Origin of the sequence: Flavobacterium sp. J27, from assembly GCF_004303025.1 — a bacterium.
Classification (GTDB): Bacteria; Bacteroidota; Bacteroidia; order Flavobacteriales; family Flavobacteriaceae; genus Flavobacterium.
This window is the reverse complement of record NZ_PJQW01000007.1, coordinates 1297-58967: the sequence shown is the minus strand read 5'-3', so window position 1 is coordinate 58967 and position 57671 is coordinate 1297. Positions and strand designations below refer to the sequence as shown.

The 57671-nt window shown below is 29.2% G+C and carries 47 protein-coding genes, 1 pseudogene and 1 CRISPR repeat array (1 of these 49 running past the window's edge); of the genes and pseudogenes, 25 read left to right on the top strand and 23 right to left on the bottom strand.

Annotated features, from left to right (window positions below):
• From CX675_RS10960 to CX675_RS10945, 5 genes are all read right to left on the bottom strand, one after another.
• Nucleotides 1-369, bottom strand: the start of a protein-coding gene (locus tag CX675_RS10960; protein WP_130735284.1) for a hypothetical protein. It extends 672 nt beyond the left edge of the window; 369 of the gene's 1041 nt are visible here — the first part of the coding sequence; the start codon lies at nucleotides 367-369; its stop codon lies off the left edge, out of view.
• Complete coding sequence (locus CX675_RS10955; protein ID WP_370277708.1) at nucleotides 359-781, bottom strand: MauE/DoxX family redox-associated membrane protein; 423 nt, start codon at nucleotides 779-781, stop codon at nucleotides 359-361. Before CX675_RS10955 ends, CX675_RS10960 begins: the two co-directional genes overlap by 11 nt.
• Nucleotides 782-784: 3 nt before the next feature.
• Complete coding sequence (locus tag CX675_RS10950; protein WP_130735282.1) at nucleotides 785-3052, bottom strand: TonB-dependent receptor domain-containing protein; 2268 nt, start codon at nucleotides 3050-3052, stop codon at nucleotides 785-787.
• A 56-nt stretch (nucleotides 3053-3108) separates the two neighbouring features.
• Nucleotides 3109-3276 (bottom strand): hypothetical protein, encoded by a 168-nt coding sequence (locus tag CX675_RS19805; RefSeq protein ID WP_165396025.1) that lies wholly within the window; start codon nucleotides 3274-3276, stop codon nucleotides 3109-3111.
• A gap of 70 nt (nucleotides 3277-3346) precedes the next feature.
• Nucleotides 3347-3544, bottom strand: a complete 198-nt coding sequence (locus tag CX675_RS10945) for a hypothetical protein (protein ID WP_130735281.1) — start codon at nucleotides 3542-3544, stop codon at nucleotides 3347-3349.
• A gap of 416 nt (nucleotides 3545-3960) precedes the next feature.
• On the opposite strand from CX675_RS10945, the gene CX675_RS10940 reads away from it, so the two are divergent.
• The 3 genes from CX675_RS10940 (at nucleotide 3961) to CX675_RS10935 (ending at nucleotide 7634) form a co-directional block, all read left to right on the top strand.
• Entirely contained in the window at nucleotides 3961-5667 is a 1707-nt protein-coding gene (locus tag CX675_RS10940) for an AraC family transcriptional regulator (RefSeq protein ID WP_130735280.1), read from the top strand.
• A 126-nt stretch (nucleotides 5668-5793) separates the two neighbouring features.
• Nucleotides 5794-5967 (top strand): hypothetical protein, encoded by a 174-nt coding sequence (locus tag CX675_RS19800; RefSeq protein ID WP_165396024.1) that lies wholly within the window; start codon nucleotides 5794-5796, stop codon nucleotides 5965-5967.
• Between the two features lie 17 nt (nucleotides 5968-5984).
• Nucleotides 5985-7634: a S8 family serine peptidase gene (locus tag CX675_RS10935; RefSeq protein WP_130735279.1), complete on the top strand. Its 1650-nt coding sequence runs from the start codon at nucleotides 5985-5987 to the stop codon at nucleotides 7632-7634.
• Nucleotides 7635-8086: 452 nt separating this feature from the next.
• Nucleotides 8087-8952: a CRISPR direct-repeat array (repeat unit 33 nt; unit sequence TTCAAAATTGTATTTTTACTCATGATTCTCAAC).
• A gap of 118 nt (nucleotides 8953-9070) precedes the next feature.
• Here the strand turns inward: CX675_RS10935 and cas2 are convergent.
• From cas2 to cas9, 3 genes are all read right to left on the bottom strand, one after another.
• Nucleotides 9071-9418, bottom strand: a complete 348-nt coding sequence (gene cas2, locus CX675_RS10930; protein WP_130735278.1) for a CRISPR-associated endonuclease Cas2 — start codon at nucleotides 9416-9418, stop codon at nucleotides 9071-9073.
• Nucleotides 9419-9542: 124 nt separating this feature from the next.
• A complete protein-coding gene (gene cas1, locus CX675_RS10925; protein WP_130735277.1) occupies nucleotides 9543-10445 on the bottom strand; it encodes a type II CRISPR-associated endonuclease Cas1 in 903 nt (300 codons plus the stop codon).
• Nucleotides 10446-10450: 5 nt separating this feature from the next.
• Nucleotides 10451-14551: a type II CRISPR RNA-guided endonuclease Cas9 gene (gene cas9, locus CX675_RS10920; protein ID WP_130735276.1), complete on the bottom strand. Its 4101-nt coding sequence runs from the start codon at nucleotides 14549-14551 to the stop codon at nucleotides 10451-10453.
• Nucleotides 14552-15226: 675 nt separating this feature from the next.
• Between cas9 and CX675_RS10915 the strand changes: the two genes are divergently transcribed.
• Both CX675_RS10915 and CX675_RS10910 read left to right on the top strand, forming a co-directional pair.
• On the top strand, nucleotides 15227-15760 hold the full coding sequence (locus tag CX675_RS10915; protein WP_130735275.1) for a helix-turn-helix transcriptional regulator: 534 nt from the start codon (nucleotides 15227-15229) through the stop codon (nucleotides 15758-15760).
• 148 nt (nucleotides 15761-15908) lie between these two features.
• Nucleotides 15909-16319: a hypothetical protein gene (locus tag CX675_RS10910; RefSeq protein ID WP_130735274.1), complete on the top strand. Its 411-nt coding sequence runs from the start codon at nucleotides 15909-15911 to the stop codon at nucleotides 16317-16319.
• Nucleotides 16320-16617: 298 nt separating this feature from the next.
• Here the strand turns inward: CX675_RS10910 and CX675_RS10905 are convergent, their stop codons facing one another.
• The 5 genes from CX675_RS10905 to CX675_RS10885 all read right to left on the bottom strand — a co-directional run bounded on the left by CX675_RS10905 (nucleotide 16618) and on the right by CX675_RS10885 (nucleotide 21582).
• Nucleotides 16618-19326: a carboxypeptidase-like regulatory domain-containing protein gene (locus CX675_RS10905; RefSeq protein ID WP_240723633.1), complete on the bottom strand. Its 2709-nt coding sequence runs from the start codon at nucleotides 19324-19326 to the stop codon at nucleotides 16618-16620.
• A complete protein-coding gene (locus CX675_RS10900) occupies nucleotides 19313-20047 on the bottom strand; it encodes a GLPGLI family protein (RefSeq protein ID WP_130735273.1) in 735 nt (244 codons plus the stop codon). Before CX675_RS10900 ends, CX675_RS10905 begins: the two co-directional genes overlap by 14 nt.
• A 72-nt stretch (nucleotides 20048-20119) precedes the next feature.
• A complete protein-coding gene (locus CX675_RS10895) occupies nucleotides 20120-20380 on the bottom strand; it encodes a hypothetical protein (protein ID WP_130735272.1) in 261 nt (86 codons plus the stop codon).
• A gap of 37 nt (nucleotides 20381-20417) precedes the next feature.
• Nucleotides 20418-21170, bottom strand: a complete 753-nt coding sequence (locus CX675_RS10890; protein ID WP_130735271.1) for a GLPGLI family protein — start codon at nucleotides 21168-21170, stop codon at nucleotides 20418-20420.
• A gap of 55 nt (nucleotides 21171-21225) precedes the next feature.
• Nucleotides 21226-21582: a hypothetical protein gene (locus tag CX675_RS10885; protein ID WP_130735270.1), complete on the bottom strand. Its 357-nt coding sequence runs from the start codon at nucleotides 21580-21582 to the stop codon at nucleotides 21226-21228.
• 608 nt (nucleotides 21583-22190) lie between these two features.
• Here CX675_RS10885 and CX675_RS10880 point away from each other — a divergent pair.
• The 5 genes from CX675_RS10880 (at nucleotide 22191) to CX675_RS10860 (ending at nucleotide 31344) form a co-directional block, all read left to right on the top strand.
• Nucleotides 22191-23885, top strand: a complete 1695-nt coding sequence (locus CX675_RS10880) for a helix-turn-helix transcriptional regulator (protein ID WP_130735269.1) — start codon at nucleotides 22191-22193, stop codon at nucleotides 23883-23885.
• 153 nt (nucleotides 23886-24038) lie between these two features.
• Entirely contained in the window at nucleotides 24039-26267 is a 2229-nt protein-coding gene (locus tag CX675_RS10875; protein ID WP_130735268.1) for a CocE/NonD family hydrolase, read from the top strand.
• A 234-nt stretch (nucleotides 26268-26501) separates the two neighbouring features.
• Nucleotides 26502-28160 carry a S8 family serine peptidase gene (locus CX675_RS10870; protein ID WP_130735267.1) on the top strand — a complete coding sequence of 553 codons (1659 nt, stop codon included), beginning with the start codon at nucleotides 26502-26504 and terminating at the stop codon, nucleotides 28158-28160.
• A gap of 12 nt (nucleotides 28161-28172) precedes the next feature.
• Entirely contained in the window at nucleotides 28173-30350 is a 2178-nt protein-coding gene (locus tag CX675_RS10865; protein ID WP_130735266.1) for a lantibiotic dehydratase family protein, read from the top strand.
• Nucleotides 30351-30492: 142 nt separating this feature from the next.
• Nucleotides 30493-31344 (top strand): thiopeptide-type bacteriocin biosynthesis protein, encoded by an 852-nt coding sequence (locus tag CX675_RS10860; protein ID WP_130735265.1) that lies wholly within the window; start codon nucleotides 30493-30495, stop codon nucleotides 31342-31344.
• Between the two features lie 20 nt (nucleotides 31345-31364).
• Here CX675_RS10860 and CX675_RS10855 read toward each other — a convergent pair whose 3' ends face one another.
• Both CX675_RS10855 and CX675_RS10850 read right to left on the bottom strand, forming a co-directional pair.
• Nucleotides 31365-32606 carry a hypothetical protein gene (locus CX675_RS10855; protein ID WP_130735264.1) on the bottom strand — a complete coding sequence of 414 codons (1242 nt, stop codon included), beginning with the start codon at nucleotides 32604-32606 and terminating at the stop codon, nucleotides 31365-31367.
• Nucleotides 32596-33897: a DUF4270 family protein gene (locus CX675_RS10850; RefSeq protein WP_130735263.1), complete on the bottom strand. Its 1302-nt coding sequence runs from the start codon at nucleotides 33895-33897 to the stop codon at nucleotides 32596-32598. Before CX675_RS10850 ends, CX675_RS10855 begins: the two co-directional genes overlap by 11 nt.
• 230 nt (nucleotides 33898-34127) lie before the next feature.
• Between CX675_RS10850 and CX675_RS10845 the strand changes: the two genes are divergently transcribed.
• Genes CX675_RS10845 through CX675_RS10825 form a run of 5 tightly spaced genes read left to right on the top strand, consistent with a single transcriptional unit; the run spans nucleotide 34128 to nucleotide 38136 of the window.
• Nucleotides 34128-34982 carry a DUF6268 family outer membrane beta-barrel protein gene (locus tag CX675_RS10845; RefSeq protein ID WP_130735262.1) on the top strand — a complete coding sequence of 285 codons (855 nt, stop codon included), beginning with the start codon at nucleotides 34128-34130 and terminating at the stop codon, nucleotides 34980-34982.
• 3 nt (nucleotides 34983-34985) lie between these two features.
• Complete coding sequence (locus tag CX675_RS10840) at nucleotides 34986-36002, top strand: kelch repeat-containing protein (RefSeq protein WP_130735261.1); 1017 nt, start codon at nucleotides 34986-34988, stop codon at nucleotides 36000-36002.
• A complete protein-coding gene (locus CX675_RS10835) occupies nucleotides 35995-36312 on the top strand; it encodes a DUF4907 domain-containing protein (protein WP_130735260.1) in 318 nt (105 codons plus the stop codon). Before CX675_RS10840 ends, CX675_RS10835 begins: the two co-directional genes overlap by 8 nt.
• A gap of 26 nt (nucleotides 36313-36338) precedes the next feature.
• Nucleotides 36339-37421, top strand: a complete 1083-nt coding sequence (locus tag CX675_RS10830; protein WP_165396023.1) for a sensor histidine kinase — start codon at nucleotides 36339-36341, stop codon at nucleotides 37419-37421.
• A complete protein-coding gene (locus CX675_RS10825) occupies nucleotides 37411-38136 on the top strand; it encodes a LytTR family DNA-binding domain-containing protein (RefSeq protein WP_240723632.1) in 726 nt (241 codons plus the stop codon). Before CX675_RS10830 ends, CX675_RS10825 begins: the two co-directional genes overlap by 11 nt.
• Before the next feature lie 9 nt (nucleotides 38137-38145).
• Here the strand turns inward: CX675_RS10825 and folK are convergent, their stop codons facing one another.
• The gene (folK, locus tag CX675_RS10820) at nucleotides 38146-39285 is read right to left on the bottom strand and encodes a 2-amino-4-hydroxy-6-hydroxymethyldihydropteridine diphosphokinase (RefSeq protein ID WP_130735258.1); all 1140 of its coding nucleotides are present in this window, start codon (nucleotides 39283-39285) and stop codon (nucleotides 38146-38148) included.
• 119 nt (nucleotides 39286-39404) lie between these two features.
• Here folK and sppA point away from each other — a divergent pair, with 119 nt between their 5' ends.
• The 7 genes from sppA (at nucleotide 39405) to CX675_RS10785 (ending at nucleotide 47578) form a co-directional block, all read left to right on the top strand.
• Nucleotides 39405-41171: a signal peptide peptidase SppA gene (gene sppA / locus CX675_RS10815; RefSeq protein ID WP_130735257.1), complete on the top strand. Its 1767-nt coding sequence runs from the start codon at nucleotides 39405-39407 to the stop codon at nucleotides 41169-41171.
• Between the two features lie 91 nt (nucleotides 41172-41262).
• Entirely contained in the window at nucleotides 41263-41970 is a 708-nt protein-coding gene (locus CX675_RS10810; RefSeq protein WP_130735256.1) for a queuosine precursor transporter, read from the top strand.
• 101 nt (nucleotides 41971-42071) lie between these two features.
• Nucleotides 42072-44690: an AsmA-like C-terminal region-containing protein gene (locus CX675_RS10805; RefSeq protein WP_130735255.1), complete on the top strand. Its 2619-nt coding sequence runs from the start codon at nucleotides 42072-42074 to the stop codon at nucleotides 44688-44690.
• A 175-nt stretch (nucleotides 44691-44865) separates the two neighbouring features.
• Entirely contained in the window at nucleotides 44866-45288 is a 423-nt protein-coding gene (locus tag CX675_RS10800) for an META domain-containing protein (RefSeq protein WP_130735254.1), read from the top strand.
• Nucleotides 45289-45294: 6 nt separating this feature from the next.
• Nucleotides 45295-46074, top strand: coding sequence for an META domain-containing protein (locus CX675_RS10795; protein ID WP_130735253.1), 780 nt, complete (start codon nucleotides 45295-45297; stop codon nucleotides 46072-46074).
• A gap of 15 nt (nucleotides 46075-46089) precedes the next feature.
• A complete protein-coding gene (locus tag CX675_RS10790) occupies nucleotides 46090-46569 on the top strand; it encodes a hypothetical protein (RefSeq protein WP_130735252.1) in 480 nt (159 codons plus the stop codon).
• 109 nt (nucleotides 46570-46678) lie between these two features.
• Nucleotides 46679-47578, top strand: coding sequence for a T9SS type A sorting domain-containing protein (locus tag CX675_RS10785; protein ID WP_130735251.1), 900 nt, complete (start codon nucleotides 46679-46681; stop codon nucleotides 47576-47578).
• Between the two features lie 59 nt (nucleotides 47579-47637).
• Here CX675_RS10785 and CX675_RS10780 read toward each other — a convergent pair whose 3' ends face one another.
• Nucleotides 47638-48429: a DUF2797 domain-containing protein gene (locus CX675_RS10780; RefSeq protein ID WP_130735437.1), complete on the bottom strand. Its 792-nt coding sequence runs from the start codon at nucleotides 48427-48429 to the stop codon at nucleotides 47638-47640.
• A gap of 98 nt (nucleotides 48430-48527) precedes the next feature.
• Here CX675_RS10780 and CX675_RS10775 point away from each other — a divergent pair, with 98 nt between their 5' ends.
• The 3 genes from CX675_RS10775 (at nucleotide 48528) to CX675_RS10770 (ending at nucleotide 51999) form a co-directional block, all read left to right on the top strand.
• Nucleotides 48528-50051, top strand: coding sequence for a GH3 auxin-responsive promoter family protein (locus tag CX675_RS10775; protein ID WP_130735250.1), 1524 nt, complete (start codon nucleotides 48528-48530; stop codon nucleotides 50049-50051).
• A 20-nt stretch (nucleotides 50052-50071) separates the two neighbouring features.
• Entirely contained in the window at nucleotides 50072-50218 is a 147-nt protein-coding gene (locus CX675_RS19795) for a hypothetical protein (protein ID WP_165396022.1), read from the top strand.
• Between the two features lie 188 nt (nucleotides 50219-50406).
• A complete protein-coding gene (locus CX675_RS10770; RefSeq protein ID WP_130735249.1) occupies nucleotides 50407-51999 on the top strand; it encodes an OmpA family protein in 1593 nt (530 codons plus the stop codon).
• Between the two features lie 69 nt (nucleotides 52000-52068).
• Here CX675_RS10770 and clpX read toward each other — a convergent pair whose 3' ends face one another.
• The 6 genes and pseudogenes from clpX to CX675_RS10740 form a co-directional block, all read right to left on the bottom strand.
• Nucleotides 52069-53301, bottom strand: coding sequence for an ATP-dependent Clp protease ATP-binding subunit ClpX (clpX, locus tag CX675_RS10765; RefSeq protein WP_130735248.1), 1233 nt, complete (start codon nucleotides 53299-53301; stop codon nucleotides 52069-52071).
• Nucleotides 53302-53361: 60 nt separating this feature from the next.
• Nucleotides 53362-54021: an ATP-dependent Clp endopeptidase proteolytic subunit ClpP gene (gene clpP / locus CX675_RS10760; protein ID WP_130735247.1), complete on the bottom strand. Its 660-nt coding sequence runs from the start codon at nucleotides 54019-54021 to the stop codon at nucleotides 53362-53364.
• A gap of 80 nt (nucleotides 54022-54101) precedes the next feature.
• Nucleotides 54102-55427: a trigger factor gene (gene tig, locus CX675_RS10755; RefSeq protein ID WP_130735246.1), complete on the bottom strand. Its 1326-nt coding sequence runs from the start codon at nucleotides 55425-55427 to the stop codon at nucleotides 54102-54104.
• 140 nt (nucleotides 55428-55567) lie between these two features.
• Entirely contained in the window at nucleotides 55568-55915 is a 348-nt protein-coding gene (locus CX675_RS10750) for a phage holin family protein (protein WP_130735245.1), read from the bottom strand.
• Nucleotides 55916-56025: 110 nt separating this feature from the next.
• Nucleotides 56026-56715, bottom strand: coding sequence for a hypothetical protein (locus CX675_RS10745; RefSeq protein ID WP_130735244.1), 690 nt, complete (start codon nucleotides 56713-56715; stop codon nucleotides 56026-56028).
• Nucleotides 56716-56722: 7 nt separating this feature from the next.
• Nucleotides 56723-57671: pseudogene (locus CX675_RS10740) on the bottom strand (hypothetical protein); the annotation flags it as partial.

Here is a 57671-nt window from a genome sequence, read left to right as displayed (position 1 = left end):
CAAATCGAACTTATCTATACAATAAACATTATTTGAATCGCAAAAAGAAATTTGGTTTGATTTCGGCAAATCAAAATCAAAGTGTTGTATTAAATCAAAAGACTTGCTATCATAAAATTTCATTTTACAAGTATTATTTAGAGTATCTAAACTTGTTAATTCATAATCATAAACAAAATTGCTTGAAGCTAGAGTGATATTGTTTATGGAAGCAATTTTATCTTCAGTTACTTCTATAAATTTCAGTTTATCTGAATAAGTCCTCTCAAAAATATACTTTTTATTAAATTCAAAAGGGTTATTTTTTATTAAAATAACTACGACTGAAAAAACAATAATTATACTCCAAAATTTTACGTTAATTTTCATATAAATTCTTGTTTTTAAAAGCGTTGTAAATTAGAAATGAAGAGAATACTAAAACAACATTAATCATTAAATGATACTTAAATTGTAGTCCATTTAAAACTCCTCCACAACCACAAACTTCATATCTTCCATAAAATCTTAAAATTAGAATATAGATCGTAAAAACAGACAACATGGATGCCATTAATAATGCGCCTAATTTCTTGTAAAATATTAAAATAAGAACGGCAACAAATTCAGTTAATATGATCAAATAGGATAAATATATTGTTGTACTATCTTCAAAGAAGCCTGTTTTTAGAAGATTCGTCTGAAACGATTCAATAGAAAGAAATTTATTCATTGTGGTATATGAAATAAATAGTATCAAAAAATAGTAAACTATTTGTATTGTTTTCTTATACAATTGCATGGGTTATTTTATTATTATATCATCGTTATTAATTACTGGATTACTAAACCTATCATTAAATGTCTTTCCAAAATTGTAAATTAAAGAAATGGTAAAATTGGTAATTCTATTTTCTCTTATACTAATTTGATTGAATTGGGGACTTGAAATTTCATCCCTTGTTCTTGTTATTAATCCAAAAATGTCAAAATAAGAAAGTCTTACATTTAATCTATCTTTTAGAAAAGTAGACTCCGATTCAAACGTAAATAATGGATTAGTATATGTTTTAGATATTAAAGAATAGTTTGGTGAATTAAAGTTGCCACTTAACGAAAGGGAGACTTTCTTTTTAACCATTGTGGAAAGATATAAATTACTATTAAAAGAAAAACCGCTGTTTTCTTTAATTAATGAAGTCTCAGAATTTGAGATATACTTACTGTAAGACAATCCATTATTAAGGTTAACATCCAAAACTTTAAAAACAGTTGTATTAAAGCTTATATTCGCTCCAGAAATAGTTGCTTTACCAATGTTTGCATATGAGTTTATAACACTATTATTATCGTTTATAAAAGTTTCCATAATCGCATTGGGTGTATACTCATTAAAGACTTTAAAAGAAACATAACTCCCTTTCTCAAATCTTTTGTTTATTCCTATTTCATAGATATTACGAACTTCTGGTAACAGGTCACTATTTCCTTGCAAACTGAATGTTGGATTAAAAAATATGGCTTGCGGATTTAAATAATTAGCACTGGGTCTAGTTATTTTACGAGAATAATCTAAAACTAAGTTAATTTTATTATCAAACTTATACAATGCAGAAAAAGTAGGCAATATCGAAGTATAATCTTGATTTATTACAGCATTTTTGTTTTTTGTAAAATCTGTTGCAAATGATAAAAAAACGGAGAATTTATCATTAATTTCTAAATCTGTATTGATATACAAAGAATTAACATATTGATTTAAATCAAAATTATTTGCTTGAAAGTAAAATTTTCGATAGATATTCTTATATCCTACAGTATATTCCATAGGCATTTGTAATATTTTAACGTCCTTCTTCTCAAATACAATTTCTTCAGATGTTTCTTTGGTATCTGAAAATATAGTATTTACAATTGGGGTTTGCGTATCTGCCGTGTAAATAGATTCGTTCTTGTTTTTATAATCAAAATATTTAAATTTTAATAACAATTTACTTTTGGAATTAAAGTTGTAGTTATAAATAGATGATACACTCCATTTTTTTAGTTTTTCTACGTCATCTATTTTATAAGTAAACAGGTTTGTATTATCTTGATAACTACCTGTATTTCTGCCATCAAACTTATAACCAAACAAATTTCCACTTAAGTTTATTGAAGATTTTTTATTTAAATTTATCTTCATTTTAGAATTAAAAAAATCCTGCCATCCTTTTACATCTCTCTGATTTGTTTGAACAAATAAATTGTTGTTTTCGTTTCTTGTTAAATCAGATTTAATATTTTGATTATTTGTACTATAACTATAAAATGCTTTAAAAATAACGTTCTTAGTTTTGATTGATATTGCTGGAATAATACCGAACTTACCAAGTCTTACCCCTGCATAAGATTCTATTTCGCCTTTGATAAACTTCTCATTTTTAACTTTAGTAATGACTTGTACAACAGCACTTATATGATCTGTTCCAAAAGAAGCAGCTGGGTTAGAAATAACTTCGACTTTGTTTATCTCTTTAACATCGAGTCGTTTTAGTTCATCTAAACTAGATTCTATCCCGTCAATAAAAATGGTAGCTTTTTTTCTATTATCGACTAAAACATCTGAATTTGATATCGATACATTAGGGAGTGTTTGTAATACTTTATCTGATTTTGCATTTTTTATAAAATCCTTACTATCAATTCTATACGTTGTTTTATTCGATTTAACTATAGTATTACTTGCATTTACAGTTACTTCATTCAGTTCAACAACTCTTTCTTTTTCTATATCAAACCTTAAATTTGTTAAATCATCTTGTAAAGCTATTTCTTTTTTAAATTCAATATATCCTGTTTTAGATAAAAGTATGGTTATAGAATCTGATGCTGTTTTAAAATTTTTAATTTCAAACAAACCATTCTCATTTGTTATTGCTATTGTTTTATTATTAGCACTTATAATTTGAATTAGAACATCAGCAACTGGTATTTGGTTATCATTTACGATTCCTTTTAGATGCACTTCTTGAGAGTAGGAATATATTGAGAATAATACAATTATTAAATATAATAGCTTTTTGCTTGTCATAGTTTGTTAAAAATTAAATCCACAAACAAATAAGCTGTTTGCGTATTTTATGAAAATTAATGATAAACGACTGTTCCGTTTGCTGTTATATAACAGGTAGTACCTGGTCTACCGCCAGGGCAAGGTTCAATTGTTCTTTCTTTTGCAAAAACTTTTTCTGTAGTTGCTATTGCTAATAAAAAAAGAGCTACAGCAACGAAAAATATTTTTAAAATGTTTGACATAATTAGATGAAGTTAAAGTTATATAAAAAAAGCAATAACTATCTAACGATAGTTATTGCAAATCGGTTTTTTACCATTCTCTCCATTTACCGTAAAGAGTAGTTCCGTTTGAAGTTCTTCCACAAGTTCCACTTTCTCCAACACATCCTGCTCCACCTACAACTAAAGAATCATCTCTAGAAATATCAGCAGAAGCTTTTTCAGTAGAAGCAAGAGTTGCCATTGTAAAACCAACCACAACCAATCCTAATTTTAAAAAATTTTTCATAATTTGTTATTTAGTTAAATTAATTACAGTCCTATTTTTCATTCTTATAAAACAGAATATAGCAAATAATGACTGTGCCTATAGACAGATTTTGTCTTACAAGTACTTCCTAAACCTATCATTAAAATGAAAGTACTAGTGTCTTTTATAGTTTCTTTGGAAGAAAGACAAACTTCCGCAAATTCGTAGCTACAAGAATTGTTACAACCAAACAAAAACGTTTTGTTATTTTGTTAAAGCAAATGTATATGAGGAAAATAATCCTTACAAACTAAAGCTACCTACATTCTTGAATTTACACCCTAAATTCTTGAATTTAGGTAAAAAAAAATCTTAACTACCTGTAAAACAAATCAGTGTATTTTTGCTTTTTTTTACCCAAAAGCTGTATTTTTGAAAAAGTTTTACAGCCATATATGAAATCTTTCTTATTGTTACCATTTTTATTTGTTTTACATTTCTCTCATGGACAAATAAAAGACCACGACCTTAAAAAAAAATCTTTAAAAGAAATCGTCTCCCTCTTTTTTGATTCCAATACCGATACTCTTATAAAACAAAAATGTGCAGAAGAACTTTTAGAAAGAGGTAAAAAAAACAAGAACGACAATGAAATAGCATATAGTTATTTCCTTAAGGAAAAGATGCATCATGGCAAACTCGCTTTGTCTTTTAATGATAGCACCTATAAGTATTTTGTAAAAACTGGAAATACTACTTATATATTAGGAACACTCTTAAACAAAGCAGATATTTTAAATTATGAATTGGATAAAAAAATTGATGCTTTAAAATTATATTTAGAAATATATAACAACCCAGAAAACGAAAACGATATTTTAAAAATTGATATTTTACAAAAAATTGCAACCATAAAATCTGAAGATTTAGGAAAATTTGAGGAAAGTATTATTCTTTACAAAAAAGTATCAGACTATTATAGAGCAAACCAAGACAGCAAAAGTTTTGATGGTAAAGAAAGATATTATTGGTCGTTATTTGCTTTAGCCAGTAATTATAAAGATCTTCATCAATTAGACTCTTCTTCCTATTATAATAGATTAGGATATAAATTAACTAAAAAAAATCACTATGAATGTTATAATAGTTTGTTCATTCTGAATCAAGCTGCTGTGGAAGTGGAAAACAAAAACTTCCAAAAAAGTATTGATAGTATTAATAAAACTATCAACATACTCCAAAAATGCGACTTACAAGGAAATTTAGCCGCAGCATATTATTACAAAGGCCGAAACTATGAAGGCATGAACAACCCTTATTTAGCGGCTACAAATTATATAAAAATGGACTCTCTTTTTACGAATCCTAATATCTTAAATCCAAAATTTATTAGTGGCTATAAATACTTAATAGAGTATTATAAAAAAAAGGAAGATTTACAAAAACAACTCCAATATATTAACCGATTTGTAACTATCGACAGTATTTTGCAAACTAAAAACAACAGTTACAAAGAATTATTGAAAAACAAATACGAAATTCCTCAATTATTACAAGAAAAAGAAGCAATTATTAATTCCTTAGACACCAAAAGAAGTTGGTTAAAAAAATATTTAGTCATTACCTTTTTACTTATTCTTATATTGATAGGTTTTTTAACTTTTCAATATAAAAAACAGAAAAAACTGAAGCAACGCTTTGAGAAAATCATTGAGGATTTACATTTAGACAAGGAGAAAAACATTCCTGTTTCCAATGATAAAAAGGAAATTAAAGACATTGGCATGCCATTAGAAGTTTTTGACAACATTCTCCAGAAGTTAAAAACATTTGAAAAAGAAAATATTTTTTTAGATAGCAGCCTCACTCTTGAAAAATTGGCTACCATTTTAGAAACGAATAGTAAGTATTTATCTAAAGTAGTGAATGTAAATTATAAAAAAACGTTTCCTAATTATCTGAACCAGCTTCGCATTAATTATATTGTAAAAGAATTAAAGACAAATAAGCTTTTGAAAAATTATACCATAAATGCCATTTCAAAAGAAGCTGGCTTTAATAATTCGGATTCTTTTTCAGCTGCTTTTGAAAAAACAACAGGTTTAAAACCTTCTTTTTTCATTAAAGAATTAAATAAAGTAGAAGAAAAACAAAAATCATGATTTATAAAAAAAACACCTCTTTTTTAGCAACCTAAATTCCAGAATCTGGGGCAATTTCACTGTTTTTACCCACTATTACTAGAGAATCCCATTATATCTTTGTGGAAATTCTTAAAACAAAAAAACATGAAAAATCAAAGAAAGTTCCAAATTTCAAAGTTCCAAATTGCTAAATTATCAAATCCAAAAGTTATAGTGGGCGGACTATATTTAGATGGAGATGATAATGACCCAACAACCAATACCAATAACACAACAGTAAGACCAACTAACTCTTCTGCTATTTGCAAAAAAGAATAAATATAACTTAATCGAACATGTCCTATAAAATTTTCTTTATCTTACCACTACTACTCCTTAGTTGCTCCGTTTCTGACAAACAGATTCAAAACAACAATACTCCAGATGATATTTATTGGTATCAAAAAGACTTTACGAAAGAAGGTGTCTATGGAATTTCATTAGAAAAATGGTATAGAGAAAATTTTAAAAAAACTAAAGAACAAATTATTGTAGCCACATTAGACACTCAAATTGACCTTAATCATGAAGATTTACAAGGTCAATTTTGGGTTAATGTAAACGAAATTCCTGATAACGGAATAGACGATGATAAAAACGGATATATAGACGATTATAATGGCTGGAATTTTCTTGGTACAAAAGGAGGAAATCATACTCCTAAGAATAATTATGAATATGTAAAAATTATAAGAGAGAACAAAAAATTATACGATGCCAATCTTTTAAGTCCATTTGAAAAAAAAGAATATGAAAAAGCGTTAGAATATTTTACTAGCTATGAAAATTATTACACAACCTATTTAAATTCCTTAAAATATGGAAAAAAGATATTTAATTTAGCCAAAGATAGTTTGTTCTATTATTACCCAAAGAACCAATTTAAATACAAAGAACTCGATAGTATCTATCTCCTAATTAAGAAAAATGATACCCGAACATTCAATGATATTAAAAACACAAATGCAACAGATTTTGTAGCCTTAGTTTTAGCTTTAAAATCATTTTATCAATTGAATCATTTTACATACGAACAAATAGACGAACTTGAAAAAAGTTTTGATTCAATCGTAAATACTAACATTAATATTCATTTACAAGAGAGAAAATATATCGGTGATGATGTGAATATCTTAAATCATAATTATGGAAATCCGTATGTTAACATTTACGACAGGCAATTAAATCATAATACGGAAGTTTCTGGAATTATAGCCGCTAACCGAAAAAACAACATAGGTATAAAAGGCTTTTCTAATAATATTAAAATAATGCCCATTTGTATTGCAAATAATGGAAGTGAACACGATAAAGATATTGCAAACGGTATTTATTATGCGGTTGATAACGGTGCCAAGATTATTAATATGTCATTTGGAAAAGAATTTTCTATACATAAAAAATGGGTTTTTGAAGCCTTACAATATGCAGCATCCAAAGGGGTTTTATTAATTCATTGCGCAGGCAATGATGCTATGAATATAGACGTAAATTCTTTTTATCCTTCTGATTTTGATTATTCTAAAGAAGAAGACATTATAGACAACTTTATTAATGTGGGTTCTATAAACAAAAAAACGGATAGCACTTTTGTTTCTTTTTATTCTAATTATGGCAAAAAAAATGTAGATCTGTTTGCTCCTGGAGAAGAGATATATGTTTGTAGAAAACACAACACCTATGAAACCGATTCGGGAACTTCATTAGCTGCACCAATGGTCTCGGGCACAGCCGCTTTGATTTGGCTCTATCATCCAAATTTAACAGCACAAGAAATAAAAGAAATTATCTTAACATCTGGTATTACTATTAACAAAAAAGTAATTAAACCAGGGACAGAAAATGAAATGGTTTCTTTCTCTGAATTGTGTACCTCGGGAAAAGTTTTAAACACTTATAATGCTATGAAAATGGCAGCAGAAATAAGCTTAAAAAAAGGAATATAAAATAATAAAAAGCGTCCTCCTAAAAGAACGCTTTTTTTGCTTATCTCATGGCTTACTATTTTTTTAAAGTATTCGATGATTGATAATTCAAAATTGTATTTTTACTCATGATTCTCAACAGCCGCTAATGCTTCTTGTTTAGAGTACTGGTTGTGAATTGCTTTATCTCATTGCTTATTATTTTTTAAAAGTATTCGATGATTGATAATTCAAAATTGTATTTTTACTCATGATTCTCAACTCAAGATGGTATTAGAGCATTGGAAAAGCAGTTGTGAATTGCTTTATCTCATTGCTTATTATTTTTTAAAAGTATTCGATGATTGATAATTCAAAATTGTATTTTTACTCATGATTCTCAACGGATTGATGTACGGGCAAGGTGGTGGAGGAGTTGTGAATTGCTTTATCTCATTGCCTATTATTTTTTAAAAGTATTCGATGATTGATAATTCAAAATTGTATTTTTACTCATGATTCTCAACTAATGGGTAAAGCTGTAACAGGCTGTACACGTTGTGAATTGCTTTCAAAATTGTATTTTTACTCATGATTCTCAACTAATTTTTCAGATGAAGCAAAAAAAGAATGGTTGTGAATTGCTTTCAAAATTGTATTTTTACTCATGATTCTCAACAACCCAAAAAAAAGGATTTTCACAATTATGTTGTGAATTGCTTTCAAAATTGTATTTTTACTCATGATTCTCAACCGTATTTTAATTCAAAATTTAACAGTTAAGTTGTGAATTGCTTTCAAAATTGTATTTTTACTCATGATTCTCAACTTTGTGGTACAACTGAAGCAGTCATTAATAGTTGTGAATTGCTTTCAAAATTGTATTTTTACTCATGATTCTCAACTCTTTAATGCCATTCCAACAATCATAACCCGTTGTGAATTGCTTTCAAAATTGTATTTTTACTCATGATTCTCAACCAACTATATCAAATACCCTTTCCACAATTTGTTGTGAATTGCTTTCAAAATTGTATTTTTACTCATGATTCTCAACCTTTTCTCCTGTTTCAACGTCAATCCAGGTGTTGTGAATTGCTTTCAAAATTGTATTTTTACTCATGATTCTCAACGAATTTATTTAGACAAAATGACTTTGACCAGTTGTGAATTGCTTTCAAAATTGTATTTTTACTCATGATTCTCAACAATTTCAGACGAAGCAGTTTTGATGAGCCGGTTGTGAATTGCTTTCAAAATTGTATTTTTACTCATGATTCTCAACTAGTACCAAAGTATTACGCCAAGCATTCCGTTGTGAATTGCTTTCAAAATTGTATTTTTACTCATGATTCTCAACATATCAAGCCCTAAAAAGCTGATATGTTGCGAGTTATGACATTGGCTAGAAAATAAAAAACAATACTTTAAGTCCTTGAAATGAAGTAATATAGTCTATTTTTTAAATGCTAGTTTTCCTAAAAGAGTTCTAATTGCTGAGAAGGTTTTTCGGTTTCCACAGGTTTTTTCCCATAAAATAATTCCATCATTCCAAATTGCTTGTCGGTTATTTGCATAACTCCTATCTTGCCATGTTCGGGTAAACTATTTTTTATTCGTTTCGTATGTACTTCCGCATTCTCTCTACTGGCACAAAAACGCATATAAATAGAAAACTGAAACATTGTAAAACCATCATCTAGCAATCTCTTTCGAAAGCCTGCAGCTATTTTACGTTCCTTTCGGGTTTCGGTTGGCAAATCAAAAAAGACTAATATCCACAAACTTCTATATTGGTTTAAACGTGTATAATGAGTATCATACATAGTTATTACTTAAATTTTGACTTTCTTCTTAGGAATCATTTTCCTGCCCCTTATTTTTTGCATAGATAGTCTAACAAAACTTCGCAATACGCTTCGTACTCAAAGTGACGCTTATCGGGAAGCATTATAAAACCCCATAAACTGGATATAAAATTTTTCTAGCCTTTCCTTCAAAACATTCATACAAAGAATTGGTTGTGCGACTCATAGCTACAAGCAAAGGACTTCTTTTGCCATCAAGCACCACATCCATACTTGCAATACTCAACAACTGTTTTTTAAGTGCAACGGTTAATTCCTCATAATTGTCTTCCGTATCCATAATATGACAAACTATTAAATCCACATAGGGGCGATAGGGTTCCATAATATCGTCAGCAAGGCAATACGCATTGTATTTGTTTCTATGAAAAATACCTAGACTTGGCAACATCCCAGAACTTACTAAAGCACGAGCGGTAATTGCTCTTAAAATAGCATAGCCATAATTCAACAAATTATTAGGGGCTATCCCTTTTTGTCCTCTCGTAAAATGAGGAATAGGAATGAGTTTTTCCCAATAATAAACAGCAGCTCTCGATTCATGATTTAAAGCATCACCCGATGTTACTTCCTTAGCCCATAATTCCATCTTTCGCATGGGTATACTTCTTTCTTTTAACAAACTCGCCTGATTTAAAATCTTTGCACTAATAGTTTGTTGCCATAAATTCTTTTGTAAAGGCACCGAGGCATTTATCTGATGTTTATAGCGTTCGGTTTGCTCGCTATGTCCTTGCAAAGGCAATAATAAACCTGTAGGCAGGTGTTGTGTATCGCAACTAATTATAGCCACGTTGTTTTGCGTCAATTTGTTTAGCACACCATTAGTAATCGTAATTTGCTGATTTTCTAAAACAACAACCCCTATGTCTTCTATAGCCACTGTCTTGGTATCTTGTTCCTTATCAGGGTAAGACACTACTAGTTGTTTGTTTTTAGTACTCAAATAGACAGGATTACCAAAAAAGAGGGTGCGTTTGATCATGATTACTATTCTCCTATTTGTACAATTTGACCTAAATGATTAAGTCTAACCTTAATAATATCATTAATTCCGTTCAATCCTACTCTTTTAAACGAAATATCTTTTAACTCCTTATTGTCCCCTACTGTTGTTTCTAAATGATGCCTAAAGAAGTAATCTTTTATTGTAAATTTTTGTACTCTAAACAAATTTGGACTAATCAAATGGTAATTATCAGGATTTATCAAATCTATTTCATGAGAGTTAAAATCATCCGAAGGAAAAACAAAATATTCATTCTGTTTCATACTAAACAAGAATTCCCATCCTTTTTCATGATTTTTGTTAATTATTGGCAATCCTAGATTTTTTCGTACTACCGCATCAAAGAATGAAACAACCTCTTCTTGTAAGTTGCCTTTTTCATCACGATAAATAGCAACATGGTGGTTGTTGCCTGTACTTACAAAATCTACAGGAACTGGTTTTCCATTTCCGTCTAAAATTTCATTGCCAAAATGGTTCTTTTTAGTATGCAAAGCTAGTGCATTACTCACACCACTTATAGTAACTCGTTTTAAAGCAATTCCTTTTTCTTTATTTTGCCAAATAGGGCTTCCCTCTAAGTTAACAAATGCTTTTTTAGCATCTCCGCCAAATTTATCTAAACGTGCTTGAAGTATTTTCTTTAAACCTACATCAATTACTTTATCAATTTTTAAGTCGGGTGTAATGTCTTTTCTAATGGTGTAATTATCTTCTAACCACACAAGTTTTACTTTCTCGGGAACTACACTATTATTTTCAAGACTAATATAAATAGGTGTTTTTGCTAAACTGTTTTTACCTGTAAAGGCTTTTTTAGGATCATTGCTATTTTCTTGCAGTCGCTTTAATAGCAATTCTCGATACTGTTTCTTAGCTACTAGTTGAATGCGTTTTTCATCAAAACTCGCATTTATTTTTTCTTCTTTGGTTACATACTGTTGCAACTTTCCATAAATAGTTTCTTTATGCAATTGCCCTCTTGGCGTTAATTGTATTTTTTCTAGTACATCTCCTTTTATCTTAATACTGTTTTTATTGTTAGTTACTACTTTATTTTTGGCTTTGTAAGAAATTAAAATACGTTCTAAATGTTTTTTTGCTTCTTCTCTAAAATTAGGTATGGGAGCAATAAATCTAAGTTTGTTGTTTTTGTCTCTGTAGAGATGTTTGTTTTCTATTCCTAGAATAGATTTTGCTTTTTGTTCACCTTGTGTTTTGGCATTTAGATTGTTTAAATACTGTATATATGCTGGTTTTGTAAAAGCTACTGTTAAAGCATCCATCGCATGATGACGATGATCGTTTCGTTTAGACCAATCTTTTATTTTATATAAACGTTCTCCGCTTTTGCCTTTATCTTCATAAGTTAAACCTAGCTTGTCATATTTGTTCCAATTTAGTTCTTTCATTATTTCAACTAGTTCCCAATCTTCACGCAATTTATCTGTTACACTTCCTATGGTAGTGGTTACATTTCTAGAAACTTCTAGTAAAATTTCTTTTGCTTTTTTAGCAATGTATTGTGTTTCTCTCAATTGACGTTCTATGAATCCTTCTGGGATTTCATGGTCTGCCATTAAAAGTTTATTCTGTTTTGTTCTACTAATTTTTCCGTAAAAACTTTTTACTCTTTGTTCAAACTGCTCAAATTCTTCAATGGATAATTTTTCTTTCAAAAAACTATAAGCAGTTTTATTACTTTTATCGATATTCAATCGACGTTCACAAATTGTTTTATTAGAAAAGCTATCATCAAACAAACGTGATTTTGGGATAATGTGTTCGATATCGTATTCTTTGGTAAATAACTTAGAAGCTTCTATGGGTTGCCCAGTATATAAAGAAATACCATCGGTTTCTTTCCATAACTTATATCTAATGATGTCATTACGGGTAACTCTTGGAAATCCGAATTCTGTATGTAATATTTTTCTAATTTTTTCATGCTCCGCAGTTGCTTTGTTAATACTATTAGTCATTTCTTTGCGTTGTTCGTTGTTGTTTTTCAACTCACGAGCCAATTCCACACGAATTTCATCGGGTTTACCCATCATTGGATCATTTATAATAGCATTAATTACATTAATCATTTGATTAAGAATTTTCTCAACCACAGGATTTCTCAAACTATTCTTTTTAAGTAGTTCTAAAGTATCTTTTAAAACCCTATCATTATTTTGTTCCTTAGTCAAAGAAGAAGAATGATTATAACCCGCAATTTTTTTAGCTTCTTTTATTTCTAACCCTTTATTAGTTAAATTTTTAATATTGTCAAGCCTAACAAGTTCACAAGCCTTGTCATAAATATGACCATCCATTAAATGAGGTAATATTTTCTTAATAGCCCTTGCACTCAAACTCCCATAATCGGCTTGTAACTTGACATTTAAAAGAAAAGGCAAGTGCTCTTCTTTAAAACCAAATTTACTTTTTAAACTTTCTTTTAATTTATCATCATCTTCAGCTGCATATAATAAATGCCATAATTGATAATATGGTTGTTTATCAAAATCATTTCCTTGTACGGTAGGGTCAAAATCTAAAAGAGAGGTATTAATACCTAAATCAGTAAAAGCCGTTTTAAATACTTTACTTATTTCTAACGGTTCTAATTTTGATATATCCAATTCGTCATAACCTTCAACAACCAATATTTTTTCAAAAGCTTTGTAAATCTCAGTATTGGTTCTATTCCCTTCTATTTTTTTAAAATTAACACTATAATCAGTTTTTTTAAGACCACAAAAAGTAATGAATTGACTATCTGAAAAATTTTCTTTAAAAAATAATTCTTGTGCTAGTTGCTGTTTTAATTCTTCTTCTAAAAGAAAGGATTCTTTTGTAATTTCATTTTTAACAACAATATTATTGATGTTTTGCCATATTCTAAATTCTTGAAATAAAGGAGACGATTTTGGTATGACTTTGTGCCCTTTTTCAAATTCACAAAAACTGACTAAGTGTTTTTGTGATTTTAATTTTCTTTGATAGAAAATAGTAATATCTCTTATTTCTTTTTTTAAATCCTCATTTAATTCTGAGTGAAATTTAGCTTGGGTTTCCCATATTTTTTCAAATTCATCTAAATAATCTTGTCTGTAAAAAACTTGATTTTTTAGTTTTGCATGATTATTATTTTTTAATTGTCGGCATAAAAATTGACCTACAGTTTCTTGATTAAAATACAATTCTTTACTTCGATCGCTAATTGCTCCTAAATAACCACTAGATTTATTAATTTGATTATTAATTTCGGTTATGATAAAGGCTATTATTTCTAGGTCTAATTCAGTACTTATCGCTTCATTTCTCCATTTATAATGTTGCAATTTGGTTTCTTCCTTTGTTCCTTTATTTTCTACCAAAGGAATATTTAATGTTTTTGAAAAATATTGTGAAGTAAATGTTCTGTTTTTTCCTTGAATAGCTTCGAATAGTTCATCATTAATTATTTGAGGATGAAACTGATTCTGGAATGCAATAATTTTTTCTAATTCTTTTTGTAAATCGGAACGATAAAAATCAGGTATAAATGTTTTCCCTTTAGATAAGGAAGTAAACACCCATTGTCCTGGAGTGTAATTATTATCAAACAATTCTTTAGCTATTTTCATACCATCGATAGCTTCTCCTTCTTCTGCTGATTTTGCTTTTCTACTGCTTTTATATCCTCTTTTTTTATTAATCATAAGTAAAACTTTTACCAGTTCTTCTTTAGATATTTTATCATTAGCAGCTTGTGCTCTTAATTCATAAGATGAAAATGTAGTAGCTGTTCCTGTTTCTGCATATGTAAAATTATTTGGAATGAATTTTATTTTCTTGAAAATTTCCAAAAGATTATCTCTTCTTTGTTTGAAACGCTGTAAATTTCTTCTTGCACCTCGTTTCAATGTTCGATCTGCATTTATTGAAATAGTATTCCCTTTTTTAAAATCCGTCTCTTCATCTGTAGTAAGAGGTACAATACGGACTCCTGTATTAACTATTTCAGATTTTTCATTATCATTTTCGGCTTCTTTTATAAAAGCCCATCCAATGCTATTGGTCCCTAAATCCAGTCCTAATATTTTTTTCATTTATAATCGAATATTATTTGCTATTTAATGAATTTTTAAATTTAATTAAAAGAAAATCATCTTCTTTACGGTTAACCGTAATACAATGTAATTTTTTTTGTTGTATATTGCAGTACAATTTTGAAGCAATTCACAATAAGGATTATTCCGTTGTGAAAACATTTAAGTCGCCTCGTCTTTCAATACGGGGCTTTTTTATTTCCTTTAATGGGTCGCTTTTTTTATTTGTAAAAACAACAATTGTATAAACTTACATCGTTTTTCTCAACCTGTCAATACGTATTTATACTTATTTTTCAATGTTTTTTCTACGTATAAATACGTAGAAAAAATTATTTTATAAAATGTAGTAAATAAAAGGCTTTTCAAATTTTTCCAAAAACAACTGATTTATTTTCTATCCTATAGTTATTTTATTTCCTTTAAAATTATAAAACCCAACTAAATGTAGCTTACGGTTTCCTACATTTGATTATTCATATTTAAAAAAACATTGTGACTTTCTTTACTCTTTGAAAAAAAAGTCACGGTTTTTGTGATATTCTTGAAATAAAATATAAAATGTCACAATTTTTGTGACAAAATAAAAGTAAAAAGAGAAATGTCACACAATTTAGATAAAACACGTTCCAATCTTAATAAAGAAATGAATTATTCAGTAGTAAATAATTATAAATGAAAAAAGAAAAAGTAAAAATTAGAGAGATACTGGGAATGAAACAAGAAGAGATTGCTTCAGTATTAGAAATATCCAGAAGCCAATGGGCAATGTATGAAACTGGCAAACGTGATTTACCTACCACGTCCAAATTAAAACTAGCGGAAATGCTAACATTTGTTCAGCAACCTGATAGTATCTGGAAAAAACAATTTCCTTTTTTACATGAAAAAACTGAACAAAAGAAAAAGGTTTTAGAAGACTTACTTGTTATAAATAAACAGAACCAATTAATAATTGTCACAAAATTAAATGAAATAAAAAAGAAACATGATTTTAACATAAATCGATTAAAAGTAATGCTTTATTTGGAATCAAATCCAGTAAAATTAAACCATAATAAAGATCTACTATTAGAAGTGATGAAGGATAGAACAAAAATTAATGTAGAAAAAAATGGAAGTTTAGTGCAACTAGAATATGAAGTTAAATTAGAAACCTTAAAAAAGGAAGAAGAAATTTTAAAAAATAAATTACAAAAGCTAGGATAACGAACTAAGAAATCATTTCGTATAAATTTTAACCTTAATTTACAATTTTTCTTACAGAAAGTTAAATTTCTGGTAAACTTAATTTTGGCATACACGTTGGCATTTGGTTTGTGAATGATACCATAATAAAAACCTAAAATTTTAAATTATGAATTATTCAATTAGCAACGTAACACAAATTGCAGATTGCGATGTGTTACTATCTTGGGCAGAAAAAGAGAAAGCAGAATTAACTTTTAAAAAAATTTCAGAGGAACGTTTAACAAATAAATACGCCAGCACTTCATTAGAAGTAGAAGCTATTCTACAAGGTGTTTTAGCTGAAATTTCAGCGGTAGATACTATAATTAGTGTTTTACCAGAAGGTCAAACTAAAGACGACGAAATTAAAAAGAAAGTAAAATTAGAGTACAAAAAATTCTTACTAGAAAATCGTAAAGAAAGTTACGGTGCTGTAGCATTACTAGAAAAAGAACTTGATTTAGAACGTATTAATAAAGAACTTGAAGAAGTAGACACTTTTATTACTACTATTACAAATCATAAAGCTACCTTATAAATAAAATTTTATAAGTACGAAAAGGGTTGACTTTTATTAAGTCAACCCTTTTTGTATTAACTAATAGAAGATCTTCTTTCCTTGTCTCTTTAATTTAAGCAATAGTTTTTTTTTTATTCCAATTAGGGTAAAATGTAAATCTGTTTCTCTCTGGAGAAGAAATATATGTTTACAGAATATAAAACAAACAAAAGCGTCCTCCTAAAAGAACGCTTTTTTTGCGGCATACATTCATTACTAGCTACATGGCGTATACATCATTTTTATAAACATCATTTAGAACAGGCTGTAGTTTATTCTAAAATCGATATTCCATTTTTAATAAAAGGTATCTGGGTTGCAATCGATATTCGGTACTGGAAATACTAATATCGCTAATACTATAATTCCTGAAAGTTGTGGTATTGAACAAATTGTTCCCCGAAAGAAAAAAAGACAATTTATTTTCTTTTATGGTGTATTTTGCTTCTAGGTCAGCAAAATAATAGGTGTTATTACTACTGTCTAAATTTCCGAAATAGTATCTTTCTGATTGTATTTGAAAATTAAACTTTGAATTAATTACAAATGACAGATCCAAAAATGAAGTGGCATTGGTAAAAGAATTCTGAAGGGTTGTTTTCACTTCATTATATTCCCATTTTGTACCCACATGATAATTAAAAATTCCTTTAAAACCAGAACGCAATTCAAAACCATAATGAAACAAATTATTTTTCACTTCTCTTAAACTAGAATGATTCACTCTATTTTTATAGTTAGATGTAGAACCTCCAAAAAGCAATTTCAAATTAGAAGCAATACCTCTAAAATAATAATCAACAGAAGTACTGAAGGTAGCAAACGCTCTGTTTTTAATTACTATTTTTTCAGATTGAGAATAATTTTGTGCAATTATAGCATTAGTACTCAAAAAATCATGATTTTGTGTATACATAACAAAAGTATTGGCAAAAAACTTATCTCCCCAATTACCATAAGTATAACTTAACAAGGCATTAGAAGCATCCAATTGATTGAATGTTCCGGTTCCTTTCGTAAAAGAGCGAAACCCACTATGCACATAATTAGAATACACATCAACGATTGTAGCGTTAGTTCTATTGAAAGCATATGATGCAAGCAGTTTGTTTTTTTTATCTACTTCATATTCTACACTTAATTTGGGAGCAACAAAAAACGGATTTTGTGTCGTTTTTATCTCAAAAGACGCTAGAGTATTTGAAAACTGATGTACGTTAACTTGAGGTACAAGGTTAATCTTTTTAAATCGGTAGGTGTATTTTAAATGAGCATACAAATCGTTCACTCCATAGGTCGTTTTGTTTTGATAATCGACAGGGATTTCTGTGAGTTGGTTTGCATTTTTGAGTTGAAAATTGGAATGCAAGATATCTCTTCTATATTGATCCCCTATTTTAATTTCTAGTAAATCACCCTTCTTTTTCCGATCTAACAAATACCCTTCTACTCCATAAAAATCCATTTTATTTTCGTTAATCTGAGCTAAGTTATCTGCATTAGTTATAAATAAATCATTATACAAAAACTGATTTAATGTATACGCTTGAGGTGTTTTTTCATTAATTGCTCTAGCTGAAAACAACATGGCTTTTGTCGCTGATAGTTTATTAGTAAATACCAGTTTCTGATCGAATAATTGATTGTTACTGGTTAGTCTTTCCTGTAATAAGTCGTCATTAAATAACAGGTCGCTTCGGTCCTTGTTTCTAGATATATTTAACTTACTCACCAACTGAATTGCTTTTGTTGGAGAAATATCATAATCAAAATCTATTTTCCCAAAACCTACTAAGATATTCTTTCGCAACGCAAAATCTTCCTTATTTTGAAACGAAGTATTGTTTGCAAAAAACGATTGCATACTGTTTCTATAAAACTGATTTTCGTCTTGATTTATAAACGCTAAGGCCTTCAGCTTCATTTTTTGAGAAAGCGTAAAAATACTATTTAGAGAAAGTAACTCCGCATTATTAAAATTCACTCTTTTCTGTTTAAGTTGTGGCACATATACATCTAAACCTAATAAAGTTTGATTCTTTTCGTGATCTCCAATAGTTTCGTCTCCAAAAGAATAAATTAAATGAGACACATCTCCTGTGGCTGTTTCTCCTGTATTATTTACACTTGTTAGGAAATAATATTTATTTTTCTTTCCGAAATTCATCAAATTACTTCTACCTTCATATCTATTTTCTGAAACCAAGCCATATCCTAATTGAAAATTACCAAACCACTGCCTTTTAGCATCTTCTTTTAGAACTAAATTTAAAGCTACTTTATCGCTATTCTCAATCCCTTTCAAATGTTTGTTATTAGAATAACGCTGTAGTAGTTCCACTTTTTCAATTGGACTCGAAGGCATGTTTTTAGTGAGTACTTTATATCCTTTTTCAAAGAAATCATCATTATCAACCATTACTTTCTCTACTTCCTGATTTCCTGCTTTTATAGTTCCATCACTATCCACGGTAAGTCCGGGTAATTTTTTCAATAAATCTTCCACAACTTCTTCGTTGCCTTGTGCAAAAGCTTTAACATCAAAAACAATCTTGTCGTTTTTAATTGTAATGGGTCTACTGGATTCGATTACTACTTCATTTAATGCAATAGCTTTATAAGTCAGCATCGCATCTTTTAGCAAGGTTTGCGATTCGCTAACAAGCAACACTTCAATTGTTGCTGTTTCATAGTTCAATGCTGAATAGCTTAACACAAAGTTCCCCGTTTTGGTTGTTGTTAATTCATAGTTTCCATTTTCATCGCTGTAAGCATAGGCAATAATACTTTGCGAATTTTCGGGCTTTAAAACAACATTAGCCGCAACAACTGCTTGTCCATTAGTATCTGTAATGGTTCCTTTTATAGTTGTTTGAGCCAATGAAAAAGTACCTAACAGCAACAAAACGGCTGTTAGGTTAAACAAACTACAAATAAAAAAAACAATTTTATGCAACAGTATTAGCACGTTTTTACTCTTTTTCAATGGTATTTATTTTAATACTTATTTTAGCACTAACATTTCTATTTGCTTTTGACAACGATCTACTTTCAAAATTTTTCAAATAGTCATCTAATTCAATCAAATATTCTTTTCTTGATATTGTTTTGACATTTTTTGAAATATCCTTAATCTTAACATTATAAGGTATCGTAATAGAAGTAACAGTATACATTACTTCATTCGTATCATCTTTAACTTCCAATATCACTCCGGGAAGATTATTAAACTTCCAAGGTCCAATGTTATACGGTAATTCTAATGAATACCAAGCAGTATAATTTCTTCCTCTAAAAGTAGTTGTGGCTTGGTTACAATAGTACTTCCCTATTTGTTTAGTACCTTCTTGTAAGTCCCAATTCATTTCAGGAATATCCTCTTCTACTATTACAGGCATATTCTCATTGAAAATCTTCATCAACTCTAAAACCTTTTTCTTGTTTTTATCAATGAGAAGAAAATGTGAAACGCTATCTCTTTTTATTATTTCAACTATTCCATTTTCTAATTGTTTTTCAGAATATAACTTTTCTTCTTCTGATAATTTATGTTCAAATAAGGATAATTTAGAATTAAACAAAACAGTTGCATTGTAAGAAGTAATATTAGTTAATCCAAGAATCATTTTATATTCTATTTTCCCATCTGAAACATCACTTTGAGAAAAAAGAAGTTGCACAAATAATAAAAAATAAAGCTTTTGCATAGGAACTATAAATTCTTTTGTTTTTTTATACGTTTTAAATAGCAATAAAATACCAAGAGTTTTGTTTTATTGCTACTTTTTCTTTTTAATTATTCCTGCTTCTATTGCTGCTGCTTCAACTTCTTCACATGTAGTTGCTGTGAAAGTATAATCTATGATCATCGTAGCACCATCGATATTTTGTTTTACAGAATAGGTTATAGAACAAATATCATCTTCTTGGTTTTTTTCTTTAACAGTTTCGTTTTTACTGTTTTTTTCTTTTGTATTTGCTGAAACTCCTGAGATTACAGAAAACAACAGTACAGAAAGTAGTATTTTATAATTTTTCATTTTTATATTTTTATTGTTAATTACTAATAGAAAATCGTTATTTCTCTATATCATCATATTTAAAATCTACTTTAACATGTAGACCTCTATCAAACTTTGATGCAAATTTTGATTCAAACTCTTCTTTTTCTTTATTTTGAATCTCTAAAAACTCCTTCATGGAGTATTTCTTTTTAATCTTAGTAAGATCTAATTCTATTTCATGATTAAAAGGAGAAACTATTTTTTTTAAGTAAAAAGCAACTTCGTGATCATCATCTATGGCTTCTACTATTAAACCTGGAAGTCCATTTAATTTCCATGGTCCACTATTAATAGGTATCTCAGGACAATACCACACGGTATAATTTCTTCCTTTAAAAAAACATACTGCCTTTTTACAAGATAAATTGTTAATCATTTTTATATCATCTTTTAAAACCCAATCAATTACAGGGATTACTTCTTCCACCACATAGTTTTTCTTAGAATAAATGGATTTTTTGTCCTCTGCTATTACATTTTTTATCTTGTCTATAAAAACATAAAAAAAGGAACTGTCTATAATTTTTATATCAATTTTAGACTCTGTATCAATTATATCTTCTTTATAATTAGACACTTTATCAGATGGCTTATATCTAAATAAGGAATAATTAGAATTAAGTACTAATTGTGCTTGATATTCAACAGCTCCTTTAAAATTGAGATACATCTCATATTCTACATATAACTGAGAAATGTTGTTTTGTGCTTTAATTGTGTTTAAAAAAGTAAAAAGACAACATAAGATGAAAATACTTTTTTTCATAAAATTAGATTTAGTAGCACTGCCTAATTTTAATTAGGCAGTACATAATTTTAATTTATTGTATTGCAGCTAAAGCTTGTGCTTTTAATCTTTTAATTGCGTCTGTTAAAGTAGCACAATCAATATCTTTAGCGGTAACTGTTGCGCTAGCATATGTTGATCCTACACCAACACTTACCGTAACAGTTACATCACAAAGCGTCACAATTTCTAAACCTTCACCTGTAAAATTCTCAAAATCTTTATCGGTTTTGAAATTGATTATCATTTCACTGTTTACCTTTTGCGCATTTACATTTTCTACTGTAGCAATTTTAACTTTCCCGTTAAAATTATCGTCGCCTCCATTGTTTGCAAAACCAGTTACCGAAAATAAAACCGTTGCCATTAAGCCAAAAAATAAATTTTTCATAAATTTGTTATTTAATTAAATTAATTACAGTCATGCCTTTGTTCTTCAAAACATTGTATAAGGTGTGACTGTTTTTTTTAGTTGGTTGATCGAGTAAACAAAAACAAAGCCAACTCTTTCTTTATTCTTGTTTGATAGTTTTGTTTTAGAAAGTCTACCAATTCCTGTTTTGCTCGTCTTTTTTTATGGGTTACAAACAGCTGAATCAATCCCAAATAGTGGCCAACTATATTGTAAAGAAAAGGTTTAGCAGTAACATCTTCTTTATATTTTATTCGAACTTGTCTAATAGCTTTAATATTTTTTTGAGTAAGCGAACCAAATAATAAAGGATAATTACAATAGACACTAATAACACCACTTGCAGCATAAAATCATAATCTAACATAATCTCGTTTTTTGCAGAAATTTTATTTTCTAATTCTGATACCAAAACTAGTTGGCTTTTTTTATCTGTACAAATGAACGTACTTCCTTTTTATAAATCATAGTCCTTTTTTATCAAATGGATGTAACTAATTGCTAATTTCAAATTCATTTTAATTGTTTTGTGTGATATGATAAAAATTTGATTTAGTTTCGTATTTATAACAATTAAGCAACCATTTATGAAAACTTACATATTAATAATGCTATTTTTTCTAAAATTTAGTTATCCAACAAACAATAGTATTCAAAATGATACTCTAAAAAAGTTAAGTTTTGAAGATATAAGATTAAAATTAGTAGATAATATTGAAAATAAAAACTCTTTTAAATTTTATGTTGATTATTATATAAAAAAAGCAAAGAGGGAAAACAATGTCGAATATTTAATAAAAGGGTATGGTTTTAAAGTAGAAGAATACCCTTTTAATGAAGCAATAAAAAATGCCGATTCAATGTATTCTATAATCACAAATAAAGCGCCAAATTTATTATTCTTATATTATTTTAAATTGGGAAATCTTTATGCAAGTAACAGAAAAAATAAAAAAGCTCTCGATTCCTATTTAAAAGCTTATAAAAATTGTAAAGGATGTGAAGAAAAATATTATTATGCAATTAAAAGGCAAATTGGAATTATCAGAAGCACTCTAGGTCAAGACAAAGAAGCTATAAATATTTTAAAAGAAACTGAAAATTACTTCAAAACGAAATCAGTTGAAAATTATCTATTCCTTCAGTATAATATGGCAGAAATATATAATTCACTTTTAGATCTAGAAACCGCTAGATATATAATTGATGAAGGTATTATCTTATCAAAAAGAGAAGGCTCAAAATTAATGTATGATAGATTTATAACCACTAAAGGAGTTAATTTATATTACAGAAAAGAATACAAAGAGACTTTAGAATTACTTTTACCAATTTTACAAGATGCTAATTTTGTAAAAGAAGATTATTCAGACTTTGCATTTGTAAGCTATTATATAGGAAAAAGTTATCAAGAATTAAACGACAAGGATTTGGCTCTAAAATATTTTAAAAAAGTGGATTCAATATTCACCAAACACAACGATGTATATTACTGGAACATAGATACATATAAATTTTTAATTGACTATTATAAAGAGAAAAAGGAAATAAAAAAACAACTTATTTACACAGAACGCCTAATTAAAGTAGACAGCTTATTACTAAAAAATAATGAATATACATTTAAAAAAACAAATAAAGAATTCGATATCCCAAACTTAATTTTTGAAAAAGAAAATCTAATTAAAAAATTAAGAAAGTATGATTCTTTATCCAAAATAACCAATCTAATCTCTATAATAATTATAAGTCTATTGATATATTTATTTTACAGAAATAAAAAGAACAACAAACAAAAAATTGAATTAATAAAAAATGATTTAGAAAAATTTTTGTTAAACCAACATAAAATTTTTGAATATAAAAATAAAAATTCTACTGGAGATTTTATTAATAATTATGAAAAGAACAATGAATCACAAGGGAAAATGTCAGATTTAGCAAAAGAAAACATACTAAAAAACCTAGATTTATTTGAAAAAAATAAAGATTACATAAATAAAAATTGTTCACTAGAAAATTTAGCAAAAGATTTCAATACTAACAAGACTTACTTGTCTAAAATAATTAATGAAGATAAAGGTTATTCATTTTCAAGTTATATAAATAATTTAAGAATCGATTATGTGATTCAATTGTTAAAAGAAGACAAAAAAATTAGAAAATATAGTATTGAATCTATTGCAGAGGAAGTAGGTTATAATAATGCTAAAGCATTTAGTAAAGCTTTTTATGAAAGAATACAGGTTAAACCTTCTGTGTTTATTAAGAATATGGAATAAATTAATTTTATAGATTTTAAAAACTTCGTTTTTATAAAACTAAATTGATTTACGATTAGTAAAAAATGATTACTTTATAAATTTGAATTCCATTTGACAAAACGATTTTGACTCATGTTTTTAATTTAAAAATAGAGATATAGTTTTGTTCTTATGAAAATAAAGATTTTTTTATTACTTTTATTAAAATATAGTATTTCTATTTCACAAAATTATTTTATATCCAAAGATATTTTAAATGATACAATTCTATTAAACAAAGAATTAAATCAAATTGTAAAAAATGAATATCTAGGATTTAAGAAAATAAAAAAAGGAGATTCATTAAAAACTAAAATAAAACAAGAAATTTATCTAGAAAATTTCTCAAATGCAATTTTTTTAATTCAATCTTACAGGAACGAAATAGCAAATAATAATTGGGAAGGAAATTTATTATTTTCATTTGAAGTCTTCTCAATAGCTAAACTTAAAGAAATAAATAAAAAAAATGATTTTAATATTGCGCTAAATTCATCTATTGAAGAAAAAATAAATAGTATGGATGAAACCTTACTAATTGAGTTAAATAAAGAGTTAGAAATTAATGTTGATGATTACAAAATCACTAAAAATAAAATTTTAGAAAGTTTAAAAAACAAAGATTCTATAAATAGTATTTCAGCAAATAGTCTTATGGAATCAATAATTGATTTTAATGTCCTATTAAATGTTAACTATAGAGCTTTAGGTTTTTTAGAAAATAAATTAAAAGAGAAATTTTCTACTCAAAATTTCGAAATTAAAACTTCTGATGGAGCAACATTATCTGCTATTGTTATGAAACGTAACGGACAAAAAAAGTCCTTACCAGTTATTTTAACAAATAATATTTATGCTGGCGATAAGGATCTTCTTTTTTGTATGAGAGCAGCAATAAGGGACTATATTGGAGTAGTTGTTAATACAAGAGGAAAAAGAAATAGTACTGATATAAACGACCCTTTTGAACATGAAAACAATGATATATATGATGTAATAGAATGGATTAGCAAACAAGATTGGTGTAACGGAAAAGTAGGAATGGTCGGTGGTAGTTATTTAGGTTTTAGTCAATGGGCTGCCACAAAAAAATTACATCCTGCATTAAAAACGATAGTTCCACAAGTCGCGGTAGGCATTGGAACTATGGATTATCCAATGACAAATAATGTTTTTATGTCGTATTCACTAAGATGGTTAGAATATGTAATGAATAGTAAATTTATTAATAAAGATGATTTTAATAATATTTCAAAATGGTCTAAACTAGAAAAACAATATTATGATTTAGGTATTAAATTTAAAAGTTTAGACTCATTAAATGGTAAAAAAAATATCATTTTCCAAAGATGGTTAAAACATCCTAGTCAAGATGATTTTTGGAATGACATGATTCCTTATGAAAAAGAATTTGCAAAAATAAATATTCCCATATTAAGTTCTACTGGTTATTGGGATGGAGACCAAAGAGGGGCTCTGTTTTATTTTAATCAACATTACAAATATAATAAGAATGCCGAACATTATTTAGTTATAGGACCTTACAACCATAAAACAGCACAAAGCTTTCCAAATAATGAACTATATGGTTTAAAATTAGATTCAGTTGCAAAAGTAAATTTTATAAAACTTAATTATGATTGGTTTGACTATATTTTGAAAAACAAACCTAAACCTAAGTTTCTTAAAAACAAAGTTAATATCCAAGTTGTAGGAACAAATCAATGGAAAAACTTTAAGTCATTAGATGAAGCCAGTAACAATTCATTAAGGTTTTATATTGACAAAAAAAATGATTCAAGTTCAGTTTTTAAAAAGTCATCAATAAAATCTTTTTTTAAACAAACAATTGATTTTAAAATTAGAGATGAGAAAAAGAAATATTACTCTACAAGTATTGACAGTACATCAATAGGGGTAGGTAGAATAGCCCTTGAATCAGAAATACTAGAAAATGATATAATAATAAATGGATCATTTACAGGAAATTTAAAATTATCAATTAACAAAAAAGACTTGGACATTGCTATTGATTTAATTCAAATTAAACCTAATGGTGAAGTATTCTATCTTTCTGACTATATAGGTAGAGCAAGTTATGCAAAAGACAATACTAAACGTCAACTTTTAAAACCAAACAAAATTGAAGAAATACCTGTTAAAAACGCTAGCTTTGTTAGCAAAAAAATTGAGAAAGGTAGCAAACTAGTTTTATTGTTTGGAGTAAGCAAAAGTAGGTATTGGCAAATTAATTATGGAACAGGTAGAGATGTTTCTGATGAAAGTATTAAAGATGCAGATATTCCATTAGAAGTTAAGTGGTATAATGATAGCTATATTGAAATTCCTTTGCTAAAATAAAATGGTTAAATTATTACACAATAATTTAAATATTTTTTTCAATATATAAAGAAATCAAAAATTAATTTAGAAAAATTTGAAATTGCTAAATTAAATAACAGAAAACAAGTTTGTGGAGGAACTGGTAACGATACTAATACCGACACTAAACCTATAAAACCTGATAATCCAAATGATCTTAAAAAAACTGATAGTGATTCAGGAGTATTATGTGGATGTAACAGTAATTAAATTATGAGAGTATCTATATTTTTTATTTTATTATTTATAAGTTGTAAATCACTAGAAAAAAAACAAAATGATTTTGAAAAAAGTATAGATACTTTAATCATATGGCATCAGCAAGATTTCAAAAAAGATTCTGTTTATGGAATTTCGCTAAACAAATGGTATAATAAAAATTATAAAAAAATAAGAAATAAAATTATTGTTGCCACTATTGATTCACAAATAGACATCAATCATGAAGATTTAAAAAATCATTTTTGGACAAATAATGGCGAAATACCTGACAATGGTATTGATGATGACAATAATGGTTATATAGACGACATTAATGGGTGGAATTTTATAGGTGTTGGTGATAATAGTATACAAGCATTTACAAATTTTGATTTCGTTCGTATTATTAAAAAATATAAAAATGATTTTAAAGATTTAGACAGTATACAATTACAAAGCAAACAATCATATACTGAATACAGGAGAGCATTAAAAAAATATAAAGAAGATAAAAAATACTATGAACGATATTTAAAAGAAGAAGGTGTTCTTATTTCTGCTTATTATCCAGCAAAAGATACTTTAAAATATTATTTCCCAAAAGAAAACTATACTTCAGAACAATTAGATAGTTTATATCAATTATATAAAATTAATGACGAAAGATTTGTTGATAAAGTTAATAATTATGATGCTTCAAAAAAAGCATTCTCCGATCTAATTTATTATATGAGAATGATAAAACGTTATAACTTCACTATTGAATCAATGAAAAATTCTAGTCAACACAAAGATTCAATTGTAAACAAGTTATTAAACTTAGATTATAATGATAGAGAAAAAATAAAAAACAATCATTTAGAAAAGGGTTATGGTAATAATAATCTTTCCTCTCATGATAGGTTAAAAAAACACAACACAAAAGTTTCCAGTATACTTATCGGAAATCGAAATAATAACAAAGGCGTAAAAGGATTTCATGACAATATTTATATCATGCCATTAGTAATTTCTCCTTTTGGTGACGAACATGATAAGGATATCGCAAACGCTATTTATTATGCTGTTGATAATGGCGCTAAAGTAATCAACATGTCTTTTTCGAAAGAATTTTCGCTAAATCAAGAAATCGTATCACAAGCCTTACAATATGCAGAAAAAAGAAATGTTTTAGTGGTACATACTTCTGGGAATGCATCATCAAATATAGACTTAACTCCATTTTATCCTACCGATTTTAGTTATATAAATAATACAGAATTAACTCAAAACCTAATAACTGTTGGTTCCATTTCCAAAAGAATTGATAGTACTTTGGTTACTCCTTTTTCTAATTATGGTAAAAACAATGTAGATATTTTTGCTCCTGGAGAAGATATTTATGTGGCTATTCCAGATAATCAATATGCTTATGATTCTGGAACTTCTTTAGCTGCTCCTATGGTCTCGGGTACAGCCGCTTTGATTTGGTTATATTATCCAGATCTTACTGTACAAGAAGTAAAAAAAATAATATTAGAATCTGGAGTTAGTATCGATAAAAAAGTCATTAAACCTGGAACAAAAAATGAAATGGTGTCTTTTTCTGAATTATGCAAATCAGGTAAAGTTTTAAATACCTATAATGCTATGAAAATGGCAGAGAGGATAAGTAGAAAGAAAAACCATTAAAAAATCTTTCCCATGCAACCCTTCTCCTCTTTTAATACTTTTATTTTAAGAACCCCATTATTCCCAATTCATTTTTACACTTCATTGTTAAAAAATTACAATCGGGAAGCCATTTTTAAAACATTGGATCATAGCATTATTAAAAGCGCGATTGCTTTGGCTTCTCCTGAATTGCTACAAGAGTTGGAAAAATACAGAGCACAACCACAGTCCATTGCAAAAGAGAAGATAAATAGCTTAGAACAATCGCTAGTAAAATATTTAGCCCGATTGTCTTCTAGAGCAACGCCTTTTGGTTTGTTTGCAGGGTGTACTACTGGTGTTTTTCATTCTGAAACAGCTATTCAATTACAAGCAAAAGAACAATTTATAACGCATACGCAGTTTGATATGCAGTTCTGGACGCATTTTTTACAAGAATTAGGCAAAAAAGAAAGTGTACGAGAACAACTACTCTATTTTCCTAACACCTCTTTATATGTCATTGGCGACTTTTATAGATATATAGAGTACCAATTTGTGAAAAAGAAACGCGAACACACTTTAGCAGGCATTCGCAAAACAGATTATTTAGATATTATTTTCAAAAACGTTAGTACAGGAAAAAGCAGAAGTGAATTAGTAACTCTAATGATTACAGATGCATCGGAACGAGAAGACGCTTTGGCTTTTATAAATGACCTCATCGATAATCAATTTTTGGTTAGCAATCTGGAAGCAACTGTTACTGGCAATCAAGAAATTAAAAGAGCACTTGATATTTTAGCAAACGTAAAAGATATAACTCCAGTAATACAAAACATTACAGAAATTAATTTGTTATTACAACAAATGACTATTGAAAATCACTTTACAGTAGCGCAGCAGATTACTGAAAAAATAAAAAAACTAGAAGTTACCTTTGACGAAAAGTATCTTTTACAAACCGATTTGTATTTGAAAACGAAAATCAGTACACTAAATTACAACATTCGAAAACAACTTCAACAAGCTATTGCATTTTTAGAAAGAACACAAGTAGCTACTCAGCATCGCAATTTGGAAGCGTTTAAAAAGGCTTTCCTACATCGATATGAAACAAAAGAAATGCCATTGACCGTAGTTTTGGATTCAGAAATTGGTATTGGTTACCTTCAAGATGTTCGTTTGGATGATTCTCATCCTATTTTGGATCAGTTTTCAATACACAAACAAAATACAGCTACTACTACTGAGGAAAAATGGACACCTTTGGATTACATTTTGGAAACCAAATTAAAAAACACATTGGTCAACAAAGAAGCTATTTTGGAACTAAAAGACAACGATTTCAACTCTTTTTTACCTAAAAAGGAACAATTACCCTCTACTTTTTCTGCTATGATTGAAGTGGTAAAAATAGATCATACCGAAACGGTTGTTTTAGAATCCTTAGGAAACTATAGTGCCGCAAAATTAATGGGGCGTTTTAGTAATGGTGATACCAATATATATCAGTTAGCCAAAGAAATTACTGAGAAAGAAGCCACATTAAACCCTAAAGTGCTTTTGGCAGAAGTAGCTCACATTCCAGAATCGAGAACGGGAAATGTCTTAAGAAGACCTGTGTTACGAGAATATGAAATTCCGTATTTGTCAAACAGTACACTTCCAAAAGAACAGCAAATAAACATAACAGATTTGTACATTAGCATTGAAAATGACACTATTATTTTAAAATCAAAAAAACAGAATAAAAGAGTGATTCCTTGCTTATCAAACGCACATAATTACAGCTCTAATTCGTTGCCCATTTATCATTTCTTATGTGATTTGCAAGGACAACAAACCCATCCTATTTATACTTTTGATTGGGGTGTTTTACATTCTCATTACAGTACTTTTCCTAGAGTCGTATACAAAGGTGTTATTTTGGCAAAAGCCAAATGGTATATTTCAGAAAAAGAGACAAAAGAACTACTATACAATACTAATTTTTTTGCGTGGAAAGCACTGAAAAGGATTCCTAAATATGTAACAATCGTTAGTGGCGACAATACTTTGTTACTTGATATGGAGGTTGAAATTTGCTTTAACATCATGCAAAAAACTATTAAAGCAAATAAAAAAATAGTATTGGAGGAATTTTTGTTTACCAATGATAGTGTAGTGAATGATAAAGAAGGAAATCCGTATGCCAATCAATTTATCGTGTCTTTTTACAACGAATAAAGATAAGAGCATAATATCTTGTATGTTCAAGATTGCTTCTTTTACTTTCAATTGAATTTGATTATTGGCATTGACATTGATATTGGCATTGATATTGGCATTGATATTGACATTGATATTGACACTGAAAATAAAATAATATATGAGAAGAGATTTTAGTTTAGGAAGCGAATGGTTGTATTTTAAAATTTATTGTGGTGTAAAAACAGCCGATTTTATTTTGTTAGATTATTTGAAAGAAGCTATAAAGGAACTAATAGCCGATAAATATATTTCTAAATGGTTTTTTATTCGGTATCATGATCCTGAAGCCCATTTACGATTGCGTTTTAAAATAGACCATGAGAAACATTTAGGAACCGTTATTACAAAATTGTATCGCATTTTTGATATCTTACAAACAGAAAACCTCATCTGGAAAATTCAAACCGATACCTATAGTAGAGAATTGGAACGTTATGGCGTGACTACATACGAACTTTCCGAATTCATTTTTCAAGCTGATAGCGAATTAATCTTAGATTACATTGATTTAAAACCTAATTTTGAAAAAGAAACCACGACTATTTTATTTAGTTTTTTAGCTATTGATCAATTCCTTACGCTCTTTGGGTTAACCAATACAGAAAAATTAGAGGTGTTGCACCGTTTACAAGAGTCGTTTAAACAAGAGTTTCAAGCAGATAAAACGCTAAAAAAACAACTTGACAAACATTATCGTGATTTAGAAAATCAGATCAGTTCATTTTTAGCGATGGAAGACCTAGCACACCAATCATTGTATCATATTATTCAAACAAAAACTGAAAAAATAAAAGCTTCTGTTTTAACTATAAAAACGCTTTTAGACACTGCTTTACTTCCGTTTTTGAGCAGTCATATTCACATGATACTCAACCGACAATTCACCTCTAGACAACGAGAATATGAGTTACTTATTTATGATCATTTGTATCGCTATTATAAAAAAAGGAGCTATATATTTAATAAATAACACCACTTCTTCAGTTACCTTTAATCAATCTTTCTTTTTCTAAACCAATTATCGGCAAAACTTAAATTAACCGTTACCGAATGAAACTTTTCCTGAACTAATATATTAGACACCACCCCTTTAATACCATAAGAGTATGAAAAATTTAAAACATTCATAGAGTTACCAAGTGGAACACCTAATCCTAATGTAAGGGCATTAGTTGCAATTTTATTGTTGTTTATTTTTAAATTACCATCTTCATAATAGTAGCCTATTCTATAACGCATGCGGTTTCTGGTATTGTAATTTTCTTTACCCATATATTCCATGCCCACACTAAATAGATTAGAATCGGTATAGTTGCCTGTATTGTCGGTTAAGTGAGTAGCACTCCAAAAACTGCGTTTGTAATCAGATATAAAATTGTAATTTTTATAGTTGTATTTTACTCCAAAAGTAATATCTACAGGTAATTTATAATCGCTTATCGATACACTTTCGGTACTTTCAATATTGTAATACGCCTCGTTTACTATTCTATTTACTTCTCTATCTCGAGAAGCATTTAAACTACTTCCTAAAGTAACCACTGAAGCTAAATTTAAGCTAGGCGTTACTTGATACTGAAGTCCGGTACCTAGACTGATGCCTCTGTAAAAATTAGTATCTTCAAACACTAAATAATCATTGTCTAAAACAACGGTTTCATTTTGTGTAATGGTTCCAAACAGGTATTTAAAACTCAATCCTACATTTAATTTTGGGGTAATTTTTCTACCATAATTAACCGTAAACTTATTTAGTCCACCGCTTCCAGTTATCCTACTGTAATACTGATCTTGTGAACCATCTACATTTTCTACAATTCCGTTAAAAGTATACCCCACTTCTGTAAAAGGTTGTAACGACAAACTAATGCCTGATTTTTCATTGATTGGAAAAGCAAAGCTTAAATTTGAAAACACCAGAGAATAGGTTTTTCCGGTATTGGTCTTATCGCCATACACATTGTACTCTCCTTTTCCTCCTATATCTAAAAAGAAACGGTACAAGGGCATACTTCCTAAAGACGCTGGATTTAAATTGTTTATTTCTGTTTCGCTACCCAAAGCTATACCTGCTTTACCCAATGAATTTGTAATTCCAGTATTGGCATCGTTGCTGTTGCCTAATCCAAATAAAGAATATGGTGAAGAGGTAAGGTTGTTGTTTTGAGCATAAAAAAAAGTAGCCGAAAAAAACAACAGCATTAAAAAATAGTTCGAATTATTAGTCGTCATAATGCAAAAGAGTAAGTTTTAATTTGGCTTTGTTTTGAGGTTTATTATTACTGTTCAATAGCAATCGGTTGGTTTTAATACCATAATCGAAAGGCAATAAGACTAATCCATAGTTTCTCATGGTATTAGAGTTGAGTAATTCCTGCATAAAAGGACCTATAGATACATTTATATATGTTTCATTAAATTCGGGATTTTCGTTTTCTACATAAGCATGTACCGTATTGCCATTACTATCAATTAAAGCTCTTACAATTTCGTTATTAATATCGACCACAAATACTCGCAATGAATCTTCCACATACCTTTTTTTATCAAACAAATTGTTGTCTAGTGGTATTTTTAAATCGGCTTTGTAAATTACCCCACCTAAATCATACATCGTTTCTTTAAAATTTGGAAAAGTTATTTTGGTAGTTAAACCTACTCCTCCTTGTATGTACGTTAAATGAGACAAGGCTTCTTCTGAGATTTCATTTTCCTGATTCACAAAATCTACGGGCAAACTTGTTCCTGTTCTGTCGCTTTTTATTTGAGAAAAATGATTCCTATAGGTAGCAAAATTGCTATACTTAAAATCATAATACAAAACGCTACCGGGTTCGGAAGGATTTGAATAATAAAACCGTAAGTAAGAATCAGCAGTGGTAAAGGAAATCATAGCAGCATCTTCATCTGAAGCTGGTGCAATCTTTAATCCTTTGAAATACTCATTCAATTCGTCGCTACTGTTAATAACTCCAGTTTTAATTTTATCGAAAAGGGATAAACCAAAATTATAATCTAAAGTAATCTTTATACTGTCTTTATATATCCATGGGTAAAACGTGCGTTCGCCTAATAAACTAGTTGTTGCAATATCTTGCGTGTTGTAATAATTAGTTTGTCCGTTTCTATATTTAATTTTCTTATCTATGGCATGTACTTGTATCTTTTTTTGGGCTAACGTATCGTTATAATAATACCCAGAATATTTTAGGTTTAAAGCAATACTATCAAACACATAGGAGTTATCGATATAATAATTAGAAGGCATAAAATAAATATAACCGCTTGAAGTTGTTTTACCAAAGTAAGGATCGTTATACTGTCCTACTAGTATTTTACCATACAAATCTGTAGCTAGACTGTCTATTTTAAATGTCGACATGGTAAAGGAAATGGTATCGACTACTTTAAAGGCAACATTGCTTTCTATAAAATCTCCCGATGGTGTAAAATAGACTGCTTCTTCATTAGTACAAGAAGCCAGTAGCATACTCAATATAAGGGCATAAAAAATAGGTTTCATACTTTTTTTTGACCAAATGTAATTTTGTAAGCGCTATAATTAAACTCTATTATACCAATACCAAAAAACCAGCGATGTTTTAAAGCATCGTATCGATACTTTGGTCTTTTACTTCTTTTTAAAAAGAATAGAATAAATCGTAGCAAGTATAGATAAAAAATAGCTAGAAGTATATCTTTTTTTCACTCTCTCTTCGTATCAGATACTTTTGGCGAACAATGAAATTTAGTATGAGGAAATATCAATTATTTATAATAATGTGGAGTGTTTGTAATGTTTTTTCCCAAAGTAAAAGTAGTATAGCGTATGAACGCAGTTACGCGGTAAATGATGCTGTAGTAAATACAACTACAGATGCTATCGGTTTTACCATCGATTTTAAAAATGATTTTTCGGTTTTTACACGTTATCAAAATACCACGCTCGATTTGTTTTCTCCTGTAAATTTTTATAGTAATGAGGCTATAGAAAACTTGCATTCGATTGATTTGGGTATCAAAAAGAAACTACTGTTAGGAAATCGTTCTAGTTTTACTTTTTTAGCTAATCCGCAAGTACGAACAAACGACTTAGAGGCAATACAAAGTCGGGCTTTCCATTTTAATGCCACTGCCATTTTTGGTCGAAAACTAACAGAAAAATCGCAATTGAATCTAGGGGTTGCCTACGGAAACTTACTAGGTTCTGCTCGCTTCTATCCTGTTTTTGACTATAATTATGAGTTTAATAAGCAATTAAAAATAAGCGTGGGGTTTCCGAAAACCAATCTACAATGGAATTGGTTTACCAAAAACCAACTCGATTTCGCTGTAGCCTATGACACCTATTATACGACAACAACTAATGCTTTTTCTAGAATGACAAACAACACCTTTTTAGAATATGAATCGTTGTTTTTTTCAAAAACTAAAGCCTCACTTACTTATAATTATATTTTTCCTAATGATAGTAAGGTGTACTTATCATTGGGAAAATCATGGAATAATAAACTAAAAATTGAAGAAAACAATACACAATCGAACAGTTATGATTTTAGCAATCATGTAATGTTATCGATGGGAATTAAGTTTAATCTAAATAAATAAAAAATGATACCAAAAGAAAAAGATCTTAGAAAAGTAAAACGACTTGTATTAACATTACTCCTTACGACTACTTTTTTTAGTTGCAATAGCGATGAAGATGACGACGATGATATAGGAAACTGGGTAACGGCTGCAACATTTGATGGTATTGCCCGAAGTAATGCGGCTAGTTTTATAATTGGAGATAAAGGATATGTGGGCGTAGGTTATGATGGCGATAATTATTTAAATGATTTTTGGGAATATAATTTGGAAGGTGGCTATTGGATTCAAAGGGCAAACTTTCCAGGAGAAAAAAGAAGTGCTGCTTCTAGTTTTGCAGTAGGAAATTATGGCTATATAGGTGCTGGATATAATGGCACAACAGAGAAGAAAGATTTTTATCAATATGATCCCACTACTAATTCTTGGTTACAAATAGCCGATTATGGTGGAGATGTTCGTAGAAATACGGTTTCATTCAATTCAGACAGTTATGGTTACGTAGGATGTGGTTATGATGGCGTGAACGATAAGAAAGATTTTTGGAGATACGACCCTACCACAGATAGCTGGATAGAATTATTTGGTTTTGGAGGAAACAAAAGAAGAGATGGAGTTACTTTTAGAATTCAGAATAAAATATATATGGGTACTGGTAAATCTAATGGGGTAAACCTGAGAGATTTTTGGAGCTTTGATTTAAATACTGAAGTATGGACAAAATTAAGAGACATTTCGGTAAATAGCGACGACGATTATACTTCAGAATACACTATAATTCGAAGTAACGCAGTAGGCTTTGCATTAGGCAATTACGGTTATGTATGTTTAGGTACACCTAATGTAACCACTTGGCAATATAATCCTGCAACCGATTATTGGCTTAAAAAAACCACATTTGAAGCGGTTACCAGACAAGATGCCGTGGCTTTAAACTTTAGCGATCGCGCTTTTGTCTTATTAGGTCGCTCCAGTAATTTATATTTAGATGACATGTATGAATTTAAACCTTTTGCAGAACAAGTAGATAATGATTAAAAAAAGTAATACTATAATTTACATTATATTTGTGTTAGTATTTGAACTGTTTACGGCTTGTAAAAACAAACCTGTTGCTTTTGATGGAACGGTATTTGAAATGGGACAAAACAAGTATGGCTATGAAGTCTATTTACAAGGCAAACTATTTATTAGACAGGAAAACATTCCTGCGATTGAAGGAACTGTTTCTTTTAAAGACAGTATTGATGCACTAAGAACCTTAGACTTAGTTTTAGAACGATTGAATAACGGAGAAACAGCTGCATTATCAAAAAAGGATATTCAACAATTAAAAATTAAAATTTGATCTCTAATTTTAATAAAAGGATGTTTTTGAAGAAGAATTACCAAACTAAATATGTGATACATTTTTTAGTTTGGTTTATCTTCTTTTTAATTCTGATGTATGATTACTTCTTTAACAATGGTCCTTTTAATTATTTTCTCTTTATTCTTTTTCTAGTTTGTGTTTGTATCTTTTATATTAATTTCAATTTTCTAGTAGAACGGTTTATTGTCAAAAAAAAGTGGCTATTATACACGATTATATTACTAATTTTATTTGGTTTAACCTATACTGTTATTAGTATTGCCAGTGTAAAGTTTGATTATTTACGAGCTAATTTTAGACCTCCTTCTATTCCTGCTAATGGAATTAGAACTAATATTCCTGCTAATGAAATCAATTTGGTTAAAAGAGAACCACCAATGCATATTTTACCAAACGTTGTCATCTTTTTATTTGTCATTTCTATTAGTTCTTTTTTAAAATTATATGAGTTTCTAAACGAAAATTTTAAACGTCAAAAAGAAATTGAAAATGAAAATAGAATTACCGAATTGAATTTTTTGAAAGCACAATTAAATCCGCATTTCTTTTTTAATTCGCTCAATACGATTTACTTTCTTTCTATTGTACAATCACCCAAAACACCTCAAGCTATTTTAAATTTATCCGATTTAATGCGCTATATGCTTTCCGATAAGAACAACACACCTATCGATAAAAAAGTAGATTTGCAGGAAGAAATAGAGTATATTAATAATTATATCGAATTACAAAAATTACGAATTACTAGCAACAATACTATTAATTACAAAGTGGAAGGTAATTTAAAATCGGTAAAAATTTATCCTTTACTGTTTATCTCTTTCATCGAAAATGCTTTTAAATATGGCGTACATCCTGTTTATGAAGAAGAAATTCTAATCGAATTTAAAATTAAAGATGGTATTTTAGATTTTAATGTGGAAAACCAAATTCATTTTCAGAAAAAATCATATGATTCGTTTAGTTTAGGAAATGAAAATTCGATAAAAAGACTAAATTTATATTATCCAAATAATAGTTTGGTAATCAAAAACAACAACAATAAATATCAGGTATCAATCAAAATCGATTTAAATGAAAATTAAGGCAATTATTATTGATGATGAACCGCTGGCAATAGAAATTCTAAAAAAGTATGCTGATACAATCGACAATTTAGATGTAATACAAACTTTTACAAATCCTATTGAAGCTATTCGTTTTATTGCAGAAAACACAATCGATTTGATTTTTCTAGACATTGAAATGCCTATGATTAATGGGGTCGATTTAGTAGAATCTTTAAGTGTGAAACCAAATATTATTTTTACAACTGCTTTTCCTCAATATGCCGTAGATGGTTTTAATCTGGATGCTGTTGATTATCTTTTAAAACCTATTTCATACAAACGTTTTTTAAAATCGATTAATAAAATTTATAACGGTTCTTTTCCACAACAAGAAGAAATTTTGGAAACCAATTCTATTTTTACAAATAGTAGCGAAAATAAATTTATTTTTATAAAATCGGATTACGAAAACATCAAAATCACCATTCAAGACATCAAGTATATCGAAGGATTAAAAGATTATTTAAAAATTCATCTTACAAACGGCAAATCGGTTTTAACCTTATCTAATTTTAGCAATATTTTAGAAAAAATAAACCATAAAGATTTTATACGAGTTCATAATTCGTATGTGGTAAATTTAAATCATATTAAATCCATTCAAAAAAATAGAATCGTGATTGATGCTTCTAGAATTCCTATTAGTGAAACCTACAAAAAAGATTTTTTTGAAAAAATCAAATTACAATAAATTTGCTAGTTATACTTGCTGTAATTTCTCCTGAATTTTTGCTAATAAAAACACATAATCTTCTTGTCTTTTTACAAAATCCAAATCAGAAACATCTATAACAAGTACATTTAAATTAGTTTGAGTTTTAATATAATCAAGATATCCTCTATTGATTTTTTCTAAATAATCTGCCGGTATTTCTTGTTCATAACTACGACCTCTTTTTTTAATATTGGCTAAAAGGCGTTCGGTACTTTGGTACAAATAAATATACAAATCGGGTTTTGCGGTTTCCCGATGAATAATATCAAACATGGTTTTATACAAACGAAACTCGTCCTCTTGCAGTGTAACTTTGGCAAATATCAATGACTTAAAAATATGGTAATCAGCTACTATAAAATCTTTAAATAAATCAAATTGTGCTAAATCATCTGTTAATTGTTGGTATCGATCCGCTAAAAAAGACATTTCCAAAGGAAAAGCATAGCGGTTTTGATCTTTGTAAAACTTCGGTAAAAATGGATTATCTGCAAAACGTTCTAAAACCAATTTAGCATTACAATCTTCCGCTATTTTAGTAGCCAAAGTAGTTTTACCAGCACCTATATTTCCTTCAATAGCTATATAGTTGTATTGCTGTAAACCCAATTTTTCCACTGGAGAAACTAACGTATGTATTACTTTACATTCACTTGTATCTGTCGTTTCTGCAAGGAGTTCTTGTAGTGTTTTTTTTAGTGTAGGGTGAAACCAATCGGGTTGCACTTCTTTTAAAGGCAATAATACAAAGTTTCTGTGTTGCATTTGCGGATGCGGAATTTGTAACGTATCAGTTGTTATAATTTCTTCATCATAAGTAATAATGTCTAAATCGATAATTCTAGCTTCATATCCTTTTCCTTGTGTACGTACACGTCCCATTTGTTTTTCTATTTTTAACAACTGAGACAATATTTTTGGAGCGGTTTTATATGTATGTAAAGTAAGCACTGCATTATAAAAACTATCACTTTCAAAACCCCAAGAAGGTGTTTCATATACTTTAGATACTTTTACCACACTCGCCACTTGTTCGTGTATAAAAACAATTGCTGAACTGAGGTTTTCCAAACGATTGCCCTGATTACTTCCTATAGAAACCTGTATTTGATGTTGTTTTTTCATCTTTAGCAAAATAACAAACAATTTTAGACTTATAATTTCTATTTTCTATTTTTTTATGAACATGTAACTTTTTCTGCTTTTATAAGACATATAGCTCATATAAATTAAATGGATAGAAAATGAAATTTTTAGGAAATGTAGTAGCCACTGTAATTGGAATCTTTGTATTCTGTATGGTGTTTTTTTTCGGGCTTATCTTTTTAGGTGCTATAATGGGAGGAGATAAAGATACCGTTAAGGTAAAAGATAATTCAGTTATCAAATTAGATTTATCAGAAGTAAATCTGGATTATGGTGGAAAAATTAACATTGAAGAATTCAATTATTTTGAGACAAATCATGATGGTTTAATCGACATATTACAAGCTATTGATGCAGCTAAAACCGACGATAAAATCAAAGGAATTTCTATTTTAAATAATGAATCTAGATTAGGAATGGCACAAAGTAAAGCTTTGAGAGACAAACTTGAAGATTTTAAAAAATCGGGCAAATTTGTTGTAGCTTATTCTAATTACATTTCTCAGCGTGATTATTATTTAAATTCGGTTGCAGACACATTATATTTAAACCCAATCGGAGAATTGGAATTCAAAGGGTTGTCTTCTGAAGTTTTATATATGAAAGAATTACAGGAGAAAACAGGGGTAAAAATGGAAATCATTCGTCATGGAAAATACAAAAGTGCTGTAGAACCATTCTTAGCACAAGAAATGAGTCCAGAAAACAGAGAGCAAATTACAGTTTTATTAAATTCTATTTGGAATACAATTGCAACCGATATTTCAATAAGCAGAAATATTTCTGTAGATAGTTTAAACAGTATAGCCAATTCTTTAGGAGCACGCACTCCACAATTGGCTTTAAACAAACACATGATTGACAAAGTGGCTTATGAAGATGAATATCACAAGGCTATAAAAAAACAATTAAAAGTAGCTGATGATAAAGATTATGAAACAGTAGACATCCTTAAATATGCTAAAAAAGTAGCCACTTCATCTGTAGATTTTTCAGTAAAAGACATTATTGCTGTAGTGTATGCACAAGGGGAAATTCAAGGTGGTGAAGGAGATGTAAATGTTATTGGTGAAGGTGCTGTAAAAAGAGCTTTAAAAGAAGCTAGAGAAGATGACGACGTAAAAGCCATTGTATTACGCGTAGATAGTCCTGGCGGTAGTGCTTTAACTTCAGAATTGATTTGGAGAGAAATTGAAATTACTAAAAAAGTGAAACCTGTGGTAGTGTCTATGGGTAACGTAGCCGCTTCAGGTGGGTATTATATTTCTTGTAATGCAGACCGAATTTTTGCTGAACCAAGTACCATTACAGGTTCGATAGGTGTTTTTGGTATGCTACCAAATATGAACGAATTAGGAAAGAACATTGGTATTAATGCAGAACAAGTTAAAACACATGACAATGCTTCAGGATATAGTTTGTTTGAACCAATTGACGACAACTTTAAAGCATTTACATTAGAAAGTATTGAAAACATTTATAGTACTTTCTTAACAAGAGTAGCAACTGGTAGAAAAATGACTACTGAACAAGTAGACGCTATTGCTCAAGGCCGTGTATGGACTGGAACAGACGCTATAAAAAATGGTTTAGTAGATGAATTAGGTGGTTTAGATGATGCCTTAAAATATGCCGCAAAACTAGCTAAAATAAAAGATTTCAGAACAGAGAATTATCCTGAATATGACAAATCGATACATGATATCCTTAACAAGTTTGCAGGTATTTCTATGTTCCAATCGAAAGAAGCTTTATTAAAAGAACAAGTTGGTGAAGAAGCATTCCGTTTGTTAGAACAAATTAAAAGAGCCAATCAATTAAAAGGTGTTCAGGCAATGATGCCTTTCGAACTTCAGATAAAATAGTTTTTATTTATAAAACTAGTTTAAAAAGCTATTTCTATCTTTACGAAAGAAATAGCTTTTTTTTGTAACATTGTATTCTTAAATTTGAGCAATGGCTTTACAAAACAAATTTTTAGCGCAACGCATATATTTAATTCTGGCTAGTTTATTTATCTGCTCTTTGGTGGTTTCTAATTTAATTTTTCAAAAATTCTTTTACTGGTATCCTTTTGGAAATGTAACCGTTTTTGGAACCAAATTATTCCAAATTTCAGTTGGAATAATTCCCTATCCAATTACTTTTTTAATCACTGATATTATCTCTGAAATTTATGGTAAAAAGAAAGCGAACCAAGTGGTTACAACTGGTATTTTTGCATCGGTTTTTTCTTTGGGAATTATTTATGTAGCTAATCTCGTTCCTGCTATAGAAAACTCTCCTGTTTCAGATGCTCTGTTTACCAAAGTTTTTGGACAAACTGCATTGGCAGTAATCGCCTCAATGTTAGCGTATCTATTTGCTCAATATATCGATATACAAGTGTATCATTTTTGGAAGAAAGTAACTCAAGGAAAAAAACTTTGGGTACGAAATAATTTCTCAACCATAACTTCACAAGCTATTGATACTTTTTCTGTATTACTACTCTTGTGCTGTTTTGAAATCCTAAATTGGAGTTTGTTTATTCCGTTATTTATCAGTGGTTTCCTTTTTAAAATATTTATTGCGCTAATTGACACTCCTTTTATGTATCTTGCAGTGTATTTATTTCGTAAAAAATTTGACTTGAAAGTGAATGAAGAGCTGCTAATTGACTAATTGAAATAATGTAAAAATTTATCAGAATGTTAATATATTATTTTTCATTTTGGTAGTACATTTGTAAAAACTAACCTGTAAATCTTCAAAATCTTATTACTATGGCTAAAAAATCCACATTCAAGAAAGTACTCAAAATAGTTGGGATATTTCTACTTGTAGTTGTAGTTGCATTAGCAGCAGCACCTTTTATTTTTAAAGATAAAATCAAAGCACTGGTTTTAAAATCGATAAATGAAAATGTAGATGCTACTGTTGCATTTGAAGAAGTAGATTTAAGTTTGTTCAGGAATTTTCCGAATGCAAATGTTACTATCGACAAATTAAGTATTATTAACAAAGCCCCTTTTGAAGGTGATACGCTTTTTTATGCTGGTGAATTGAACTTAAAAATGAGCATAAAAGAATTATTTAAAGGAGATAACGAGCCAATGAATTTACAAGGTTTTAGCAGTACGAATGCTATTGTAAATGTGATTTTCAACAAAGATGGTTTAGGAAATTTTGACATTGCTCTTAAAAATCAAGAAGAAGAGGCTTCTACTGAAGAAAGCAAGCCTTTTGCTTTAAATATTCAAGAATATGCCATCAATAATTTACGTTTTACCTTTTTAGACGAAGGTGCTAAAATGAAAATGGTATTGGATAGTCTTAACCATACTGGAAAAGGAAATTTTGCCCAACAAAAATTAGATTTAGACACTAAAACAAGTACTAAAGTTTCTTTTGAAATGGACAGTACTAATTTTATGAAAAATGTAACCTTGTCTTTAGATGCAGTTTTAGGCATTGATTTAGATAACAGTAAATATGAATTTAAAGATAACAAAGCATTAATCAATCAATTACCTTTAGAATTCAATGGTTTTATCCAAATGTTAGAAGACGGTCAGTTATACAATTTAACATTTAAAACCCCAACTTCAGATTTTAAAAATTTCTTAGGACTTATTCCAGAAGCTTATGCAGGAAATATCAGTCAAGTAAAAACAACTGGAGAATTTAGAGTAGGCGGAAAAGTTGATGGTAAATTAACAGAAACCACCATTCCTAAATTTAATATCGAATTAGCCTCAGACAATGCCTCATTCCAATACCCAGATTTACCAAAATCAGTGAAGAATATTGTGATTGACACGCATATCGTAAACGAAACAGGTGCTATGAATGACACGTATGTTAACTTAGACAAATTATCTTTCTCTATAGATCAAGATGTATTCAATGCGAAAGCATTAGTTAAAAATCTTACAGAAAACCCATTGGTAGACGCAGCTTTAAAAGGAACAATTAATTTAGCGAATGTTACCAAAGCGTATCCTGTACAATTAGACAAACCTTTAACAGGTATCTTAAAAGCTGATGTTACTACCAAATTTGATATGAAATCAGTAGAAACTAGTCAGTATCAAAATATTCAAAATGCAGGAAACGTTTCTTTAAGCGGATTTAAATATGAAGGTCCAGAAATGGCAAAACCATTTGAAATCGTAAATACATCTTTAACTTTCAATCCAAATCAAATTCGCTTGAATGAATTTGATGCAAAAACAGGTTCTTCAGACATTCAGGTTACAGGTGGATTAGACAATTTATATGGTTTTTTATTCAAAAAACAAGTTTTAAAAGGAAGTTTCGATATGAATTCGTCTCGTTTAGTAGTTTCAGATTTCATGTCGCCAACGACTACTACTTCAGATGACGGTTCAAAAACCACTACAGAAGCTGTAAAAATCCCTTCTTTCTTAGATTGTAGTATTTCTGCTAAAGCAGGAAGTGTGGTATATGATAATTTAGATTTGAAAAATGTAAGCGGTAATTTAGCCATAAAAGATGAAGCTATTTCGTTAAGCAATCTTAAAATGGATGTTTTTGGAGGAAGCATTGGGTTAAATGGTATGGTTTCAACCAAAGGAGCAAAACCTACTTTCAACATGGATTTAGGATTGAATGCTGTGAATATTGCCGAATCGTTTACACAAGTTGAAATGTTGAAAAGCATTGCTCCTATTGCGAATATAATTAATGGTAAACTAAATTCTACAATTAAGCTATCTGGTAATCTAACAGACGACATGACACCTAACTTAAAAACCCTTTCAGGTGATTTAGCTGGCCAATTGTTGTCGACAACTATTAATGAGAAAAATTCTACTTTATTAACTGCTTTAAGCTCGAATGTAAAATTCTTAGATGTAAGCAAATTAAACTTAAACGATATAAAAGCTTCTTTATCATTTAAAGATGGAAAAGTAGCACTAAAACCATTAAATTTAACCTACCAAGACATCAATATGACTGTAGGAGGAACACACGGTTTTGATCAAACCATGAATTATGATGTTAAGTTTGATGTACCAGCCAAATATTTAGGTACAGAAGTAACTAGTTTATTAAGCAAATTAACTCCTGCAGATCAGCAAAAAATTGAAAGTGTACCAGTAACGGCAAATTTAACAGGTAACTTTAGCAATCCTGCTATAAAAACAGATTTGAAACAAGCAACAACAAACTTAGCTTCTCAAATTGTAAAAATGCAAAAAGAAAAATTAGTAAACGAAGGAACAAGCGCATTGACTAATTTATTCAACGGTACTAAAGATAATAGTACTGCAACCGCTACAGACACGACTAAAACCACCACTCCGAAAGAAAATATTAAAGAAGGAGTTAAAAACGTTCTAGGTGGTATATTAGGCGGTAAGAAAAAGAAAGAATAATTTTTACACCAATTTTATATTTCAATCCCTATTTCATGATGAAATAGGGATTATTTTTTAGTATATTTGAGAGAACAAACAAAAAATAGTGTGTCATTTTAGTATACATTAAAGAAATAAGTCATTTCAATTACCTCTGTATTATTTCTTTTCTAGCTAAAAAAAAATTAAAAACATGAAAACAAAAAAAAATTCTTTACTCATTTTAGTAATAACAATTCTAGTCTCTTGTGCCACAAAAAAAGAAACCAATGGTAGCATGCTTTACAATACTACTTGGGAATTAGAGTATCTATCTGGCCCTCGAATTGCCTTCGATGGTCTTTTTCCAGACAAAAAACCTTACATCGAATTTGACAAAGAAAAACAAGAAGTAAGAGGTAATAACAGTTGTAATGGTTACTCAGCAAAATACACTTTAAACGATACCACCATTTCATTTGGAGAACCAGGACCTACTACCATGATGTATTGTGGAGAAGGAGAAAAACAATTCCTAAACATGATGCAAAAAATAAATCAATTTCAATTTGATAACGAAGGAAAGCTCAATCTTATGATTAATGATGTTGCCATGATGCGTTTCAAGAAAAAATAATTACTAATGAAACGAATTCAACTGATTAAAATCGTACTGGTCAGTCACCTACTCTTAGCTTCTTCCTGTCCAAAAGAAAATAAGAAGAAAACATCCGAAGAAAAAAGTAAGGCAAAAGAAATCATTACCACTATTGAAAAAAACAACCTCCCTTATTTTAAAGCGCAAGGTACTGAACCCTTTTGGGGACTAACATTATCTGAAAAAGAATTTGTTTTTACAACTCCAGAGGACACGATAGTATTACCTGCTGTAGCACCCATTGTAGCAGCAGATCATAATGTAAAATTATTCCGTTCCCAAAATGACGCTCATTCATTTGCTATTGAAATAATACAAATGGAATGCACAAATGCGATGTCTGGTAAAAAATTTCCTTATCGAGTTACACTTTCCATCGATCAGAAACAAACTACATGGATAGGTTGTGGAGCTTACATAACCGATTATCGTTTGCATGACATTTGGGTGTTAGAACAATTAAATGGTAAAAAAGTAGACGCTACCGATTTTAGTAAAGAATTTCCTCAACTTGAAATTAAAGCCCAAGAAAATACTTTTTCTGGTTTTGCGGGATGTAACCAAATGCAGGGTCGTTTATTTTTTGAACCCAAAAAAATACGCTTCATTAATGTAGTTACTACAGAAATGGCTTGTGAACCCACTAACAAAGAAACCGAATTTTTAAAAGCGTTAAGTAGCACTACTACATATACCATAGAAAACAATAGACTATACCTTTCGAATCCAAACAAGAAATTATTAATTTTAAAAAAAATCGATTAATTAAAAATAGAAACTATGAAAAAACTATCTTATTTATTTTTTACAATAACTCTACTAATGAGTTGTAAAGAAAAAACTACTGAAGAAGTGACAATAGAAGAACCTGTGATAGAAGAACAAACAATACCCGAAGAAACGAATTCAACTTCTCTTTTGGAACCAACTTGTTATACTTACAACCAGAATGGAAATGCCATTGAAATGAAAATTACAACGGTAGCAGATAGTATTAAAGGAAACTTAAAAATTGCTTATGCAGAAAAAGATGGCAACCAAGGTACTTTCGCTGGAACATTACAAGAAGACAAACTTATTGGCATATACACCTTTACTTCTGAAGGCACAGAAAGCAAAAGAGAAATGGCATTTTTAATTAAAGACAATCAATTAATAGAAGGTTATGGAGAAATGGTCGATGGTACAAAATTTAAAGATGTTACCACACTTTCTTATACTTCTACCATGCCTTTAACCAAAGGAGCTTGTTTAGAATAAATTTGTATTGATTTTAAATTTGCATAAAATAACAAAATGTACATTTTAATTATAAATAATTAACATCTAAAATATTTAGGTTTACAACTCATTTAAAAACATATATATTATGAACAAAAATTATTTATTATTATTTAGCTTATTATTATTTAATTTTTCCTTTTCTCAATGTCTAATTAGTGGTCCTTCAACAATAAACGTTGGAGATACAGTTGTTTTCTCTGTTCCCACAGGAACAGCGCAATGCACCGAATGTTATGATTGGGATGTAAGCAATTCTTCTGTTGCTTCAATTGTGGGTTCAGATCAAAATAACACAGTATCTATACAAGCATTAACTGCTGGAAGTTTCATTCTACAATTAACTTATTTTGATGAAACAGGCTGTCATACTTGCTCTGTTGAAGTAAACTGCATTATTGTACCTAATTGCTGTACCCCAACGTTAAGTGGTTTTTATGAGTGTAGACCTAATGGTACTGGAGGAGGAACTATGGTTTTTGAAAGTCCTTCTAATTGCGAAGTCGACTGGAGTAAAATATCTAGTATAAGTGTATTATTAAATGGAGGAACATTTACCACTTCTCCGTATTCAGGTCAATCATCTATTACTTTAAATGGCCCTTTTTCAGGTTCATTCAATTTATCATTTTCTGGTCAAAATTGTACGGGAGGAAGTAGTGTAGGTGTAGTTGCAGACATCTATTTCAATAATGGGTGTTCACATGTACAAATATTTGAAAACTTTTTTGACCAAGGAACTCCTTTTGAAAATGCTGACAAAAAAATACAAGTATATCCAAATCCTTCAAAATCTGAAATTAATTTTAAAGGAAAAAATTTATCTGAATACAGATTAGATTTGTATAATTCTAAAGGTGATGTAATTTTGAAAAATGTAAAAATTGAAAAAGCAATCTCTATAGAAAAAGAAAAAAATGGATTATATTATTACATTTTAAAGAATGAAAATGGAGAAAAACAAGATGGTAAAATAATTAAAGAATAATTAATTCACAAAATAAAAACCTATTTTAAATTTAAAATAGGTTTTTATTTTTACTATTATTACACACTCATTTTTACCACATAACCTTCGTAAGAACGAATATTAAAAACTGTACCGTCTTCAAAAAGTAAGTACTGCCCTTTTATACCCATTACCTTTCCATTGTATAGTGGCGTTTTGTCTAAATTAAGACTATTTACTTTTTTTGGATAATGTAATACAGGAAACTCCAAATCATATATCTTTTCTTGTTCCGCAAAATAAGGAAGTACCTCCTTAGGAATCCAATCTTTTGTTTTTTGCCTTTCTGCTTGCAAATCGGCTGGAATAACTTCATTTTTAAGCATTTTCTGCCAACTTGTTTTATCTGCAAAGTGATTTTTTAAAGCTACTTCTGTAATACCTGCCAAATAACGATTCGGCACCTCAACAATTGGAACAGCCTGAATTGCTCCTTGGTCAATCCAACGGGTAGGCACTTGTGTTTTTCGGGTAACTCCAACTTTCACTTCACTTGATAGTGCCAAATAAACGATATGAGGTTGCAATTGTACTCTTTTTTCATATGCTAAATCTCGATCCTCAATATCGAGATGAGCCGTACTCAATTCGGGTTTCATAATCCAATCTCCTACAGCCGGGCTTGTCATAAAACAATCATAACAAAAGCCTTGTCTAAAAATCTTCTTGGCTTCACCACAATTCAAACATTGGTAACCTTGAAACGCAATTTCTATTTCTTTGTTTAGTAACTGATTCACATTTAAAAAACTATCTTCAAAAACTAAATAATACTGAATCGGATGTGCTAATTCCGTTTGCATCTTTTGAAGAACTCCTTGATATATCATGTGCTTTTTTTCTTTTAATGAGTTTTGATTTAAAAAAAATGTTATTTTTGGTAAAGTTATCATTCGTATTTTATAATTCATAATTTGTAATTCTAAAAATGGCATTTCCTATTATTAATTCTATTGCTTCATGGATTTTAAAAAAGCGAATTCATCAGATGGAATTGTTTTTAAAATATCCTCATGAAGTTCAGGAAGAGTTGCTGATTAACTTAATTAAATCGGCAGAAAACACCATTTTAGGCAAACAATATGATTTTTCATCTATAAAAAATTATCAAACTTTTGCAGAAAGAATTCCTATTTCTACTTATGAAGATTTGGAACCATTGATAGAACAAACCCGAAAAGGACAACAAAATGTATTTTGGCACACCCCTATAAAATGGTTTGCAAAATCAAGTGGTACTACCAATGCAAAAAGTAAATTCATACCAGTTAGTACTGAAACCCTAGACTTATGCCATTACAAAGCCAGTAAAGACCTATTATGCCTATACTTAAACAACAACGAAGACTCGCAACTGTTTACAGGGAAAAGCTTACGATTAGGAGGAAGCAAACAATTATATGAAGATAACAATACTTTTTTCGGAGATTTATCGGCTATTTTAATTGATAACATGCCTATTTGGGCCGAATTTAGCTCTACTCCTAGTAATAAAGTGTCTCTTATGGGAGATTGGGAAACCAAATTACCTGCTATAATTAATGAAACCATTCAAGAAAATGTAACGAGTTTAGCAGGTGTACCCAGTTGGATGATGGTTCTATTGAACAAAACATTGGAAACCACAGGCAAAGGCAATCTAATAGATATTTGGCCTAATGCAGAAGTCTATTTTCATGGTGGTGTTAACTTTGAACCTTATAGAGAACCTTATAAAAAATTATTTCCAAAAGATAATTTCAGGTATTATGAAATTTATAATGCCTCTGAAGGTTTCTTTGCTATTCAAGACAGGAATGATTCAAATGAGTTATTACTCATGCTCGATTATGGAATTTTTTATGAATTTATTCCTATGGATACTTTTGGCACTTCCCATCAAAAAGCCATTCCGCTAAACCAAGTTGAAATTAATAAAAATTATGCCATTGTAATTTCTACAAATTCTGGACTTTGGAGATATTTAATAGGCGACACTATTCGTTTCACATCAACCAGCCCGCATCGCATTGTTGTTACTGGTAGAACCAAACATCATATTAATGTTTTTGGAGAAGAATTAATGGTGGAAAATACAGACAAAGCAATAGCTAAAACGTGTCAGGAATTACAATGTGAAGTAATTGATTATACTGTGGCTCCTGTATTTATGAAAGAGAAAAAGAAAGGAGCACATGAATGGATTATAGAATTTAAAATACAACCCAAAAGTATCTCCTCTTTTACCGCTTTACTAGACAAGAACTTACAACTCCTAAACTCTGACTATGAAGCTAAAAGACACAATAACATGACTTTAAACCCGTTAATTGTTAATGTAGCTCGTTCTAATCTATTTTATGACTGGTTAAAAGAAAAAGACAAATTAGGCGGTCAACATAAAATTCCAAGGCTATCTAATGAACGAATTTACTTAGAAGAATTATTGCAACACCAAATGTACCAAGTATAAAGAAACCAAAAACCTAGATTATGAAAAAAATTATAGCACTCTTACTTTTTACTGGACTATTTTTTAGTTCTTGTGGACCAAAAAGATACAAATGTGGTCCGTATAGAAAATGTCAAATAGAATGGAAAGAAACTCAAAAAATAGTTTCAAATAAATCATATTGTTAATTGAAATTTTTAAAATAAGTTAAAAAACTGATTATTAAATCTTTAACACAAATACAACTTATTAATTCCAAACGATTCGTTTTCAAAGCTATATAACGAGTTTTTTTAACAATTAACCGATTATTCTTTTTTTATGGGGTAATTCGACTTAATATTTGCAACTTCATAAGTCTAATTAACCTATTACCATGAAAAAATTACTGTTATGTGTTTTTTGTGTTCCTTTTTTTGGAATGAGTCAGGACAGTTTTATTGATGATTCGCCTACAATTAACAGTTTAGCATTAAATAACGATTCATTATTAAAATTTATACTAACTGACACTGGCATTAACACAGAGTTATCAGAAATTGGCGCAACTTTTTTCAAAGATAAATTTCTTATTGTTTCAAACAAAAAAAGAAGACATACCAAAACCACTTTTAATGAAAGCTTAAGCCAGTTTAATAATAATATTTATTGTACCAATGTAGACAAAAACGGTAATTTGTCTTTTCCTCTACAATTTTCAACGGTTTTAGATTCAGATTTTAACGAAGGATCGATGACTTTTGCTAACGACGACAAAACAATTTATTTTACGCATACTACAGAAAATTCAAATAATTTTAAATTATATAGTGCTAATTTAGACCTTGAAATTCAAGGATATTGGAAAGACGTTAGAGAAATTCCAATTACAACCAATGACTTTTCTGTAGAAACACCTTTTTATAACAAAATTGATAATACCATTTACTTTTCATCCAATATGCCAGGTGGTTTTGGAGGTTATGATTTGTATGTGGGACACATTAAAGCTGATGGGACATTAGAAAATATTAAAAATCTTGGAAAAGAAGTCAATTCAGATAAAGATGAAAAATATCCTTTTGTAACTCCTGAGAACAACTATATTTATTTTTCTTCCACTGGTCATGATACTTTTGGAGGATATGATGTTTTCAGAAGCTCCATAGTTGAAAATTCTTATATAAATACTAGAAACTTAGGTTCTGGTTTAAATACTACTAAAGATGAAGTAGGCTATATTTTAGTAAGTAAAAATAGAGGTTATATTTCTATTAACAAGGAAGACGATAAAGACAACTTTGATGTATATCGTTTCGATATACATCAACAAGAACAACAATTGAATATTGTAGTGGTAGAAACTAATTCTAAAATTAAATTACCAAACGCTTCAGTTGTAATTACAGATGAATTTGGGCAAGTAATCAAAGAGACGAAAACCAACGATAAAGGAGAAGTAAAATTAATTATAGAACCTTTAACAGCTTACAATATTTCAACAAATAAAGAAGGCTACGAACCTAATGCAAATGCCGTAACTGCTTCAACACAAAATAATTTTGTAACTGAAACAATTAAGATGAATCAAAAAAAGGCAGAAATTGTTGACGATGCTATTGTTATTGAAAATATTTTCTTTGATTTTAATAAAGCTACTTTAAAAGAAGAATCCCGTTTATCTTTAGATAAAGTGGTGACTGTTATGAATGAAATACCTGAAATGACTTTGACAATTAATGCTCACACAGACAATAAAGGTTCTGATAAATACAACTTGCTTTTATCTCAAAAAAGAGCAAAATCTGCTTACGACTACTTAATTACTAAAGGTATCAATAAATCAAGATTATCTCATAATGGTTATGGAGAATCTAAACCTTTACATGATTGTGGTTCAAATTGTACTGAAGTACAAGATTTAGAAAACAGAAGAATTGAATTTAAAATAAACAAAACAATAGAGGTTACTGATGCTTCCGAGAATTAGAAACTTTCACAATGTGCTATAAACAAAAAAGCCCGATTAAAATCGGGCTTTTTTAATTTTTTTATTTTATTAAGATGCTGTTTTTAAACGTTGTAATAAATTCTTATTTAAGCTATGCTCAGCAAATTCTTTAGTTACATGCAATTCTTTCTCAGAAGAGCCTGGTAAATCAAACATTACATCTGTTAAAATAGCCTCACATAAAGAACGAAGTCCTCTAGCTCCTAGCTTATATTCTAAGGCTTTATCCACAATAAATTGCAAAGCATCTTCAGCAATTGTAAAAGCCACATCATCCATTTCAAACAATTTTTTGTACTGTTTTACTAAAGCATTTTTAGGTTCCGTTAAAATAGCTCTCAATGTTTCTGCATCTAAAGGGTTCATATAAGACAATACAGGCAAACGTCCTATTATTTCAGGAATTAATCCAAAATCTTTTAAATCTTTTGGAATCACATATTGCAATAAATTATCCTTATCAATTTCATTAGCATCTTTTGAAGTGCTATAACCAACAGCTTGTCTATTTAATCTTTTTGAAATTATTTTTTCAATTCCATCAAAAGCCCCACCCGCAATAAAGAGAATATTTTGAGTGTTAACTTCAACAAATTTTTGATCAGGGTGCTTTCTTCCTCCTTTTGGTGGTACGTTTACAACTGTCCCTTCAAGTAATTTCAATAGAGCTTGTTGTACTCCTTCTCCAGAAACATCTCTTGTAATCGATGGATTATCGCTTTTACGAGCAATTTTATCAATCTCATCAATAAAAACGATACCTCTTTGAGCACGTTCTACATCATAATCAGCTGCTTGAAGCAAACGTGTTAAAATACTTTCTACATCTTCACCTACATATCCTGCTTCAGTTAATACTGTAGCATCTACAATAGCCAAAGGAACATTTAACATTTTTGCAATCGTTTTTGCCACCAATGTTTTTCCTGTTCCCGTTTGACCTACCATGATGATGTTACTTTTTTCAATTTCAACCTCATCATCTGACTGCGTCTGCATTAATCTTTTGTAATGATTATACACCGCTACACTCATGACTTTCTTGGTTTGGTCTTGCCCAATAATGTATTGATCTAAAAACGACTTAATTTCTTTTGGTTTCAATAAAATTAAATCCGATAAAAGTTCGGTCTTGCCGCTTTGCCTCAATTCTTCTAAAACAATCCCATGTGCTTGTTCTATGCATCTATCACAAATATGTGAATCTATACCTGCAATTAATAAATTTGTTTCTGGCTTTTTTCTTCCACAAAAAGAACATTCTAATACTTCCTTTGCCATCTTTTGTAATTTAGTAACTAGAACTTAAAATATAGTATTTAAAATTCTAAAAACTGATTGTTATTTTCTTTCTAAAACCTCATCAATCATTCCATATTCTTTTGCTTCAGCAGCAATCATCCAATAGTCTCTTTCACTATCCTTATATACTTTTTCATACGTTTGCTTTGAATGATGAGAAATGATTTGATATAATTCTTCTTTTAACTTCAACATTTCCTTTAAGTTGATTTCCATGTCAGTTGCAACACCTTGCGCTCCTCCAGACGGTTGATGTATCATCACTCTAGAATGTGGTAAAGCAGATCTTTTTCCATCTGCACCAGCACATAATAATACAGCACCCATTGATGCAGCCATTCCAGTACAAATAGTGGCTACATCTGGCTTCACTAATTGCATCGTATCATATATTCCTAAACCAGCATAAACGCTTCCTCCTGGAGAATTAATATAAATACTAATATCTTTAGAAGCATCAGTACTTTCTAAAAATAATAATTGTGCTTGAATAATGTTTGCCACATAATCATCTACTCCAGTTCCTAAAAAGATGATTCTGTCCATCATTAAACGTGAAAAAACATCCATTGAAGCAACATTCATTTGGCGTTCTTCTATAATATATGGAGTCATGCTACTAACAATTTTATCGTAGTACAAACTATTTACTCCATGGTGCTTAGTTGCATATTTTTTAAATTCTTTTCCGTAATTCATTGTAACTTTATTATTGGTTTATAAACTAAGAACGTCAAACCAAAGTTTGACGTTCAAAGATAATTATTTTTTATGAGATTTTATTCTCCATACATCTCTTTAATAAACTCCTGGTAGTTTACTTTTTTAGATTTAGCTTTAATTTTATCTTTAAACAAAGTTAACATTTTCTCACTCATAACTTGTTCTGATAAACGTTTTACCTCTTCTTGATTAGAAAGCACTCTAGCAACAATCCCTTCTACTTCTTCATCTGTTGGGTTTAATTGACCAAATTGAGCCATTTGCTTTTTAATCAATTCAGCAGTATGTGCTTTTAAGTCTTCAAACTGAATTTGTAAATTATTAGTAGCGATAATTTTATTTTCAATTAACTGGTAACGTAATCCTTTTTCAGATTTTACATATTCTTCTTCTGCTTGTTCTGGAGACAAAGGGGTTTCTCCTACTGTTTGAATCCATTTTTTCAAGAAAACTGATGGCAACTCAAATTTTGTATTTTCAATTAACGATTCAATTACATCATTTAAGAATTTTTGATCTGCTTGTTGTGCAAACTGACCTTCTGCATCTTCTTTTATTTTTGTTCTTAGCTCTTCAACAGAAGCAACATTTCCTTCTCCAAATAATTTATCAAATAATTCTTGGTTTAATTCTGCTTTTTCAACAGCATTGATTTCTTCAATAGTAAAGTTTACAGTAACGTCTAAACCATGAACATCATCATGAGAAACTTTCAAATAGTCCATTAATTTATGGTCATCATCAAAAAGCCCTTTGGTTTCTAATGCTACTACATCACCTACTTTTTTACCTACAAATTTCTTTGCTGTTTTTTTATCATTAAAGATATCTAATGTAATTGTTGTTGTATTATTAATTCCTTTCTCTTCATTTGAAAAAGTCCCTCTTAAAGTATGGTCCTCTGCTACTTTATCCTGAGAAATCATTTTCCCATATTGTTTTTGAATACGCTCTACTTGTTCATCTAACATGTTATCATCAGCCACAATATCAAATTTAGTTACATTAGATTTACCTTCTAAATCTACTGAAAAATCAGGAGCTAATCCTAATTCAAATTCGAATGTAAAATCATCTTTATTCCAATCAAAATCTTCTGTTACTTTTGGAAGTGGGTTTCCTAAAATATCTAATTTTTCTTCAACTAAATAATCATTTAAAGAAGATTGTAATATTTTGTTTACTTCATCTAAAAGTACTGCTTTACCATATTGTTTTTGAATTAAACTCATTGGCACAGCTCCTTTTCTAAAACCAGGTATGTTAGCATTTTTTCTATAGTCTGCTAATACTTTTTGCACTTTATCTGCATAATCCTCTTTAGTAACTGCAACCGTAACAATTGCATTTAAAGCATCAACTTGCTCTCTTGTAATATTCATTATATTATTTTTTATTGACATGAAAATTGGGTTGCAAAATTAATTATTTTTTACAACTCAAGCAACTTTTTAATCAACTGAATTTCAATTCTGTAAATTTTATTCCGAAACTTCTGATAGATATTTCTTAACAATAGGCTTTATTGTTCTTTTTCAATAAAAATACCATTTAAAATAGATTGACAAACAGACAGAATAATACTAAATAGAAAGGCTGTCCAAAAACCAGATACCGTAAAACCACTTACAAAATAATCCCCAATTAAAATAAGTACAGCATTAATTACTAAAAGAAACAAGCCTAGTGTGAGAATTGTTGCTGGAATTGTTAAAAGGATGAGTAGCGGTTTTAGAAAGGTATTTAACAATGCCAGCACCACAGCTACTATAAAGGCGCTTTTATAACTTGCGACAGTAATTCCAGGCAAAAAGTTAGAAATAACAACCACTAAAACCGTTGTGATTAAAAGTTTGATAAGTAATTTCATTTTTTATTTTAAAGATAAAAAAAAAGACACCTAAAAGATGTCTTTTTAAATTAAAATTATATTCTCTTTATAAATGATCTCCATGTTTTTATTATAATTATTCCTAAAATTCACTTTATCACTCTAACGTCAACTTTATTTTTACTTTTAATAATTCCATTAAAAATTTCTATATTGTTTTTTTCCAAATTCATTAATATATCATTAGGTAGGTTATTCTTATAACCAGCACTATCGCTTACCATAGATACAGTTGCATAATAATTTTTATTTCTTTGAATATCAGCATATATTCTATTTCCTAATGGTTTTGTTACATTTCCTTTTGATAAATTTATAGCAAACTCAAAATATTTTTCTTCACTTGGATATATATAGAAATTTGATATTTTATCAAACAAAGCATAGTATTGTAATACTTTATTATATCCTAATCTCTTACTTTGTGATTCAATAAGACTAGTTTGATAAACTCTACAATTCAAATCTAAATCATTATCTCTACTAAAATTTGGCAAATATTTTACTTCTTTACCACTAGAATCGAATAGCCTTATATCAATACCTTTATAGGAAATAGAAGGTCTATTATAAATTTCATTAAATGAAATTTGATTAATATAATATTTTTTATTACTATTATTAACAACTTTGAATTTCACTACATTTATTGTGTCTTTCTTATATGAGTTATCAAATGTATATAAATTATCATTTAAGATTTCTATATATATATCCTCATTTTTGTTACATGAACAAATAAATAATAATAAAAATATCATTAAAATTACATTTTTCATAAATTAATTATTTTATATGTTTAGTTAATGCTTTATATTTTAAATAATAACCTTTTATTTGTCCATCATTATTACCCATGTAAATTTCAAAAGCATAAGCATCTCTTTCCATAATATCAAAAATAGAATGTTTGTTTTTTGAATACCATTTATCATACATCCCTGAAAGATATTGCCATCCATGTCTAAATTCATGAAACAAAGTAGATGCTAATTTATAATTATTAAAATTACTTTCTTGATTTATTAGAACAACTCCATTGTCATATTTACCAGTTTCTGCTTTAAATTCGTAATTAAATTTAGGAGAACCTGATTTAACATACCAATCTCTTAATTCCTCAACATTATCTAGCAAATCATCAATACCCTGTTGATTAAATACTGGTTTAGCATAAGGATCAATAATAAACTTATCATTAGAATCTTTTTTAAATCTAGATAATAATGTTTTTCTAGCTTGTAATTTATGCAAAGCATGATTCAATCCACTCACCACTAAACCAGTTGCCGCTCCTCTCCAAAAATTTCCTCCGGTTAATACCGCTCCTGCACCTCCACTAAGGGTTCCAAAGGTCAAAATACCTACTGTGCTTTGTGAAAAACTTCCCCCAAGACCATTCCAAAAACTATCTGTACTATTAACATATCCTCCATTCCATAACCCAGACGCCATACTTGCTAATGTACCACTTGCAAAACCTTGATAAAAATCTCCTCCTTGTACAACTCCTAATGTACCTTGCGTAATCCCGTGTGCTAGAGTTTGAAACACAAATCTTGATCCAAACTCGCAAATACCTTTTGCTCCTTCACCAACACCAAAAGTAGCTGCACCACTAACCGCACCTATAAAAGAAGCTTTTAAAAGCCCTCCAAAAGAAAAAGGTGTGTGTCCTATCCATGCACTTAATGTGTAAGTAGTAGCACTAATAACTGCACCTACAACAACTGCT

What these genes read in the sequence shown, in the direction of transcription:
- CX675_RS10955 (WP_370277708.1), bottom strand. Translation starts at nt 781, where the DNA reads ATGCAATTGTATAAGAAAACAATACAAATAGTTTACTATTTTTTGATA.
- CX675_RS10950 (WP_130735282.1), bottom strand. Translation starts at nt 3,052, where the DNA reads ATGACAAGCAAAAAGCTATTATATTTAATAATTGTATTATTCTCAATA.
- CX675_RS19805 (WP_165396025.1), bottom strand. Translation starts at nt 3,276, where the DNA reads ATGTCAAACATTTTAAAAATATTTTTCGTTGCTGTAGCTCTTTTTTTA.
- CX675_RS10945 (WP_130735281.1), bottom strand. Translation starts at nt 3,544, where the DNA reads ATGAAAAATTTTTTAAAATTAGGATTGGTTGTGGTTGGTTTTACAATG.
- CX675_RS10940 (WP_130735280.1), top strand. Translation starts at nt 3,961, where the DNA reads ATGAAATCTTTCTTATTGTTACCATTTTTATTTGTTTTACATTTCTCT.
- CX675_RS19800 (WP_165396024.1), top strand. Translation starts at nt 5,794, where the DNA reads ATGAAAAATCAAAGAAAGTTCCAAATTTCAAAGTTCCAAATTGCTAAA.
- CX675_RS10935 (WP_130735279.1), top strand. Translation starts at nt 5,985, where the DNA reads ATGTCCTATAAAATTTTCTTTATCTTACCACTACTACTCCTTAGTTGC.
- cas2 (WP_130735278.1), bottom strand. Translation starts at nt 9,418, where the DNA reads ATGTATGATACTCATTATACACGTTTAAACCAATATAGAAGTTTGTGG.
- cas1 (WP_130735277.1), bottom strand. Translation starts at nt 10,445, where the DNA reads ATGATCAAACGCACCCTCTTTTTTGGTAATCCTGTCTATTTGAGTACT.
- cas9 (WP_130735276.1), bottom strand. Translation starts at nt 14,551, where the DNA reads ATGAAAAAAATATTAGGACTGGATTTAGGGACCAATAGCATTGGATGG.
- CX675_RS10915 (WP_130735275.1), top strand. Translation starts at nt 15,227, where the DNA reads ATGAAAAAAGAAAAAGTAAAAATTAGAGAGATACTGGGAATGAAACAA.
- CX675_RS10910 (WP_130735274.1), top strand. Translation starts at nt 15,909, where the DNA reads ATGAATTATTCAATTAGCAACGTAACACAAATTGCAGATTGCGATGTG.
- CX675_RS10900 (WP_130735273.1), bottom strand. Translation starts at nt 20,047, where the DNA reads ATGCAAAAGCTTTATTTTTTATTATTTGTGCAACTTCTTTTTTCTCAA.
- CX675_RS10895 (WP_130735272.1), bottom strand. Translation starts at nt 20,380, where the DNA reads ATGAAAAATTATAAAATACTACTTTCTGTACTGTTGTTTTCTGTAATC.
- CX675_RS10890 (WP_130735271.1), bottom strand. Translation starts at nt 21,170, where the DNA reads ATGAAAAAAAGTATTTTCATCTTATGTTGTCTTTTTACTTTTTTAAAC.
- CX675_RS10885 (WP_130735270.1), bottom strand. Translation starts at nt 21,582, where the DNA reads ATGAAAAATTTATTTTTTGGCTTAATGGCAACGGTTTTATTTTCGGTA.
- CX675_RS10880 (WP_130735269.1), top strand. Translation starts at nt 22,191, where the DNA reads ATGAAAACTTACATATTAATAATGCTATTTTTTCTAAAATTTAGTTAT.
- CX675_RS10875 (WP_130735268.1), top strand. Translation starts at nt 24,039, where the DNA reads ATGAAAATAAAGATTTTTTTATTACTTTTATTAAAATATAGTATTTCT.
- CX675_RS10870 (WP_130735267.1), top strand. Translation starts at nt 26,502, where the DNA reads ATGAGAGTATCTATATTTTTTATTTTATTATTTATAAGTTGTAAATCA.
- CX675_RS10865 (WP_130735266.1), top strand. Translation starts at nt 28,173, where the DNA reads ATGCAACCCTTCTCCTCTTTTAATACTTTTATTTTAAGAACCCCATTA.
- CX675_RS10860 (WP_130735265.1), top strand. Translation starts at nt 30,493, where the DNA reads ATGAGAAGAGATTTTAGTTTAGGAAGCGAATGGTTGTATTTTAAAATT.
- CX675_RS10855 (WP_130735264.1), bottom strand. Translation starts at nt 32,606, where the DNA reads ATGACGACTAATAATTCGAACTATTTTTTAATGCTGTTGTTTTTTTCG.
- CX675_RS10850 (WP_130735263.1), bottom strand. Translation starts at nt 33,897, where the DNA reads ATGAAACCTATTTTTTATGCCCTTATATTGAGTATGCTACTGGCTTCT.
- CX675_RS10845 (WP_130735262.1), top strand. Translation starts at nt 34,128, where the DNA reads ATGAGGAAATATCAATTATTTATAATAATGTGGAGTGTTTGTAATGTT.
- CX675_RS10840 (WP_130735261.1), top strand. Translation starts at nt 34,986, where the DNA reads ATGATACCAAAAGAAAAAGATCTTAGAAAAGTAAAACGACTTGTATTA.
- CX675_RS10835 (WP_130735260.1), top strand. Translation starts at nt 35,995, where the DNA reads ATGATTAAAAAAAGTAATACTATAATTTACATTATATTTGTGTTAGTA.
- CX675_RS10825 (WP_240723632.1), top strand. Translation starts at nt 37,411, where the DNA reads ATGAAAATTAAGGCAATTATTATTGATGATGAACCGCTGGCAATAGAA.
- folK (WP_130735258.1), bottom strand. Translation starts at nt 39,285, where the DNA reads ATGAAAAAACAACATCAAATACAGGTTTCTATAGGAAGTAATCAGGGC.
- sppA (WP_130735257.1), top strand. Translation starts at nt 39,405, where the DNA reads ATGAAATTTTTAGGAAATGTAGTAGCCACTGTAATTGGAATCTTTGTA.
- CX675_RS10810 (WP_130735256.1), top strand. Translation starts at nt 41,263, where the DNA reads ATGGCTTTACAAAACAAATTTTTAGCGCAACGCATATATTTAATTCTG.
- CX675_RS10805 (WP_130735255.1), top strand. Translation starts at nt 42,072, where the DNA reads ATGGCTAAAAAATCCACATTCAAGAAAGTACTCAAAATAGTTGGGATA.
- CX675_RS10800 (WP_130735254.1), top strand. Translation starts at nt 44,866, where the DNA reads ATGAAAACAAAAAAAAATTCTTTACTCATTTTAGTAATAACAATTCTA.
- CX675_RS10795 (WP_130735253.1), top strand. Translation starts at nt 45,295, where the DNA reads ATGAAACGAATTCAACTGATTAAAATCGTACTGGTCAGTCACCTACTC.
- CX675_RS10790 (WP_130735252.1), top strand. Translation starts at nt 46,090, where the DNA reads ATGAAAAAACTATCTTATTTATTTTTTACAATAACTCTACTAATGAGT.
- CX675_RS10785 (WP_130735251.1), top strand. Translation starts at nt 46,679, where the DNA reads ATGAACAAAAATTATTTATTATTATTTAGCTTATTATTATTTAATTTT.
- CX675_RS10780 (WP_130735437.1), bottom strand. Translation starts at nt 48,429, where the DNA reads ATGATATATCAAGGAGTTCTTCAAAAGATGCAAACGGAATTAGCACAT.
- CX675_RS10775 (WP_130735250.1), top strand. Translation starts at nt 48,528, where the DNA reads ATGGCATTTCCTATTATTAATTCTATTGCTTCATGGATTTTAAAAAAG.
- CX675_RS19795 (WP_165396022.1), top strand. Translation starts at nt 50,072, where the DNA reads ATGAAAAAAATTATAGCACTCTTACTTTTTACTGGACTATTTTTTAGT.
- CX675_RS10770 (WP_130735249.1), top strand. Translation starts at nt 50,407, where the DNA reads ATGAAAAAATTACTGTTATGTGTTTTTTGTGTTCCTTTTTTTGGAATG.
- clpX (WP_130735248.1), bottom strand. Translation starts at nt 53,301, where the DNA reads ATGGCAAAGGAAGTATTAGAATGTTCTTTTTGTGGAAGAAAAAAGCCA.
- clpP (WP_130735247.1), bottom strand. Translation starts at nt 54,021, where the DNA reads ATGAATTACGGAAAAGAATTTAAAAAATATGCAACTAAGCACCATGGA.
- tig (WP_130735246.1), bottom strand. Translation starts at nt 55,427, where the DNA reads ATGAATATTACAAGAGAGCAAGTTGATGCTTTAAATGCAATTGTTACG.
- CX675_RS10750 (WP_130735245.1), bottom strand. Translation starts at nt 55,915, where the DNA reads ATGAAATTACTTATCAAACTTTTAATCACAACGGTTTTAGTGGTTGTT.
- CX675_RS10745 (WP_130735244.1), bottom strand. Translation starts at nt 56,715, where the DNA reads ATGAAAAATGTAATTTTAATGATATTTTTATTATTATTTATTTGTTCA.